Annotated in this window: 45 protein-coding genes (1 of these 45 running past the window's edge); 20 read left to right on the top strand and 25 right to left on the bottom strand. The window is 66.0% G+C overall.

Annotation, left to right across the window (positions count from 1 at the left end; all coding sequences use genetic code 11):
* Positions 1-600, bottom strand: the 5' portion of a protein-coding gene (locus GM676_RS09050; protein WP_155463208.1) for a C-terminal binding protein. Its footprint begins 357 nt before the window's first position; only the first 600 of its 957 coding nucleotides appear in the window; its start codon is at positions 598-600; the stop codon falls past the left edge of the window.
* 269 nt (positions 601-869) lie between these two features.
* Between GM676_RS09050 and GM676_RS09045 the strand changes: the two genes are divergently transcribed.
* Positions 870-1,889 (top strand): porin, encoded by a 1,020-nt coding sequence (locus GM676_RS09045; protein ID WP_170304264.1) that lies wholly within the window; start codon positions 870-872, stop codon positions 1,887-1,889.
* Positions 1,890-1,903: 14 nt separating this feature from the next.
* Here the strand turns inward: GM676_RS09045 and GM676_RS09040 are convergent, their stop codons facing one another.
* The 11 genes from GM676_RS09040 to GM676_RS08990 all read right to left on the bottom strand — a co-directional run bounded on the left by GM676_RS09040 (position 1,904) and on the right by GM676_RS08990 (position 13,961).
* Positions 1,904-4,042, bottom strand: coding sequence for an alpha-L-rhamnosidase-related protein (locus GM676_RS09040; RefSeq protein ID WP_155463206.1), 2,139 nt, complete (start codon positions 4,040-4,042; stop codon positions 1,904-1,906).
* A gap of 122 nt (positions 4,043-4,164) precedes the next feature.
* Complete coding sequence (locus GM676_RS09035) at positions 4,165-5,262, bottom strand: alcohol dehydrogenase catalytic domain-containing protein (protein ID WP_229262603.1); 1,098 nt, start codon at positions 5,260-5,262, stop codon at positions 4,165-4,167.
* A 46-nt stretch (positions 5,263-5,308) separates the two neighbouring features.
* The gene (locus GM676_RS09030) at positions 5,309-6,529 is read right to left on the bottom strand and encodes an amino acid ABC transporter substrate-binding protein (RefSeq protein ID WP_155463205.1); all 1,221 of its coding nucleotides are present in this window, start codon (positions 6,527-6,529) and stop codon (positions 5,309-5,311) included.
* A 25-nt stretch (positions 6,530-6,554) separates the two neighbouring features.
* A complete protein-coding gene (locus GM676_RS09025) occupies positions 6,555-7,085 on the bottom strand; it encodes a carboxymuconolactone decarboxylase family protein (protein ID WP_155463204.1) in 531 nt (176 codons plus the stop codon).
* A 21-nt stretch (positions 7,086-7,106) separates the two neighbouring features.
* Positions 7,107-8,114: a VOC family protein gene (locus GM676_RS09020; protein ID WP_155463203.1), complete on the bottom strand. Its 1,008-nt coding sequence runs from the start codon at positions 8,112-8,114 to the stop codon at positions 7,107-7,109.
* A 35-nt stretch (positions 8,115-8,149) separates the two neighbouring features.
* On the bottom strand, positions 8,150-8,716 hold the full coding sequence (locus GM676_RS09015; RefSeq protein WP_155463202.1) for an NADPH-dependent FMN reductase: 567 nt from the start codon (positions 8,714-8,716) through the stop codon (positions 8,150-8,152).
* On the bottom strand, positions 8,713-10,050 hold the full coding sequence (eno, locus tag GM676_RS09010; RefSeq protein ID WP_155463201.1) for a phosphopyruvate hydratase: 1,338 nt from the start codon (positions 10,048-10,050) through the stop codon (positions 8,713-8,715). Before eno ends, GM676_RS09015 begins: the two co-directional genes overlap by 4 nt.
* 49 nt (positions 10,051-10,099) lie before the next feature.
* Entirely contained in the window at positions 10,100-10,669 is a 570-nt protein-coding gene (locus tag GM676_RS09005; RefSeq protein WP_155463200.1) for a cupin domain-containing protein, read from the bottom strand.
* A complete protein-coding gene (locus GM676_RS09000) occupies positions 10,659-11,366 on the bottom strand; it encodes an ABC transporter ATP-binding protein (protein WP_155463199.1) in 708 nt (235 codons plus the stop codon). Before GM676_RS09000 ends, GM676_RS09005 begins: the two co-directional genes overlap by 11 nt.
* The gene (locus GM676_RS08995) at positions 11,356-13,122 is read right to left on the bottom strand and encodes a branched-chain amino acid ABC transporter ATP-binding protein/permease (protein WP_155463198.1); all 1,767 of its coding nucleotides are present in this window, start codon (positions 13,120-13,122) and stop codon (positions 11,356-11,358) included. The genes GM676_RS09000 and GM676_RS08995 overlap by 11 nt, the downstream gene beginning before the upstream one ends.
* Positions 13,113-13,961: a branched-chain amino acid ABC transporter permease gene (locus GM676_RS08990; RefSeq protein WP_155463197.1), complete on the bottom strand. Its 849-nt coding sequence runs from the start codon at positions 13,959-13,961 to the stop codon at positions 13,113-13,115. The genes GM676_RS08995 and GM676_RS08990 overlap by 10 nt, the downstream gene beginning before the upstream one ends.
* 279 nt (positions 13,962-14,240) lie before the next feature.
* Here GM676_RS08990 and GM676_RS08985 point away from each other — a divergent pair, with 279 nt between their 5' ends.
* A complete protein-coding gene (locus GM676_RS08985) occupies positions 14,241-15,032 on the top strand; it encodes a fumarylacetoacetate hydrolase family protein (RefSeq protein WP_229262602.1) in 792 nt (263 codons plus the stop codon).
* Here the strand turns inward: GM676_RS08985 and GM676_RS08980 are convergent.
* Positions 15,022-16,536, bottom strand: coding sequence for an alpha-L-fucosidase (locus GM676_RS08980; RefSeq protein ID WP_155463196.1), 1,515 nt, complete (start codon positions 16,534-16,536; stop codon positions 15,022-15,024). The two genes, GM676_RS08985 and GM676_RS08980, sit on opposite strands and share 11 nt — an antisense overlap.
* Before the next feature lie 192 nt (positions 16,537-16,728).
* On the opposite strand from GM676_RS08980, the gene GM676_RS08975 reads away from it, so the two are divergent.
* Positions 16,729-18,054 (top strand): glycoside hydrolase family 27 protein, encoded by a 1,326-nt coding sequence (locus GM676_RS08975; protein WP_211923197.1) that lies wholly within the window; start codon positions 16,729-16,731, stop codon positions 18,052-18,054.
* Positions 18,055-18,060: 6 nt separating this feature from the next.
* Here GM676_RS08975 and GM676_RS08970 read toward each other — a convergent pair whose 3' ends face one another.
* Positions 18,061-20,187, bottom strand: a complete 2,127-nt coding sequence (locus tag GM676_RS08970) for a beta-galactosidase (protein ID WP_155463194.1) — start codon at positions 20,185-20,187, stop codon at positions 18,061-18,063.
* 386 nt (positions 20,188-20,573) lie between these two features.
* Between GM676_RS08970 and GM676_RS08965 the strand changes: the two genes are divergently transcribed.
* The 9 genes from GM676_RS08965 (at position 20,574) to GM676_RS08925 (ending at position 35,736) form a co-directional block, all read left to right on the top strand.
* Positions 20,574-21,653: a helix-turn-helix domain-containing protein gene (locus GM676_RS08965; RefSeq protein ID WP_229262601.1), complete on the top strand. Its 1,080-nt coding sequence runs from the start codon at positions 20,574-20,576 to the stop codon at positions 21,651-21,653.
* A 125-nt stretch (positions 21,654-21,778) separates the two neighbouring features.
* Positions 21,779-24,007 carry a glycoside hydrolase family 3 C-terminal domain-containing protein gene (locus GM676_RS08960; protein ID WP_155463192.1) on the top strand — a complete coding sequence of 743 codons (2,229 nt, stop codon included), beginning with the start codon at positions 21,779-21,781 and terminating at the stop codon, positions 24,005-24,007.
* Positions 24,008-24,031: 24 nt separating this feature from the next.
* On the top strand, positions 24,032-25,228 hold the full coding sequence (locus GM676_RS08955; RefSeq protein ID WP_155463191.1) for a XylR family transcriptional regulator: 1,197 nt from the start codon (positions 24,032-24,034) through the stop codon (positions 25,226-25,228).
* A gap of 101 nt (positions 25,229-25,329) precedes the next feature.
* A complete protein-coding gene (locus tag GM676_RS08950) occupies positions 25,330-28,329 on the top strand; it encodes a TonB-dependent receptor (protein WP_155463190.1) in 3,000 nt (999 codons plus the stop codon).
* A 9-nt stretch (positions 28,330-28,338) separates the two neighbouring features.
* On the top strand, positions 28,339-29,856 hold the full coding sequence (locus GM676_RS08945; protein WP_155463189.1) for a tryptophan halogenase family protein: 1,518 nt from the start codon (positions 28,339-28,341) through the stop codon (positions 29,854-29,856).
* A gap of 1 nt (position 29,857) precedes the next feature.
* Positions 29,858-31,201, top strand: a complete 1,344-nt coding sequence (locus GM676_RS08940) for an alpha-L-fucosidase (protein ID WP_155463188.1) — start codon at positions 29,858-29,860, stop codon at positions 31,199-31,201.
* Positions 31,198-32,745, top strand: coding sequence for a tryptophan halogenase family protein (locus GM676_RS08935; RefSeq protein ID WP_155463187.1), 1,548 nt, complete (start codon positions 31,198-31,200; stop codon positions 32,743-32,745). Before GM676_RS08940 ends, GM676_RS08935 begins: the two co-directional genes overlap by 4 nt.
* Positions 32,723-34,669, top strand: coding sequence for a glycoside hydrolase family 97 protein (locus tag GM676_RS08930; RefSeq protein ID WP_211923196.1), 1,947 nt, complete (start codon positions 32,723-32,725; stop codon positions 34,667-34,669). Before GM676_RS08935 ends, GM676_RS08930 begins: the two co-directional genes overlap by 23 nt.
* An 89-nt stretch (positions 34,670-34,758) precedes the next feature.
* Positions 34,759-35,736 (top strand): chemotaxis protein CheB, encoded by a 978-nt coding sequence (locus GM676_RS08925; protein ID WP_170304263.1) that lies wholly within the window; start codon positions 34,759-34,761, stop codon positions 35,734-35,736.
* A 26-nt stretch (positions 35,737-35,762) separates the two neighbouring features.
* Here GM676_RS08925 and GM676_RS08920 read toward each other — a convergent pair whose 3' ends face one another.
* Positions 35,763-35,948, bottom strand: a complete 186-nt coding sequence (locus GM676_RS08920; protein WP_155463185.1) for a hypothetical protein — start codon at positions 35,946-35,948, stop codon at positions 35,763-35,765.
* Positions 35,949-36,142: 194 nt separating this feature from the next.
* Here GM676_RS08920 and GM676_RS08915 point away from each other — a divergent pair, with 194 nt between their 5' ends.
* Together GM676_RS08915 and GM676_RS08910 are read left to right on the top strand one after the other, a co-directional pair.
* The gene (locus GM676_RS08915; protein WP_155463184.1) at positions 36,143-36,850 is read left to right on the top strand and encodes a hypothetical protein; all 708 of its coding nucleotides are present in this window, start codon (positions 36,143-36,145) and stop codon (positions 36,848-36,850) included.
* The gene (locus tag GM676_RS08910) at positions 36,847-37,578 is read left to right on the top strand and encodes a Fic family protein (protein ID WP_155463183.1); all 732 of its coding nucleotides are present in this window, start codon (positions 36,847-36,849) and stop codon (positions 37,576-37,578) included. Before GM676_RS08915 ends, GM676_RS08910 begins: the two co-directional genes overlap by 4 nt.
* Before the next feature lie 4 nt (positions 37,579-37,582).
* Here GM676_RS08910 and GM676_RS08905 read toward each other — a convergent pair whose 3' ends face one another.
* Positions 37,583-38,182: a response regulator transcription factor gene (locus GM676_RS08905; RefSeq protein WP_155463182.1), complete on the bottom strand. Its 600-nt coding sequence runs from the start codon at positions 38,180-38,182 to the stop codon at positions 37,583-37,585.
* The gene (locus tag GM676_RS08900; protein WP_155463181.1) at positions 38,179-40,308 is read right to left on the bottom strand and encodes a sensor histidine kinase; all 2,130 of its coding nucleotides are present in this window, start codon (positions 40,306-40,308) and stop codon (positions 38,179-38,181) included. The genes GM676_RS08905 and GM676_RS08900 overlap by 4 nt, the downstream gene beginning before the upstream one ends.
* A gap of 169 nt (positions 40,309-40,477) precedes the next feature.
* Here GM676_RS08900 and GM676_RS08895 point away from each other — a divergent pair, with 169 nt between their 5' ends.
* On the top strand, positions 40,478-41,782 hold the full coding sequence (locus GM676_RS08895) for an MFS family transporter (protein WP_170304262.1): 1,305 nt from the start codon (positions 40,478-40,480) through the stop codon (positions 41,780-41,782).
* A 9-nt stretch (positions 41,783-41,791) separates the two neighbouring features.
* On the opposite strand, the gene GM676_RS08890 is transcribed toward GM676_RS08895, so the two are convergent.
* The 3 genes from GM676_RS08890 to GM676_RS08880 form a co-directional block, all read right to left on the bottom strand.
* Positions 41,792-42,772 carry a hypothetical protein gene (locus GM676_RS08890; RefSeq protein ID WP_155463180.1) on the bottom strand — a complete coding sequence of 327 codons (981 nt, stop codon included), beginning with the start codon at positions 42,770-42,772 and terminating at the stop codon, positions 41,792-41,794.
* A gap of 6 nt (positions 42,773-42,778) precedes the next feature.
* A complete protein-coding gene (locus GM676_RS08885) occupies positions 42,779-43,072 on the bottom strand; it encodes a hypothetical protein (RefSeq protein ID WP_155463179.1) in 294 nt (97 codons plus the stop codon).
* Between the two features lie 133 nt (positions 43,073-43,205).
* Positions 43,206-44,882: a sodium:solute symporter family transporter gene (locus tag GM676_RS08880; protein ID WP_155463178.1), complete on the bottom strand. Its 1,677-nt coding sequence runs from the start codon at positions 44,880-44,882 to the stop codon at positions 43,206-43,208.
* Positions 44,883-45,079: 197 nt separating this feature from the next.
* On the opposite strand from GM676_RS08880, the gene GM676_RS08875 reads away from it, so the two are divergent.
* Together GM676_RS08875 and GM676_RS08870 are read left to right on the top strand one after the other, a co-directional pair.
* Entirely contained in the window at positions 45,080-47,281 is a 2,202-nt protein-coding gene (locus GM676_RS08875; protein WP_155463177.1) for an OsmC domain/YcaO domain-containing protein, read from the top strand.
* On the top strand, positions 47,274-48,161 hold the full coding sequence (locus tag GM676_RS08870; RefSeq protein WP_155463176.1) for a LysR substrate-binding domain-containing protein: 888 nt from the start codon (positions 47,274-47,276) through the stop codon (positions 48,159-48,161). Before GM676_RS08875 ends, GM676_RS08870 begins: the two co-directional genes overlap by 8 nt.
* Here the strand turns inward: GM676_RS08870 and gudD are convergent.
* Positions 48,158-49,498 (bottom strand): glucarate dehydratase, encoded by a 1,341-nt coding sequence (gudD, locus tag GM676_RS08865; RefSeq protein WP_155463175.1) that lies wholly within the window; start codon positions 49,496-49,498, stop codon positions 48,158-48,160. The genes GM676_RS08870 and gudD overlap by 4 nt on opposite strands.
* Positions 49,499-49,528: 30 nt before the next feature.
* Positions 49,529-50,854: an MFS transporter gene (locus tag GM676_RS08860; RefSeq protein ID WP_155463174.1), complete on the bottom strand. Its 1,326-nt coding sequence runs from the start codon at positions 50,852-50,854 to the stop codon at positions 49,529-49,531.
* A 328-nt stretch (positions 50,855-51,182) separates the two neighbouring features.
* Here GM676_RS08860 and GM676_RS08855 point away from each other — a divergent pair, with 328 nt between their 5' ends.
* Positions 51,183-51,584 (top strand): bacteriohemerythrin, encoded by a 402-nt coding sequence (locus GM676_RS08855; protein WP_155463173.1) that lies wholly within the window; start codon positions 51,183-51,185, stop codon positions 51,582-51,584.
* A 20-nt stretch (positions 51,585-51,604) separates the two neighbouring features.
* On the opposite strand, the gene GM676_RS08850 is transcribed toward GM676_RS08855, so the two are convergent.
* Positions 51,605-52,501, bottom strand: coding sequence for an alpha/beta fold hydrolase (locus GM676_RS08850; protein ID WP_155463172.1), 897 nt, complete (start codon positions 52,499-52,501; stop codon positions 51,605-51,607).
* Positions 52,502-52,652: 151 nt separating this feature from the next.
* Between GM676_RS08850 and GM676_RS08845 the strand changes: the two genes are divergently transcribed.
* A complete protein-coding gene (locus tag GM676_RS08845) occupies positions 52,653-55,577 on the top strand; it encodes a sensor histidine kinase (protein WP_170304261.1) in 2,925 nt (974 codons plus the stop codon).
* 61 nt (positions 55,578-55,638) lie between these two features.
* Positions 55,639-56,277 (top strand): response regulator, encoded by a 639-nt coding sequence (locus GM676_RS08840; RefSeq protein WP_229262600.1) that lies wholly within the window; start codon positions 55,639-55,641, stop codon positions 56,275-56,277.
* A 64-nt stretch (positions 56,278-56,341) separates the two neighbouring features.
* On the opposite strand, the gene GM676_RS08835 is transcribed toward GM676_RS08840, so the two are convergent.
* Together GM676_RS08835 and GM676_RS08830 are read right to left on the bottom strand one after the other, a co-directional pair.
* Positions 56,342-56,914 (bottom strand): hypothetical protein, encoded by a 573-nt coding sequence (locus tag GM676_RS08835; RefSeq protein ID WP_170304260.1) that lies wholly within the window; start codon positions 56,912-56,914, stop codon positions 56,342-56,344.
* 25 nt (positions 56,915-56,939) lie between these two features.
* Positions 56,940-57,392: a substrate-binding domain-containing protein gene (locus GM676_RS08830; protein WP_155463169.1), complete on the bottom strand. Its 453-nt coding sequence runs from the start codon at positions 57,390-57,392 to the stop codon at positions 56,940-56,942.
* Positions 57,393-57,671 lie beyond the last annotated feature (279 nt).

Genomic DNA, 57,671 nt, shown 5'->3' with positions numbered 1-57,671 from the left:
ATCGCTTTCGTCGAGCAGGCGCTCCAGCGTGACGCGGTGGATGCCTTCGGCGTCGGCCGTCATATACGGATCGTGCGCCAGCAGGCGGCAACCGAAGGCGCCCAGCTTGCGCGCGGTGGCGCGGCCGATGCGGCCATAGCCGATCAGGCCGCAGGTCAGGGCGCTCAGGCGGCGCAAGCGCGCGGACGACGGCTCCCACTGGCCGGCGCGCACGGCGCGATCGAACTGCACCAGGCCGCGGGTCCAGGCCAGCGCGAAGCCGACCGCGTGGTCCGACACTTCCTCGACGCAGTAGTCGGGCACGTTGGTGACCACGATGTTGCGGGCGGTCGCGGCTTCCACCGCGATGTTGTCCAGCCCCACCCCCAGGCGCGCCACGATCGACAGGCGCGGCGCGCTGGCGATGGCGGCGGCCGACACCTGCGCCCAGCAGGTCAGGATCGCGGCCGGCTGATGCAGGCGCACCAGTGCCTCGATCGCCTCCGGGGTGGCGGGCGTGGCGGGGCCGCTGATCAGTTGCAGGCCGGCGCGCTCGATGATATTGCGTTCGATCTGGTTGTCGGGCCAGGCGTAGTCAGTCAGTAAAACGGTACGTTGCATGATGTCTCCGGAAGCAGGGTTGTATGCGCTAAGTTTGTCTAACGTTAGCACAGCAATTTTTTAATAGCAAGCTTGAAGCAAGCTGGTGGACTGAGCCATAAGGGTTGAAATAGCAGGAATGGCGCGTAAAAACGCCACTTTTCGCAAAAAAATGAAAGTTTATTGACAGCCGCAAAAACCCATCCTATGCTGAATTCAATGCTAACGATAGCAAATATGTTGCGCGATTGGCAGAAAAGTTGAAGACAATAAAAAATAACGGAGACATCTTGAAAAACTATCTGTGCAAGGCGGCCGTCGCGGCCGCAGTGGCCACGCTCGCATCGGCGGCGCAGGCGCAAACCTCGGTCAACGTGTTCGGCTTGTTGGACGTGAGCCTGAAATCAGTGAATACCGGCGGCGTCTCGGCGGTCCAAATGGCCACCGATGGCATGCTCAACTCACGGCTGGGTTTCCGCGCCGACGAGGACCTGGGCGATGGCATGAAAGCCGGGGTCTGGATGGAAATGGCGCCCATGGCCGACAGCGGCAATATGTACCCCTCCGGCAAGCTGTGGCATCGCCGCTCCACCGTCAGCCTGAGCGGCGGCTTCGGTGAGCTGCGCCTCGGACGCGACCTGAATCCGACCTTCTACAACCTGTGCGGTTTCGATCCCTTCACCGCCGTCGGGGTGGGGGCCGGGTTCAACCTGATCACCAACCTGGGCAGTGGCGCGGCGACGCTGCTGCGCACCGACAACGCGGTCAGCTATTTCCTGCCGCCGGACCTCGGCGGCTGGTATGGACAGGTGCAGGTGGCGCCGGGCGAGGGCGTGGCGGGCAACCGCTATGGCGGCCTGCGCATCGGCTATCAGAAAGGGCCGTGGAACACGGCGTTTGCCTACGCCCGCACCGGCACCGCCAGCGGCGACGACTTCAAGCTGGCCAACGCCGGCGCGTCCTACGATGCCGGCGTGGTCAAGCTGATGGTGCTGCTCAACAGCGCGGAGTACGGCGCGCTGAAGCAAACCAACTGGGAACTGGGCGCCAGTATGCCGGTGGGCGCGCGCGGCCTGGTGCGCGCCAGCTACCAGCGTGCCAATCCGTCCGGCGCCGGCACCGACGCCAACAGCGCGCGCCAGGCGGCGATCGGCTATGTGTACACCCTGTCCAGGCGGACCTCCCTGTACGCCACCTACTCGCATCTGAGCAACAGCGGCGCGGCCGCCTTCAAGGTCGGCACGCCGCCCAACGCGGTGGCCGGCGCCCGTTCAAGCGGCTTTGAACTGGGCGTCATGCATTCGTTCTAAGCTGCTGCGGATCGTCAGTTGCTGCGCTCGACGGTATACGTTTTGCCGCTTTCCAGCGTCAGCTCGTACTGATGGTCCGCGATCTTGCGCAGAGCGCCACGCCCGCTGCGCGGCGGCGTGGCGCTGGTAAAGCGTAGCAGGCCCTGACCATCGGCGGCCGTCACTTTGATCTGCGTCGCACTGGCAAACACCGCGATATCGCCGCGCGGCGTTGGCACTTTCCCTTCGATCCAGCGCAATCCACCGAGCTTCGGTTCGACGATATATGCCGCATAGCCGGGTTGGGTCGGCTTCACGCCCAGATAGTATTTCCCCAGCAGGTAGAGCGGACTGGCGCCCCAGGCGTGGCACAGGCTCATGCCAAAAGGCTTGCCATACATCGCGTAGCGTTCCGGTCCCTTGACCTTGGGATCGTATTGCTCCCAGAAGCAGGTGGCGCCGTCACGCAACATGCCGCCCCAATAATCCTTGATCTGGGCGGTGACGTAGTCGTGCCGGCCGCTTTCCGCCAGCGCCGCCAGCTCATAGAAGCGCATATAAGGCGTGGTGATCTTCTGCACCGTGTCGTTCATCAGGACATTGCGCCTGACCGCCGCCGCCTGCGCGTCGTCAAGGTAGCCGAACATCAGGGCGAACATGGCGGGATGGCGCGTGACCAGCCGATTCAGCCGGCCATCCTTGCGGGCGTGCACGAACACCTGCCGTTGCGTATCCCAGAACGTCGCCATGATCTTGTGCCTCAGAGCCGTCGCCATCTGGCGGTAGGCGGCGGCGTGCGCTTCGTCCCTGGCCAGGGCGGCGCAGTCGGCCATCGCCTCCAGGCTACGGGCCAGCAACAGCTGGATCGTGCTGAGTTCGCCGTCTTTCGGCATGTCGGCCCAGTCGACGAATACCCAGTCGCCCGGCAATCCTTCCAGCATGCCGTTGGCGTTTCCCCGTGCCAGCACGAAATTCATGAGCGACACCATGCGCGGATAGATGCTTTTGACGAAGGCGGCGTCGCCGGTGTACTGATAGTAGTCACGGATGCCGATGAACCAGTACAGCGAATAATCCAGGATGGTGTTGAGGTGCATGTCCACCGGATCGGCGCCTCTCAGCGCCCAGGTCGTCCGCTTGACCGTGTCGCTGTCGAAGAACGCGTAGTAGTTCATGAGGTAGGCTTGTACGGCGTCGCCGGACCAGACCCAGTGGTCGCGCTTGATGCCGTCGATGAAGAACTCGCGCGTGTTCAATTCGAGCGTGCGCATCGCAACATCCCAGATCCTGTTCAGCTGGTCGTCGGAACTCCTGAATGTGCCGCGAGGGGTGACCGGCAGGTATTCATACAGCAGCGACACCTCATCGAAGCCCACGCCGGGATCGAACTCGATGTTGACATAGCGCAGCGCACGCGAGGCGCCGGCGATGAAGTCGCCATCGTTGGCGTTGATCGTGTAATGGTCCAGTGTCTCGCAGGTGCCGGTCGATAGCGCCTCTTCCGGCGATTCGCCGTAATACAGCGACAGCTTGCCGTTCCCCTTGAGCTTGCTTAGCTTGATGAAACCGATGGTTTCCTGACCGAAGTCCACCAGCACGGAATGCGGGCCGCGCTGGATGGCGGCCGGCTTCACTTCAGTGGTCGCCAGCTTGTAACGGGAGGGCGGCTGGCCGGCCGCGCTGAGGTTCCAGCTCGCCGCGGCCACCGCGCCCTCGGCCACGGCTTGGAACGGCCGGGGGGCGACGGTCCAAGTCGCATCGGAATGGACGGTCCTGCCCCGCACGTAGACGGACGGCGGCGACACCGGGTTGTACACCTGGATATTGATTCCATGCTTGCCGGCGGGCAGGGTGATGCGTTGTTGATCGCCATGGACGAATTTGCCATCGATGGCGACGTTATAGGTCCCCTCGACCGCCAGGGTGATTTCCTCCGGCTCCGCCAGCTCAAGCTGGCGGGTGAAATTCATCTGGGGCTGATGGTGGTAAAGGCGCCAGAAGGGCGGCCAGGCCACAGCGCGCTCGACACGCTGGACCTGCATCCGGTTGCTCAACCAGATTTCGAAATCGCCCGGATACCAGATCCAGGTTGCCGCGTCTTGGGCCGAGGCCGGACCGCCGCATGCCAGTGCCAGTGCCAGCAGGATGCCAACAAAAAATGAATGTGGTCGCATCGCCTCATTTTATCGGCAGGCGATGCGGCCGCTACAGGAGTGCGGAAATAATCAATGGCCTGAGCGATCCAGGCCGGATATCCCGCCCAATTACCGATGTGAAAACACGATAGCGCCCGGGGTCAGGGCAGAACCACGTAGTTGCTGAAGCCGCCGTCGCGGTCTTTCAGGCCGGAGATGGCCTGGTTGACGTCCGCCAGCGGAAAGCTGCGGTGCTCCAGATAGGACAGGTCGATGGTACCGGTGCGCACCATGTCGGCCATTTCCTGGCCCTGCGCGGTGGTGAACCAGTTCGAGCCGATCAGCTGGATCTGCTCGTCCATCAGCCACTTGACGTCGATCGGCAGGTCTTCGGCCACGCCGCCGACGTTGACCACCCGGCCGCCACGGCGCACCCCGCGCATGGAGTCGAGCATGGTGGCCGCCGGCGCCTTGGCGCCCAGCGCGCTGATGGCGAAGTCGGCGCCTTCGCCGCCGGTCATGGCCTTGGCCCACTCGCCGGTCGAGCCCTCGCCCAGGCGCATGACTTCAATCCGGTCCGGCGCCAGCGCCTTGACCCGTTGCAGCAGGCGCTCGTCGCGGCCGGTGCCGAGGATGCGCGACAGCCCCATCGCCAGGCCCAGCACGGTGGCCGCCACGCCCAGGGTGCCGGTGATGCCGTCGATCAGCGCCACCTGGCCGGGACCGGCGTTGGCGTTCTTCAGCGCGCCGTAGGAGGTGCCCAGGTAACCGAAGCGGCCGGCCTGCTCGAAGCTCAGGTTGTCCGGCAGGTTGACCAGCGAATACTCCGGCGCGGTCATGTATTCGCTGAAGCCGCCGTACGGATACAGGTCGAAGATGCGCTGGCCGTCGCGGCTGGTGCTGAAGTAGCCGTTCAGGGTGTAGTACTGGCAGTGGCTGCGCTGGCCGGCGCGGCAGGCGCGGCACGAGCCGCACGAGCGCAGCGGGCTGACGTAGACGCGGTCGCCGGGCTTGGCGTTGATCACCGCCTCGCCCACCTCGGCGATCACGCCGGTGGCGTCCAGGCCGAAGATGGCCGGGAACTTGGCCAGCGGCTGGTGCGGGAACCAGGTCGGCCAGTTGTTGATGACGTTGGCCATATTCGGCACGATGCCGCAGGCCTTGACCTTGACCAGCACGTCGTTGGGGCGCGGCTTGGGCACCGGGATGGTATCCAGCGTCATCGGGGTGCCCAGTGCGTGCAGCCGGGCTGCAACCATAGTTTTTTCCATCATTGTCTCTCTTGGTGTGAGGTTGGGTGAGGATTCACGGCGCCAGCAGGGTCACGCCGGGCGGCCGGTAGGCGGCCGGCCAGACGGTGACCCACTTGCCGTTTTGGACTTGCTTGATCTTGGTGGCGGCGACGCCGCTGTTGAACTTGCCGTCAAAGCCGCGCGGGCCCAGCACGGTGTTGAGCTGGTGGCCGCGCAGCCAGGCCGCCATGGCCGGCTCGTCCAGACGGCCGACGCCGTTGACGGCCGCCGCCAGGATCTGCCACGCCGCGAACTCGGCCGCCGCCTGCGATTCCGCCACCGGCCACGGCAGGCCGGCGGCCTTGGCGCGTTCGGTGTACAGCCGGAGGAAATCGGCGGCGCCGGCGTATTGCGAGAACGGCGCGTGGTGCTCGAACCAGGTCAGGCTGGTGACGCCGTTGGCGTGCTGGTTGGCCAGCGTCGGCCCCGGCGCCGGGAACAGATGGAACTGGCGCGGCGGCAGATAGTCCAGGCGCTTCATCGCGTCCAGCAACTGGCTGGCCTCGAGGCCGATGGCGCCCGACCACAGCAAGTCCGGATTGGCGTCCTTGATGCGCGCGGCGATGCCGCCGAAGTCGCGCGTGCCGAACTCGTACTCCAGCGTCAGCACGGTTTTCAGGCCGCGTTTGGCCGCCACTTCCTGGCCGCCCTTGGCCAGGTCCAGCGCCGACGGGAACTTGCTGGTGACGAAGGCGATGGTGCGCGGCGGCGTGGCGCTGCTGGCAAAGGCGTCCAGCAGCACCTCGGTGTCGGCCAGGCGCGGATCGGGGCCTATCGGCAGGGCCGGGAATTGCAGCGGGTAGGGCGCCAGGCTGGGATCGCCCAGGCTGCTCTGGATGAACAGCTTGCCGAAGCGCTGGGCCACGCCCATGGCGGCGACGATGGCGCTGGTGCCATACGGCCCCATCAGCAGATCGACTTTGTCCGCCGTCACCAGCCGTTCGTACAGGGCGCGCGCGTTGGCCGCCTGCGACTGGTCGTCCAGCAGCACCCATTCCAGCTTGCGGCCGAGCAGGCCGCCGCGTTTGTTGATCAGCTCGACGAACACCTCGCCGGCGATCTTGTGGATGCCGCCCACCGGCGCCAGCGGCCCGGTCAGTGGCAAGGTCGAGCCGACCCGGATCGGCGCGCCGGCCGCGCGCGCCAGCGACGGCAGGCCGCAGGACAGCGCCAGCGCGCCGGCGCCGGCCAGGAAGGTGCGCCGCTGTCGCAGCGGCGTTTTATTGTTGTGCATGTCAGTCTCCTGGAGAGGAATGCGTTCAGCGGTAGGCCGCTTCCAGCTCGATGCCCAGCGTGCCCATGATGCGCACGCCGGAGTTGTACCACGCCACGTTCAGCGCCAGTTCCACCAGCTGCTTCTGGTCCATGAAGGCGGCCACCCGGTTCCAGGTGGCGTCGCTGACGTTGACCTGCAGGGTGGATTCCTTCGCCAGCGCCATCACGGCTTTTTCCTCCTCGTTGAACAGCGGCGAGTCCTCGAAGTGGGCGATGGCCTTCAGCTGTTCCGGGCTGATGCCCGCCTTCCGGCCGTGCGACTGGTGGTGCGCGATCTCATATTCGGAATTGGTGCAGTGGCCGACCGTGAGGATGGCCATTTCCCGCAGCTTGGGGCTGATGCCGGCGGCGCGGATGGCGTTGGCGTACGACAAGAACTGGTCGAGTATCTGTGGCGCATGGGCCAGCGCCCGGAAGATGTTGGCGGTGGGGACCTTGCGCTCGCTTTCCAGACGATCGCACAGGGCGGTGTGGTCGGGAAGGTCGGAGCGTTGCAGGTAGGTGACGCGTGCCATGGTGGTATCCTTGTGGGTGGTTTATGGTTGGGCGGCCGAGAGCTTCTGGACGTAGGTCTCCAGCGTTTCCGGCTTCGGCGGCGAGGCGGTGGCGATCTGGACCGCGCCTTCGAACGGCGTGGCTTCGAAATACCAGCGGTGCGGCGCCGGCAGGCCCCAGCGCACATTGGTGCTGAGGGTGGCGGCGTCCCAGCGCACCGGTTCGATCTCGATGTCGATGGTCTGGTAGTGGCTGTTGAACAGTTCGACCCGGTGGCCGTCCGGATCGCGCAGGTAGACGAACAGCATGCCGCCCGGACCATGGCGGCCGGGACCGCGCTCGACCGAGGCCGAATAGCCATAGATGCCGGCCAGGTCGCAGGCGGTGAAGATGTTGTGCGACTCCGACACGGTGTAGGCGAAGTGGTGCAGGCAAGGGCCGTCGTTCTGCACGATGGCCAGGTCGAGGCAGGTGCCCTTGCGGTACATGAAGGCGCCCAGCAGCTGGTCGCCGTGCGCCAGGTATTCGGAGTTGCGGAAACCAAGCCGGCTGTAGAAGGCGCACGAGGCATGGGTGTCGGGCGAGAAGATCTGGTAGTGGTCGAGGCGCTGGCCGTGCGCGCCCTTGAACTTCTCGATCTCCAGGTACATGCGCGGCCGGGTTTCCATGCTGGCGCACAGCTCCAGCTTGGTGCCGTAGGGATCTTCCACGTGCAGGGTGCGGCCCTGGTGGGCCACCTCGGCCCACTCGGCCGGCAGGCCCTCGGCCTTGAAGAAGGCGTAGGCCAGGTCCAGGTCTTCCTCAAAAAACACGCGGAAGCCGATGCGCTTGCAGGTGGCCGCGCCCTGGCTTTGCACCAGCACCAGGCTGTGGTGGCAGGCTTCGGCCAGACCGCGCAGGTAGCAGGTGTCCTCGGTCTGGTCGGACACCACCAGGCCGACGATGTTGACGTAGAACTCCCGGCTCTTGGCCAGGTCGGCCACGTGCAGCACCACGTGGCTGGCGCGGGTGATGTTGAACGGCGGCCGCAGATTGACTTCGGGTAGCATATAAACCTCGCAAAAAAGTGGGTGGAGCGTGGGGGTCAGGCTGCGGCCGGCGCGCGCAGCAATTCGATTTCGGCCACCAGATCCTGCACCGCCGCCAGCGCGAAGTCCAGGTTGGCAGCGTCCACCAGGCGGCCGTGTTCGATCTTGGTGTGGACCGCGCCGATCACCACCGGCGGCCGGGCGATCACCCGCGACAGGGTGCCGCTCAGGGTCTCGCGCAGCTGCGCCTGGGCCCGCACGCCGCCGGTGATCGCCGGCGAGCAGGTGATCAGCAGCACCGGTTTGCCTTTCAGCGGCGAGGCGAAGGCCGGGCGCGAGGCCCAGTCCAGCGCGTTCTTCAACACCCCGGACATGCCGAAGTTGTATTCCGGCGAACAGATGATGATGCCGTCGCAGTTGGCGATTTCCCGCTTGAAGCCGTGCACCGGGGGGGGCGGCTGGTCGCCGTCCAGGTCCTGGTTGTAGAGCGGGATGGCGTCCAGCGGCAACAGCGTCAGGACCACGTTGGCGGGCAATTTTTCCTGTAGGGTGTGCAGCACGGCGGTGTTGCTGGAGGCCTGGCGCAGGCTGCCCGAGATGCCGATCAGATGTATGGTTTTCATGGCGTGAGTTCCTTGACAGCTTGCGATGCGGAGCCGGCGCTGCGCGCCTGGGGCTGGAAGGGCAGGGCGGACCAGCCGCTGAAGCGCGCCGACTTGCCGAGCGATTCCTCGATGCGCAACACCTCGTTCCATTTTGCCATGCGTTCGGAGCGGGCGAACGAACCGACCTTGAGCTGGCCGGCGTCCCAGCCGACCGCGAGGTGGGCAATGGTGACATCTTCGCTCTCGCCGGAACGGGCCGAGACGATGGTGCCGAAGCCGGCGCGCTTGCCGGCCAGCAGGGCGGCGTGGGCCTCGCTGACGGTGCCGGCCTGGTTGGGCTTGACCAGCACCGCGTTGGCGCTGGCGCTGGCGGCGGCGGCCGCCACCCGGTCGGCGTTGGTGACCAGCAGGTCATCGCCGATGATCTGGCAGCGCCGGCCGTAGGTGGCGGTGAACTGGGCGAAGCCGTGCGCGTCGTCCTCGGCCAGCGGATCCTCGATCGACAGGATGGGGTAGTGGTCCAGCCAGCCGCCCAGCATGGCGATCATCTGTTCGGTGTCGAGCGTGCGGCGGTCGAGCGCCAGTGTGTAGCGGCCCTCGCGGCCGAACTCGGAGGCGGCGATGTCGAGCGAGATGCCGGCGTCGGTGCCGGGGCGCAGGCCGGTGTCGGCGATCGCCAGCACCAGCGTGTCGAGCGCCTGCTCGTTGCTGTCGAAGGCCGGCCAGTAGCCGCCTTCGTCGGCCACGCCTTGCAGCTTGCCGGCCTGCTTCATGCGGGCGCCGGCCGCGCGGTAGACCTCGGCGGTCCATTCGAGCGCCTCGCTGAAGCTGGCGGCGGCCGGGCACATGATCATGAAGTCCTGCACGTCGACCCGGCGCGCGGCGTGGGCGCCGCCGCCAAAGATCTGCACCTCGGGCAGCGGCATCCTGACCGGGCCGCTGCCGGCCAGGTGGCGCCACAGCGGCTGGCCGGCGGCGGCGGCGGCGGCGTGCAGCACCGCCATCGAGGTGGCGACGATGGCGTTGCCGCCCAGGCGGCGGCGCTGCGGCGTGCCGTCCAGCGCCACCAGGCGGGCGTCGATCGCGCCCTGGTCGCCGGCGTTCATGCCGATCAGCGCGGCGGCGATGTCGTGGTTGATCGCGGCCAGCGCCTGGTGCACGTCCAGGCCGCCAAAGCTGCTGCCGCCGTCGCGCAGGTCGAGCGCCTCGCCGCTGCCGGTCGAGGCGCCGGCCGGCGCGATGGCGCGGCCGCTGGCGCCGCCGGCCAGTGTGACTTCGGCCTCCACGGTGGGGCGGCCGCGTGAATCCCAGACGCGCCGCCCGTGCAGGCGAATGATGGTTGTGTCAGTCATGAATTTTCCTCTCGGTTGCTAGGTTAAGGTTGGGGCCGGCCATGGGGGCTCACTGGCCGGCGCCGATCAGGATGAAGGCCAGCGTGGCCGGCTGGCCGCTCTTGTTGCGCCAGGCGTGGCGGGCGCCGTGCTGGACCACGACGTCGTGCTGGCGCAGCAGTTCCGCGCGGCCGTCGTCGAGTTCCAGCCAGATTTCGCCGTCCAGCACGATGCCGTAGTCCAGCGTGGGCGTGGCGTGCATGCCGTCGGGCTCGAAGCGTTCGGCCAGGCCGGGGCTGATGCGCAGGTTTTCCGCCACCGCCGCCGCCGGATCGAAGCCGGGCGCGGCAAACACGCTGTCGGGCGGGAAGGTGACCACCAGGAAGCGGCTGCCGCCCGCCGGCGGCACCACGCTGGTCACCGCCGGGGTCGGATCGTTGCCGGCGAACGGCAGCGCCGGCGTGCCCTCGGTGGCCCACACCAGGCGCGAGATCATGCCGGGGATGTGCTGGAACGCGTCCGAGCGCGGCGGCGCGCTGGCCAGCGCCACCAGCGAGGCGCCGTCATGGTCGTGGCCGGTGACCACGCGGCGGATCAGCAGCGGCACGCCGCCGCTGTGGTTGGGGGTGTCAGATGCCAAGGTAAGCCTCCCGGATGCGTGGGTTGTTGAGCAGGACCCCGGGCTGGCCCGAGGTGACGATGCGGCCTTGTTCGATCACGTAGGCATGTTGCGCCACTTCCAGCGCCTGGTGGATGTTTTGCTCCACCAGCAGCACGGCCACGCCGCGCTGCTGGATGGCGCGGATGATCTGGAACATGTCGTCCACCACCGCCGGCGACAGGCCCAGCGAGGGCTCGTCCATCAGCAGCAGCCTGGGGCGCGCCATCAGCGCGCGGCCGATGGCCACCATCTGCTGCTGGCCGCCGGACATGCTGCCGGCGATCTGCGCGCGGCGATCCTTGAGGATGGGGAACAGCTGGAACACCTGGTCCAGCGTGTCCGCGCGCAGACCGCGCGCCCCGGCGCGGTAGCCGCCCAGCTCCAGGTTGTCGAGCACGCTCATATGGCCGAACAGGCGGCGTCCCTCCGGCACCACGGCGATGCCGTGGTCGCACACGCGGTGGCCGGGCAGGCGGCCCACCTCCTTGCCGTCGAGGCGGATCTGGCCCTTGGTCGGACGCAGCACGCCGGCGATGGCGTTGATCAGGGTGCTCTTGCCGGCGCCGTTGGGGCCGACCACCGAGACGATCTGGCCGGCCGCGATCGACAGCGTGGCATCCCACAGGGCGGGGGCATCGCCGTAGGCGACGTCGAGGTGGCTGACTTCAAGCAGCATGGCTGGCTCCCAGGTAGACACGGATGACGGTGGGGTCTTGCATGGTTTCGCGCGGCGGGCCGACGGCCAGCAGGGTGCCCTGGTCGAGCACGGCGACGCGGTCGGCCAGCGCCACCACGGCGCGCATCAGGTGTTCGACAAACACAATGGTGGTGCCGCCGGCGCGGATTTTCTGGATCAGCGCCACCGCCTGGTCGACCTCGGTCGGGGTGAGGCCGCACAGCACCTCGTCCAGCAGCAGCAGGCGCGGCCGGGCGGCCAGCGCGCGGGCGAACTCGACGAACTTGCGTTCGTGCAGATTCAGCGCCGGCGGCAGCAGGTCGGCCTTGGCGGCCAGGCCGGTGAAGGCCAGCCACTGGCGCGCCAGCGCGTCGGGACTGGCGCCGCTGGCGGCCTCGCGGCAGCCGAAGGTGGCGCACAGGCGCACATTCTCCAGCACGCTCAAGTGGTCGAACAGGCGCGGGATCTGGTAGGTGCGGGCGATGCCGCGCTGGGCGATCGCGTGTGGCGCCAGGCCGGCAATGGCGACGTTGTCGAGCGTGATGGTGCCACCGCTCAGGGCGAAGTGGCCGCTGATCATATTGATCAGGGTCGACTTGCCGGAGCCGTTGGGGCCGACCAGCGCCAGGATTTCGCCCTGGCGCACTTGCAGGCTGACGCCGCGCAGCGCCTGGATGCCGCCGAACGACTTGCGCACGTCGCGGCATTCCAGCAGCACCCGCGCGCCGGGGGCTGCGGCGCCCGGGGCGTTGGCGGGCGGCACCAGGTTGACCAGCTTGCCCGAGGCGTGGGCGGCGTCGACCGCGGGCGCGGCGCGGCGCAGGCGTTTCAGCAACGCCGGCACGATGCCTTGCGGCAGCTTGAGGATCACCACGATCAGCGCCAGTGCCACGCCGGCGCGGCCCAGCTCGGCGTGACCGCTGCCGACCACCGCGCTCAGCGCCACCGTGATCAGGGCCGCGCCCACGGCCGGGCCGGCCCAATGGCGGGCGCCGCCGAGAATACTCATCAGGACCACATACAGCGGCACCGTGATGGAGAAGGTCTCGCCCACCGTCACGTAGCCGACGTAGGCCGCCTGGATGGCGCCGGCGGCGCCGGCGATGGCCGACGAGATGGCGAAAGCCAGCAGCTTATAGCGCAGGGTCGGCACGCCCTTGACCTCGGCCACGTCCTCATCGTCATGGATGGCCAGCAGGCCGGCGCCCAGGCGCGAGCCCAGCACCCGGCGCGAGATCGCCAGCGCGGCCACCGCCAGCGCCAGTCCCAGCAGGTAGATCGCGCCCGGCACCGAGGCGCCGAACTGCGGCAGCGCGACATTGCTCAGGTAGACCCCGGCGCCGCCGTCGATGGCGGTGTTGGAGATCAGCGCGGCCAGCACATAGGACACCGACAGGGTCAGCAGGGCGAAGAACTCGCCGCGCAAGCTGTTGATGCGGAACACCACCAGGCCGATGGCCGTGGCCAGCGCGGCGGCGACGGCGGCGGCGGCCGGCACCGTCAGCAGGAACGGCAGTTCCAGCTTGCCGGCCAGGGTGGCGGCGGTGTACATGCCGGCGCCGAAGAAGGCCGCGTGGCCAAAGCTCCAGTAACCGGCGTAGCCGCTCAGGATGCCCCAGCTGGTCGCCAGCGCGACCCAGAAGAACACCAGATACAGGTAGGACAGATAAAAGTCCGCCACGCCCGTGTAAGGCAGTGCCAGCAGCACCGCGAGGCCGGCCGCGATGGTCGCCAAGGATTGTCGAGTCAGAGCCATTTCGGTTTCCACAGCAGAAGGATGATCAGGATGGAGAAGGCCACCAGCGGCGCCCAGGCGGGATTGACGGCGGCCATGGTGATGGCCTCGGACACGCCGATCAGCATGCCGGCCGCCAGCGCGCCCAGGGGATGGGCCAGGCCGCCGATGATGACCACCGCGAACACCACGCCGATCCATGATTCGATCTGCGATGGCGCCAGCGTCGAGGTGAGTGCGATGAACACCCCGGCGATGCCGGCCGAGGCGGCGCACAGGCCGGCCAGCACATAGGACAGGCGGCGCGCATTGATGCCGAAGGCGGCCGCGATGGCGCCGTCGTGTGCCGCCGCGCGCAGCGCCATGCCGAGCGCGGTCTTGTGCAAGCCCAACCAGGCGCCCAGTGCCAGCAGGGCGGCGCACAGGAAGGCCAGCAGCTCCAGCAGCGGCACGTACAGCGGCCCGAGCCGCAGCGATTGCTGGGCGTAGCTGGTTTCGTAGGAGCGGAAGTCGGCGCTCCAGATCCACTGGATCAGCGATTCGATCAGGATGGTCACGCCGAAGGTCACCAGCATCGAGGCAAATTCGCTGACGTTGTAGCGCACCAGCGTGGCGTGCAGGCCCAGGCCGACGATGAAAAACGCCGGCGTGATCAGGAGCGCCGACAGCCACACCGGCCAGCCGAACTGGGTGCCGAAATGGTAGGTCAGGTAAGCGCCCAGGAAGGCCAAGGCGAAATGGCTGAGGTTCACCAGCCGCAGCAGGCCCCAGCTCAGGCTCAGGCCCAACGCCAGCAGGGCGTAGATGCCGCCGTGCAGCAGGCCGCCGAGGGCGGATTGCGCGAGCAATGTCAGGCTCATCGGATCACCTCGCGGATGGGGCGTGGCGCGCGGCGCCGGTGGCTGTGCGGCGGCTTGCGCACGGGGTGGTACTGGAACGGCATGATGGTCTCCTTTTTGTGCTAACGTTTGCGCACATTCTGACCATTGTGGCGCGTCCTTGTCAACAGGAAAATGAAAAAAAACAGTGCCGGATTTTAGCCGGCCGCGATAGCGGCGTTGGCAAAATGGTTGACCTTGCCCGGATAAATTGCTAACGTTAGCAAAAATCAGCTTGGCAAAACTTCGGAAAGGGTCGTCATGTCATCCATGCACATCGTCAGATATGCGCTGCACAATCAGATTTATTACGGGATCGTCGAGGACGATCGGTACATCGCCAGGCTGGAAGGAGGGGTGTTGGACGGCTTGCGTCGCTCCGGCGTGCGCGACCCGCGCGAGGCGGCGCGCATCCTGACGCCGCTGCCCATGCCGCGGGTGTTCGGGCTGGGCTACAACTACCGGGCGCATTCGCAGGAAGTGGGCAAGAAGGTGCCGGAACTGCCCATCCTGTTCATGAAACCGAGCACGGCGGTCATCGGGCCGGAGGAGGCCATCGTCTATCCGCCCTGGGGCGAGAACATCCATTTCGAGGGCGAGCTGACGGTCATCATCGGCAAGCAGGCGCGCAACGTCGCGGAGTCCGAGGCGCTGGACTACGTGCTCGGCTACACCTGCGGCAATGACCTCAGCGACCGCGTGCTACAGCGCCGCGAAAGCGAGTTCGGTTGCCTGCTGGTCGGCAAGGGTTACGACACCTTCGCTCCGCTGGGGCCGGTCATCGCCACCGGGCTGGACCCGTCGGGACTGCGTATCCAGACCCGCGTCAACGGCGTGGTGCGGCAGGACGGCGACACCGCCGACCTGTTGTTTTCCGTGCCCTACCTGATCGCCTACCTGAGCCGTCACATGACGCTGCTGCCCGGCGACATGATCATGACCGGCACTCCGGCCGGTGTCGGGCCGGTCCAGGTGGGCGACAGCATTGAAGTCGAGATCGACGGCATCGGTATCCTGCGCAACCACGTGGTGGCCGCCGGCTTTAGAAACTGATCCGGAAGCTGGACGAGATCGCGCTGGGCAGGGTGGCGGGCAGCTGGATGGTCAAGGACTCGTCGCTCTGTTCCCAGCGCAGCGGGGTGCGGTCGCCCAGCAGGGCGACCGCTTTCACCGGGCGCGCTTCCAGGCCCGCCTTGCGGCCCAGCGACTGGATGCGCACGGTCTTCACCGGCGAGCCCAGGGTGATGGCGTACAGCGCGCCGTCCTTGGTGGTGAAGCGGATGTCCTGCGGCGTGTAGGCGGTGTTTTCCTTGAAGTGGCCGGAGGCGGCCTTGGTCGGGCCTTCGCCAAACACTTTCCACGGACGGGTGCCGTAGATGGCGTCGCTGTTCACGGCCATCCAGGCCGCCATCTCCTTGAGGAACTGCATCGGCTCGGGCGGCAGGCTGCCGTCCGGGTACTGCACCACGTTCAGCAACAGGTTGCCGTTCTTGCTGACGATGTCGGCCAGCATGTGCACCACCTCGGTGGTGGTCTTGTACTTGTAACCTTCGCTGTAGAACCAGTCGCCGATCGAGGTGTCGGTCTGCCATGGCAGCGGATTGATGCCCTCCATCACGCCGCGCTCGACGTCCTGCACGCCGGCCTCGCGGATAAACTCGCCAGAGCCGATGTCCTTGTGGTCGTACACCGCTTCCAGCTTGCCGCCATGGTTGGCGATGCTGGCATTGTAGAAGTTGGCCACCAGCGTGCGGCCGACATTGCCGAACGGGATGCCGCCATCCGTGTACAGCAGGTCCGGCTGGTAGCGCGTCAGCAGATCGGTGACGCGGTTGAACCACTCCTGATGGTAACGCTTGTCGGTGGTGTACCAGGTGTTGGCGTCGTGGTAGGGCTGGTTGTGGGCGCGGTGGTACAGCGATGCATATTTGGGATCGGCGCCGTCATAGGGTACGCCGGTTTTCTGGTCCTTGCCGTGGCTGGGCGTGAACCAGGCGTAGCTGGCGCCCAGGTGTTCCGACACGCCAAAGCGCAGCCCGGCCTTGAGCGCGGCTTTCCGCCAGTCGCCGACGATGTCGCGATGCGGCCCCATCTTCGTCGCGTTCCACTCGTGGTAGCGCGAATCCCACAGGTCGAAATTATCGTGATGCACGCCCATGCTGACGAAGTAGCGCGCGCCGGCTTGCTTGTACAGCGACATCAGCGTTTCAGGATCGAATTTCTCCGCCTTCCACAAGGGGATGATGTCCTTGTAGCCGAACTGCGACGGATGGCCGTAGTGCGCCAGGTGATACTTGTTCTGCTCGCTGCCATCCATGTACATATTGCGCGCGTACCAATCGCCGGCGCGCGGCACCGACTGCGGGCCCCAGTGCGACCAGATGCCGAACTTGGCGTCGCGGAACCAGTCGGGCGCCTGGTACTTCTTGAGTGATTCCGCTTCCGGGCGGAACGGACCGGGCACGGTGGTCAGCTGGACCGGCGTGTCTTCGGTGTCGGCCGCGTGTAGCGGCAAGTGCAGGGCAAGGGCGAGCAGGGCGGTGTGTCGAATTATCATGTGATGTGTCTCCAAAAATAGTGATTGTGCGCCGTGCCGGGCCCGCTGGAGCGCCGGTGCGAAATTTCGTTGCCTGCTTTGGCGGCTTTCATAAACGCCCGCCAGACGCCAGTCGCGCTATGATGCTATGCAAACCACCATGCTCTCATACACATGATTAATCTGCCACGCCGTCTTCTGCTTGCCTCTTCCATGACCACCGCCGCCGCCCTGGCCCTGCCGCATGCGGCGCTGGCAGCGGTGTCGAAAACCGCAACCCGCAAGCCCTTGGCGCCGACGCCGCCGATGGGCTGGAACAGCTGGAATTCGTTCGCCACCACGATCACCGAAGCGCAGGCGCTGGAAAACGCCCGCATCATGGTGGACAAGCTGCTGCCGTCGGGCTACAACATTTTCACCGTCGATATTCAATGGTACGAACCCAACGCCAACGGCTACGAGTACCGCAAGGACGCCGAGCTGACGATGGACGAATACGGCCGCCTGCTGCCGGCACCCAACCGCTTCCCCTCGGCCGCGCAGGGCAGGGGCTTCAAGGCGCTGGCCGACCGCATCCACGGCATGGGGATGAAGTTTGGCATCCACCTCATGCGCGGCATTCCACGTCAGGCGGTGCGCCTGAACACGCCTATCCTGGGCAGCAAGCTGCGTGCGCGGGATATTGCCGACACCAGTTCCACCTGCCCCTGGAATGGCGACATGTACGGCGTCGACATGAGCAAACCGGGCGCGCAGGAATACTACAATTCGATCTTCAAGCTGTACGCCTCGTGGGGCGTGGACTTCGTCAAGATGGACGACATGTCGCGCCCGTATGACCATAACTGGCACGAGATCGAGGCCGCGCACAAGGCCATCCAGGCCAGCGGGCGCGACATCACGCTCAGCCTGTCGCCGGGCGAGACCGATCTCAAATGGGCCAACCACGTGCCGCACTACGCGCAGATGTGGCGCATCTCGGACGATTTCTGGGACGAGTGGAAATTGTTGAAGGAACAGTTCCAGCGGCTGGAGAACTGGAACCCGGTCATGGGGCCCAACGCCTGGCCGGACGCCGACATGCTGCCGCTCGGCCGCCTGGCGATGGGCTCGCGCGACACCAAGTTCACGCCGGATGAACAGCAGACGCTGATGAGCTTGTGGTCGATCGCCCGTTCGCCGCTGATCATGGGCGGCGACCTGCGGCATCTGGACCCGGCCACGCTGGCCTTGCTGACCAATCCGGAAGTGCTGGCGGTGAACCAGAAGAGCTGGCAGAACCGTCCGCATCGCGCGGATACGGGCACGCGCATCTGGAGTGCGCGGGCGCCGGGTGCCGGCGAAGTGCATTACCTGGCGCTGTTCAACACCGAGGATGCCGCGACCACCATCGAGTTCGACCTGTCGCGCCTCAACCTCGGCGGAAAAACCGTGGCGCTGCGCGACCTGTGGCGCCGCCAGGACGGCGCGCCGGCGCGCGGCGTGATCCGCCAGACGCTGGCGCCGCATGCTTCGGCGCTGCTGCGCCTGACGGCCTGAGCGTGATCAGCGCGCCGCGTCCTCCTCGATAATCGCCACGTCCCACGGCGCCAGGCTCAGCTCCTGCCCGGCGCGCACCGCACGCGCGGAGAGCAGGTCGGTGCCGGGCTGGTGGCCGTAGCCGAAGTTGACCGCCGTGCCCGAGTAGTTGAAGTAGTAGCGCACGGTGCGGCCCTGCGCATTCACGCCGCTGCGCGCATGCACCTGCGGCGGCAGTTGCTGGTCCGGCCCGATCAGCCCGCGTTCCCGCAACACCGATCGCAGCACCGACTTTTGCAGCTGGTCCGACAGATACGTGCCTTCGTACACCACCTTGCCGCTGCCATAGTCATTCGAGGTGACCGCCGGCCAGCGGCCGAAGAACGGATGGTCGTAATACGCCAGCGCCTTGGCCGTGTCCAGTTGCAGGAACTCGGCCCAGTGCCGTACCTGATTGTCGGCGCCGGCCTGGTAAGGATCGTCCTTGAGCTTGAGCGGCTGCGCCAGGTTGGAGAATTCCTGATAGTGGAAGCCCAGCGCCTCGCGCAGCGGGCCGGGCGCCATGCTCCAGCGCACGGCGGCGTTCTCGTTGGCGAAGCCGCTCTTGAAGGTCATCACCACGCGGCCGCCGTTGCGGATGTAGTCGCGGATGCGTTCCAGCAGGGCGTCGTCGGCGATGTACAGCGCCGGCACGATCAGCACCTTGTAGGCCGAGAAATCACCGCTTTCCGGGAACACGAAGTCGGCGCCGACATTCAAGTCGTACAGCGCGCGGTGCATCTGGCGCACCAGCGAGCCGTAGTCGGCCTTGGTGCCGCCACCACCCCATTGCGACTCCTTGGCAAACGGCATGTCGTTCAGCGCGTTGAGCGAGTCGCGGCTCCACAGGATGGCGACGTCGTTCCTGAGCTTGAGGTTGACCAGGCGCGGGCCGATTTTCTTCAGCTCGTTGCCGGTGCGGCTCATCTCGGCGTAAGCGCGGTTCGGTTCGAGGTCGTGCGACAGCACGCCTTTCCAGTAGGTTTCCTGGTTGGCGTGGATCGAGGCCCAGTGCCAGTACTCCACCATGTTGGCGCCGTTCGACAGGTGGGTGTAGACGTCCTGGCGGAACTGGCCGTCATACAGCGGATACTGGAACGACGAACTCCAGTCGGTGGTCTGGGCGTTGGTCTCGGTCACCAGGAAGTTGTTGCGCTTGAGCGAGCGCGTGAAGTCGGCGTCCAGCGCCTGCGCGCCGCCGTTGTATTGGTCCTGCGCGCTCCAGTGGTAGATGTTCACGGCCGGCATGTCGAGCCCGCGCGCCACCGCTTCCTCGTTGACGTCGCCATGCAGGGAGCCGGCAAAGTCGTGGGTGACGAACTGGCGCGGCGAGGCGCATTCGCGGATCAGCCGCGCCTGCCAATGAAGGAAATCGGTTACCCGCATCTGGCTCCAGCGCGACCACTCCAGCTTGTAGCCGGTGGCTTGCGCGCCGTCCGGGCGCGGCAGGTCGACCCAGCTGTGCAAGTCCTGGCCCCAGTAATTCAGGAACCACGCCTGGCTGAGTTTTTCCGGCGTGCCGAATTTCTTTTCCAGATAATGCTGAAAGCGCACGAACACATCGTCATTGGCGGCGCCGTAGCTGCCGGTCTCGTTGTCGACCTGCCAGCCGATCACGTTCGGGTTGTCCTTGTAGCGGGCGGCGATCTTGCGGATCAGGCGCTCGGCGTAGAAGCGGTAGGCCGGCGCGTCGGTGTTCATGTTTTGCCGCATGCCGTAGGTGTTCTGCACGCCGTTGAACTTGCGCGCCAAAATTTCCGGATGCTGCCTGGCCATCCAGGCCGGGATGGAATAGGTGGGCGTGCCCATGATGACCTTGATGCCGGCCTTGCCCATGGCGTCCACCACGCGGTCCATCCAGGCGTACTCGAAGCGGCCGTCTTCCGGCTCCCACAGGCTCCAGGTCGATTCGCCGAGGCGCACCACGTTGAAGCCGGCCGCCTTCATCATTTGCACGTCTTTTTCCAGACGCTCGTAAGGCATGTATTCGTGGTAGTAGGCGGTCCCGTACAGCACGGTCGGGAAGGGCGGCGGGGCGGTTTCGGCGGCGGTGGCCAGCCATGCGGCGCTAAGCAGGCATGACAGGGCCAGTTGCCGTAGTCTCCTTGTGGGCATGGGGATATTCCTCTCTGGTGTCGGAGCGGACGATTGTGCGGCACGCCGCGCCGCGATGGCAATTATGAAATACGCCGGGACGGCGTATGATTTGTGCCAGCTTCCGGCCTGTGTATTTTTATTCCGGAGTTTGATGAATTTGACAATTGCGGCCCACCCGCGCGCATTCCACAATGGGCTCTCTCCATTGTACGCAATGCTGCCGTCCTGGCAGTTCGGGGCGGCTGCGGCCGCCCCTTTTTTCATTGTCTTGCCTGCATCGGGCGCGTAAAATCGCCCGCATGTATGAATTTTATAAAAAAGCGCTGATCGCGTGCCTGTGCCTGTTAGTCGCCAGCCTGCTCCTCAGTTATTTTTGCCTGGCCCAGAGTTATCTGCACTTACCGATGCTGCCGATGCAAGACAGCCCGCTGCCGTGGCGACCCGTGCCCGGCTGGAATGTGCGGCCGGGCGGGCCGGTCGCCTTGCACATCCAGGACGATCCGCAGCGCTTAAGGTATGAGTTCGACATTGCCAAGAGCGCGGATCCACCGTTTGTCGCGGTCGATCTGGCCTTCCGCGACCGCAAGGGCAAGCCGGTGCAGGTTGACCTGTCGCGTTACAGCGCGCTCTCGCTGCGGGTCAAGTGCGCCCCCGCCAACACCCTGTCGTTCAGCGTCTTCACTTTCCAGCGCGTCGTCAAGGGCCGGGAGTATCTCAACGACCGGCCATCGTCGGCTTATTTCTCTTGCAATAAAAGCGAGTCCAGGGTGGAAATCGACCTGACCCGGCTGGAAACCCCGCACTGGTGGTTTCTTATGGTTAATCTGGATTTGTCGCGCCAGGCGTACAAGCTTGACAAGGTGTCCAAGATTGCCATCGGCAGCACATTCCAGAGTCCGCTCGGCACGCCGTCGGCGGTGGAAGTCAGCGAGCTGGAGCTGGAGGGGCGCGACTACCGCTATCTGACGGCGCTGGCGGTGATGCTGTGCCTGGCCTGGGGTGGCTTCGGCCTGTGGTTCTTCCTGCGTCATACCCGGGTGTTGACCGAAGATGTGCGCGGCCGGCTGCAAAAGGACTTGCCGTTCGTCGCCTATCAGCAGTTGTCGCTGGAGCCGCACCGCGACCGCGAAAAAACCGCCATCTTGCAGTTTATTGGCAGCAAATATGCCGATCCCGGCCTGGAGCTCGACACCGTGGTCGAGCAAACCGGGGTCAACAGGACCAAGGTGGGCGAGTTGCTGAAGGCGGAACTGGGCTACACCTTCAGCGGCTATGTCAACAAATTGCGCCTGACCGAGGCGGCCCGCCTGCTGGCGGAGAAGGAGTCGGCCGCCGTGGCCGAGATCGCCTATTCGGTCGGCTACGGCAATGTCTCCTACTTCAACAAGCTGTTCAAGGAAGAGTACGGCTGCACCCCCAAAGCCTTCCGCGATGCCTGCAAGCGCGGCGGCGCCACGGTGGAAGAAGGCATGGAACAGGGTTAACACTAATGTCGAAAAAAATAAAACAAACGCGTTTTTAGTAGCATTTTCCCCCTCAGCGTTACCTCGGCGGCAAGCCGGGTCACTATTCTCCGGATAGTTGATCTTGTTGCCACCCGAGGAGACGCATGCGTTTTAAAAATACAATAATCGGGATGTGGCCGGCCATCGTGGCCCTGTGCTGCACCACCCTGTCGGCCGCCGAGACGGCCCATCCCTGGAGCGATAGCCGGCTCGACGCCGACCAGCGCGCCGGTCTGGCGCTGGCCGCCATGACCCAGGACGAGAAGCTCAAACTGGTGTTCGGCTATCTCGGTTCCGACATGGAGTCGAAAAAATACACCCGGCCGCCGGAGTCGCACAATCAGTCGGCCGGCTTCGTCTACGGCGTGCCGCGCCTGGGCATCCCCCATCTGTGGCAAACCGACGCCGGCCTCGGCGTCGCCAGCCAGGCCGGTCCGAACGCGCGGTCCGGCACGGCGCTGCCGTCCGGCCTGGCCACCGCCGCCACCTGGGACCTGGACGGCGCCTATGCCGGCGGCGCCATGATCGGCGCCGAGGCGCGCGCGCGCGGCTTCAATGTCATGCTGGCCGGCGGCGTCAACCTGATGCGCGAGCCGCGCAACGGCCGCAACTTCGAATACGCCGGCGAAGATCCGCTGTTGGCCGGCCAGATGGTCGGGGCGCAGATCCGCGGCATCCAGTCCAACCATGTGGTGTCCACCCTCAAGCACTTCGCCCTGAACGACCAGGAAAGCGGCCGCACCACCCTGAATGTGAAGATCGACGAGGCGGCCTCGCGCATGTCCGACCTGCTGGCGCTACAGATCGCCAACGAGCAGGGCCGGCCGGGCGCCGTGATGTGTTCGTACAACCGCCTGAACGGCGTGCACGCTTGCGAAAACGCTTACCTTCTGACCGAGGTGCTCAAGCAGGATTGGGGCTTCAAGGGGTGGGTGATGTCGGACTGGGGCGCGACCCACAGCACCATCCCGGCCGCCAACGCCGGGCTCGACCAGCAATCAGGCATGCCGTTCGACCTGGCCGACTATTTTGGCGCGCCGCTCAAGGAAGCCGTGCTCAACGGCTGGGTGCCGCAGGGCCGGCTGGACGATATGGCGCGCCGCGTGCTGTACGCCATGTTCGAACACGGTCTGGTCGACCACCAGACCGCGGCGCCGGCCGACTTCAAGGCCAACGCCGCTGTGTCGCTGCGCGACGCCCAGGATGGCATGGTGCTGCTGAAAAATGACGGCAACCTGCTGCCCTTGTCGCGCGCGGTCAAGCGGGTGGCGGTGATCGGCGGCCATGCCGACCGTGGCGTGCTGGCCGGCGGCGGTTCCTCGCTGGTGTATCCGGAGGGCGGCAACGCGGTGCCGGGGCTGGAGCCGAAGACCTGGCCGGGGCCGGTGATGGTTTACCCGTCCGCGCCGCTCAAGGCCATCCAGCAGCGCCTGCCGCAGGCGCAGGTGCGCTTTGCCGACGGCGCCGACACGGCCGCCGCCGCCAAGCTGGCGCGCAACAGCGACGTGGTGCTGGTGTTTGCCACCCAGTGGACCGGCGAAGCCTTCGACATGCCCGACCTGGCGCTGCCGCGGCAGCAGGACGCCCTGATCGCGGCGGTGGCGGCCGCCAATCCGCGCACGGTGGTGGTGCTGGAAACCGGCGGCCCGGTGACCATGCCGTGGCTGGCGCAGGTGCCGGCCGTGCTGGAAGCCTGGTATCCGGGCAGCAGCGGCGGCGAGGCCATCGCCAGCGTGCTGTTTGGCGAAGTCAATCCGTCCGGCCACCTGCCGGCCACCTTCCCGGCCTCGGTGGCGCAGCTGCCGCGGCCGGTGCTGGATGGCTATCCCCAGGTGGAAGAGCGGCGCTTCGAGGTCGATTACCACGAGGGCGCGGCGGTCGGCTACAAATGGTTCGACCTGAAAGGTCTCAAGCCGCTGTTCCCGTTCGGCCACGGCCTGTCCTACACCCGTTTCGATTTGTCCGGCCTGCGTGCCAGCGTCGACGGCGGCGCGTTGAGCGCCTCGTTCACGGTGCGCAACAGCGGCAAGCTGCGCGGCAAGGAAGTGGCGCAGATATATGTGGCGCCGCTGGGCGCCGCGTGGGAGGCGCCCAAGCGCCTGGCCGGCTTCAAAAAGGTGGACCTGGCGCCGGGCGCAAGCGCGACGGCCACGGTCACCATCGATCCGCGCCTGCTGGCCATGTATGACCCGGCCAGCAAGCACTGGAAAGTGTCGGGCGGCGATTACCGCCTGACACTGGCGGCCGATGCCGGCGCCGAGCCGGCCGCCAGCGTGGTAGTGCGGTTGCAGGAGGCCAGCTATGACGTGAACGGCAAGCCCCTGCCGAGATAAAACAAAAAGGAGGAGACATGCATCATGAAGACCAGCAAAGCCCATCGGATCGCGTTGCTGTTTAACGCGAACAAGACCTTCGACCGTGAAGTGATGTCCGGCATCGCCGCCTATCTGGCCAGCCGGCGCGCCACCTGGGAACTGTTTCTGGAGGAGGATTTTCGCCTGCGCCTGGGCGGCATCGAGCACTGGCAGGGCGATGGCATCATCGCCGACATGGACGACCCGGCGGTGGCGGCCGCGCTGGCGCGTTGCAAGGTGCCGGTGGTGGCGGTGGGCGGTTCCTACGCCAGCCCGCACGACTATCCGGCCGGCGTGCCGTATGTGGCCACCGATAATTTCGAACTGATCAAGGCCGCCTACACCCATCTGGTGGACGCCGGCCTGCACCGCTTCGCCATGTTCAGCCTGCCGGAATCGGCGCAGAACCGCTGGGCCCAGGAACGCGAGAAAGCCTTCCGCAGCCTGATGGCGCAGGACGGCATGACGGCCGAGATTTTCCGCGGCTGCGAGACCAGCGTGCAGGAGTGGGACGAGGCGGTGCGCGGCCAGGTGGACTGGCTGCGCAGCCTGCCCAAGCCGGTCGGCATCATCGCCGTCAACGATGCGCGCGCGCGCCAGCTGTTGCAGGCCTGCCTGCTGGCCGGCATCGAGGTGCCGGAGCAGGTGGCGCTGATCGGCATCGACAACGATCCGCTGGTGCGCATGCTGACCCGCATTCCGCTCAGCTCGGTGATCCAGGGCGCGCAGGAAATGGGCCGCACCGCGGCCAGCCTGGTGGAACGCATGCTGCATGGCGCCAAGCTGGAGGGACTGCGGGTGCTGGTGCCGCCGGCCGGCATCCAGGCCGCCATCTCCAGCCAGCATCAGGTGATCCGCCATCCGCAGGTGATGCGGGCGCGCCACTTCATCCGCCAGTACGCCTGCCAGGGCATCAAGACCCACCAGGTGGCCGAGCATGTGGGCGTGTCGCGCTCGTCGCTGGAAACCTACTTCCGGCGCGAGCTTGGTTGCAGCGTGCACGACGTCATCCTGCGCTGCAAGTTGGACGCCGCCAAGGCCGGGCTGGCGAGCGAGCGCAGCATCGCCGAGGTGGCGCTGGGCAGCGGCTTCACTTCCATTCAATACCTGCATCTGGTGTTCAAGCGCGAGCTTGGTTGCACGCCGCGCGCCTACCGTGAGCGGGCGCAGGAGGAGCGTGGCTTGCTGGCCTGCGGTTAGCGGATTTTGTTTGTTGTTTTAACGTTTTTCATAATTGTGAGAGACCGGAGGGGTTCCTACAATCGGAGTACCCACTACATAACAATACCGGAGACGAACAATTGAAGCAGCTTAAGAAAACCGCGATCGCGCTGGGCGCGGCGCAACTGGCCTTGATCGCCAGCGGCATGGCGTTTGCCCAATCGGAGCCTGCCACCGTGACGGTGGTGGGCCAGCGCGCCGCGCTGGAGTCGGCGCAAAAAATCAAGCAGAACGCCGACGAAATCGTCGACTCGGTGGTGGCCGACGACATCGGCAAGCTGCCCGACAAATCGGTGACCGAGGTGCTGCAACGCATCGTCGGCGTCACCATCGACCGCACCATGAACCGGGTCGATCCGCAGCAGGGCGTGGGCGACGGCATCCAGCACTTCGCCGCCGAAGGCACGGGGGTGTCGATCCGCGGCCTGAGCTATGTGCGCTCGGAACTCAACGGCCGCGATTCGTTCTCGGCCAACGGCGGCCGCTCGCTCAGCTTCGAGGACGTGCCGCCCGAGCTGATGGCCGGCGTCGACGTCTACAAGAACCCGTCGGCCGAGCAGGTCGAGGGCGGCATCGGCGGCCTGGTCAATCTGCGCACCGCGCTGCCGTTCGACTTCAAGGGCCGCAAGGGCGCGCTGTCGGTGGAGGCGGCGCGCTCCGACCTGCGCGGCAAGACCTCGCCCTCGTTCTCCGGCATGCTGTCGGACCGCTGGGACACCAGCCTGGGCCAGTTTGGCGCGCTGATCGACCTGGCCCATTCGCGCATCGACACCCGCAGCGACGGCATGTCGGTCGGCCCCTACATCCCGCGCAACAACATCGTGGTGGGCGACACCAGCGGCAAGACGCGCTGGGCGCCGGGCGGCATCGGCTTCACCACCAATAACTTCGCGCGCGACCGCGACGGCCTGTACGGCGCGCTGCAATGGAAGAAGGATACGTTGTCGTCGGCGTTGACCTACTTCCGTTCCAAATACAAGATCCACACCACCGAGAATTCCTTCTTCCAGGCCGGCCAGGCCAGCGTGACCCAGCTGGACCCGGGCGCCACCTTCGACGACCAGGGCGCGCTGTTGACCGGCGTGCTGCGCGATCCGAGCGAGGGCGGGGTCAACGTCGGCACCGCCGCGCGCGCCACCGGCCGCACCGCCGACACGCGCGACATCTCGTGGAACCTGAGCTGGCGCGCCTCCAGCCAGTGGACCCTGCGCACCGATTTGCAGCATGTCAAGGCCACCACCGAAGGCTACGACAACACCGTCGGCCTGGGCGGTTTCATTCCGAAGGAAACCCTGAACCTGGGCGCCTCGCCGATCGGCGTCTCGTTCGACGCCAGCGACCGCGCGGCCCTGCTGAATCCGGCCAACTACTACTGGGGCTTCACCCAGGAACACCGCGACAAGGCCGACGGCACCCTCAAGGCCGGCCGCATCGACGCCAAGTACACCTTTGATGATCCGGTGCTGAACGATGTGCGCTTCGGCCTGCGCGCCACCGAGCGCGAGGCGCTGACCCGCTCGACCCACGACACCGAATGGACCCAGATCAGCCAGCCGTGGGCGGTGGGCGACTCGTGGCAGCCGCTGAGCCAGTTCGCTTACCTGAGCGACCCGCGCTTCACCGGTCACTCCGGCACCCAGGGCTTCTCGAACTTCTTTGGCGGCCAGTTCGGCGTGCCCACCGTGATCGTGCCAAACATGGCGCTGACCGGCAATGTCCCGACCAACTTCGCCATGCTGCACAACTACACCCAGCTGGTGTGCAAGACCCCGTGCTCGCAGGCGGTGTGGACGCCGGCCCCGTACGGCGACGCAACCGGCCTGAACGAGCAGCATGAGCGCACCAAGGCGGCCTACGCCCAGCTGCGCTTCGGCTTCGACAAATGGCAATATCCGGTGGACGGCAATGTCGGCGTGCGCGTGGTGCACACCGACATGACGGCCGGCGGCTACCAGTTGTTCGCGCCTCCGACCTCGACCGTGATTGGCGTGCCGGCCATCCCGGCGCAATCGCAACGGCAGGACTTCAGCAACAGCTACAACAACGTGCTGCCGAGCCTGAACCTGCGCATGAAAACCAGCGAGGCGCTGCAATTCCGCGCCGCCCTGTCCAAGGGCATGACGCGGCCGGACTTCTGGCAGATGCAGACCTACACCACCCTGAGCCAGAACGTCCACACCCACCAGGACGCCAGCGGCCAGGCGGTGCTGGACTCGATCGACTACACCGGCTCGGCCAAGGGCAACCCGATGCTCAAGCCCACGCTGTCGAACAACTTCGACCTGACCGGCGAGTACTACTTCGGCCGCAGCAGCTCGTTCACTGTGGCGCTGTTCAACAAGCAGATCAAGGACATCATCATCGGCCAGACCACCTCGGTCGCCCTGAAGGACACGACCGGCGCCTCGCATGACTTCCTGATCACGGCCCCGGTCAACGGCGCCAAGGGACGCGCCACCGGTCTTGAGCTGGGCTACCAGCAGTACTTCGACAAGCTGCCGGATTGGATGAGCGGCTTCGGGCTGTCGGGCAACTACACCTACATCGACAGCCGCATGAGCATGTACGCGCCGCTCAACCGTACCTGGTGCACGCCGAAGGCCGACCTGGCCTCGTCGCTGGCGGCCAGCATCGGCGGTTGCGACACCGATGGCCGCGTGCTCAACAACGGCAACCTGCCGATGACCGGCATGTCGAAGAACGCCTTCAACCTGGCCTTGCTGTACGACCGCGGCCCGCTGTCGGCGCGCGTGGCTTACAGCTGGCGCTCGAAGTACATGCAGGCGGCCAATGCCTACGGCGCCAACGGCAGCGACGGCGTCGACGCCAATCCGAACAGCGCTACCAAAGGCCAGGCTTCGTCGGTCAACTATGCGTTGCCGGTGTGGGGCGGCGCCTACGGCCAGGTCGACATGGGCATCCACTACAAGATCGCGGAAAACCTGAGCCTGGCCTTCGAGGCGCGCAACCTGACCAATGCGCTGTTCAAGCAGTACATGCAGCAGAACATCGGCTTCAAGGAGAAGGGCGCCTTCTACACCGGGCGCAGCTACACGCTCCAGGCGCAATACAACTTCTGATGGCCTGACATGTCCGACAAGGCACTGCAAAAGATTGTCATTGTGGGCGGCGGCACGGCGGGCTGGATGACCGCCGCGCCGCTGGCGCTGCGGCTCGGCAAGTCGTGCCAGGTCACGCTGATCGAGTCGGCCGACATCGGCACGGTCGGCGTGGGCGAGGCCACGCTGCCGTCGATCCGCTACTACAACCTGGCGCTGGGCCTGGACGGTGCCGATTTCGTGCGCCGCACCCAGGCCACCTTCAAGCTCGGCATCGAGTTCAAGGACTGGGGCTGGCGCGGCAACCGCTTCTTCCACGGTTTTGGCGATTTCGGCCCGGCCATCGACAACCGGCCGGCGTATATGTACTGGCTGCACCTGGCGCGCCAGTCCAGCGACATGCCGTCCTACGAGGACTGGTCGATGACCACGGCCATGGCGCGCGCCAACCGCTTCATTCCGCCGTATGGCGAGCCGGGCACGGTCACCAGCAGCTATTCCTACGCCTTCCATTTCGACGCCAGCCTGTACGCCGCCTACCTGCGGGAATACGCCGTGGAGCGCGGCGTGCGGCGCATCGAGGCCACCATCGACGGCGTCGACCTGCATCCGGAAACCGGCTTCATCACGGCGGTGCGGCTGGCCGACGGCCGCCGCGTCGAGGGCGACCTGTTCATCGATTGCTCCGGCTTCCGCGGCCTGCTGATCGAGGGCGTGTATCAAGCCGGCTACGACGACTGGAGCGCCATGCTGCCGTGTAACAGCGCCCAGGCGGTGCCATGCGCGCGGGTCGAGCCACTGACGCCTTACACCACCTCGACCGCCAGCGGCGCCGGCTGGACCTGGCGCATCCCGCTCCAGCACCGCACCGGCAATGGCCATGTGTACTGCAACAGCTTTATCAGCGACACCGAGGCGGCGCGCGTGCTGCTGTCGGGGCTGGACGAACGCGCGCTCGACCAGCCGCGCCAGCTGCGCTTCACCACCGGCCGCCGGCGCAAATCGTGGATCAAGAATTGCGTCGCCATCGGGCTGTCGGGCGGCTTCCTGGAGCCGCTGGAATCGACCAGCATCAACATGATTGAAAACGCGGTCGGTTGGCTGCTGCAATACTTCCCCGACCGCGACTTCCGTCCGGCGCTGGCGGAGGAGTTCAACCGGCTGGTGGCGCAGCGCTATGAATTCGTGCGCGACTTCGTCATTCTGCACTACAAGGTGACCCGGCGCGACGACAGCGAGTTCTGGCGCTACTGCGCCAACATGCCGGTGCCCGACACGCTGCGCCACCAGATCGAGCTGTTCCGAGAAACCGGGCGCGTGGTGATCTACGATCCGCAGGGCTTCTCGGTGTCCTCCCACGTCTCCATCCTGATGGGGCTGGGCGTGATGCCGGAGGCGGGCGATCCGCTGATCGGCCAGATGGACCAGCAAGCCTTGCAGCTGCACTACGCGCGCATGCGCGACACCATCCAGCGCGCGGCCGCCGCCATGCCCGGCCACGCCACCTTCATCGCGAAACAAATCGGCACCGCCGCTTCCGGGAGATGAGTTGAACATAGCCTGCAAACCTTATGCGCGCCGCCTGCTGGCGGCGCTGGCCATTCTGTGGCTCGGCATCGCCGGGGCGGCCGACCGGGAACGCATCGACTGGTGGCGCGAGGCGCGCTTCGGCATGTTCGTGCACTGGGGCCTGTACGCCATCCCCGGACGCGGCGAATGGGTGCAGTGGAATGAGCAGATCCCGGTCGAGCAGTACGCCAGACTGGCGCAGCAGTTCAACCCGACCGCGTTTGACGCCAACGCCTGGGCCGGGCTGGCCAAGTCGGCCGGCATGAAGTACATGGTGTTCACCTCACGCCATCACGACGGCTTCGCCATGTTCGATGACGGCGGCAATCCCTTCACCAGCGTCAACACCGCCGCGCACCGCGATTTCGTCGGCGAGTACGTCAAGGCGGCGCGCCAGGCCGGGCTGGGCGTGGGGCTGTATTACTCGCCGCTGGACTGGCGCTATCCCGGGTTCTTCTTCCCGGACTTGCAGCGCGCCAGCGCGGAAGCCATGCGCGAGCAATACCAGCGCCAGATGAAGGCGCTGTTGTCCAACTACGGCAAGATCGATGTGCTGTGGTTCGATGGCGGCGAGGCGGACTGGCTCAGCTTTGGCGGCGACTGGGGCGGCGCCGAAGCCGGCGCCAACTGGGTCAAGCGGCCCTGGGGCAAGCACTACAAGGGCGGCTTCGACTGGGGCCATCAGCAGGTGTACGAGATGTTGCGTCGCCAGCAGCCGGACATCCTGATCAATGGCCGCGCCGACATGCGGGAGGATTTCCATTCGCGCGAGGGCGAGGGCGCGCTGGGCGCGTTCGACAACCGCCAGCCGTGGGAACTGTGCAGCACCATCGCCGGCGCCTGGGGCTACCAGCCGGGCATGGTGCCGCGTCCGCTCGATCACTACATCCGCCTGCTGGTCAACGTGGTCGGCCGCGACGGCAACCTCCTGCTCAACGTCGGCCCCGGTCCGGACGGCCGCATCGACGAGGTGCAGGCGCAGCGCCTGCGCGAGATCGGCGGCTGGCTGGGCAAGTACGGCGACAGCATCTACGCCACCCGCGGCGGGCCGTTCCTGCCGGGCGACTACGGCGTCTCCACCCACCACGGCAACACCATCTACGTGCACGTGCTGAAATGGGCGCAGGACAAGCTGGTGCTGCCGGCGATTCCGGCCCGGGTGCTACGCGCCAGCGCGCTGACCGGCGGCGCCGTGCAACTGGCGCAAAACGGCCAGGGCGTCGAGCTGACGCTGCCGGCCGCCCAGCGCGACGCCATCGACACCATCATCGCGCTGGAGCTGGACGGCCCGGCCGCCGCCATCGGCACGCGGGCCGTGCCATGAGCGACCTGCCGGCGGTGCGGCGCATCGTGGTGGTGGGCGGCGGCACGGCCGGCTGGATGGCGGCGCTGGCGCTGACCACCAGTTTGCCCGGCACGGTGGTGGAACTGGTCGAATCGGAGGAGATCGGCATCGTCGGCGTCGGCGAGGCCACCTTTCCCTCGATCCGCCACTACAACCGCCTGATGGGCATCGACGAAGCCGAGTTCCTGCGCGCCACCCACGGCACCTACAAGCTGGGCATTGAATTCCGCGACTGGCGCCAGCTCGGTCAGCACTACTTCCACACCTTCGGCGACTTCGGCCAACTGAGCGGACCGTACGCGCTGTGGGGCCAGCATGGCCGCCTGGGCGCCGAGGCCCCGGGCGACTTCGGCGAGCAATGCCTGCCGACCGTGATGGCCATGAAGGGACGTTTCAGCCTGCCGGACGCCGGGCGTGGCGGCTTCAACTACGCCTACCATTTCGACGCTACCCTGTACGCGGCCTATCTGCGCAAGCTGGCGCTGGCGCGCGGCGCGCGCCGCAGTGAAGGCCGCGTGGTCGAGGTGACGCGCCGTCCGGATGGCGGCGTGCACGGCGTGCGCCTGGCCGACGGCCGCGAGCTGGCCGGCGACCTGTTCATCGATTGCTCGGGCTTCGGCTCGCTGCTGCTGGGGCAGGCGCTGGGCGAACCCTATGTCGACTTCAGCCGCTGGCTGCCGATGGACCGCGCCTGGGCCTGTCCCTGCGAGCGCGGCGAGGGCGGCCGCGCGCCGCCGGCCCCCTACACCCGCGCCACCGCGCTGGAGGGTGGCTGGGCCTGGCGCATCCCGCTGCAACAGCGCACCGGGCATGGCCACGTGTTTGCCAGCCGCTACATCGACGAGGAGCGCGCGCGCCGGCAATTGCTGGCGCAGCTGGACGGCAAGCCGCTGGCCGAGCCGCGCCTGCTGCGCTTCACCACCGGGCACCGGGCCCGTTTCTGGGTCGGCAACGTGGTGGCGCTGGGGCTGGCCTCGGGCTTCCTGGAGCCGCTGGAATCGACCAGCATCTTCCTGATCCAGAGCGGACTGGCGCGGCTGATGGAATTGCTGAAAAGCGGCGCGCCGCTGGACCAGGACGCGGTGGCCGGCTACAACACCGGCGCGGTGCGGCAGTTCGCCCGCATCCGCGACTTCATCGTGCTGCATTACTGCCTGACCGGCCGCCGCGACAGCGCCTTGTGGCGCGACATGGCCAGCATGGCCTTGCCCGACACGCTGGCCTACCGTCTGCACGCCTGGCGCGAGGCCGGCGCGCTGCTGGTGTACGACGAGGAAGGCTTCGACGCCACCAGTTGGCTGGCGATCCACGCCGGCATGGGCCACTGGCCGCGCCAGGCCGACCCGGTGTTGCAGGAGTGGCCGCGCGGCGAAGCGCTGGCCGTGCTGCGGCGCCGGCGCGACGCCATCGCCGCCATGGTGGCGCGCATGCCGGCGCACGCCGATTTCCTGGCCGGCACGCTTGCCGGAACCAGACACTTCAACCCACAGGAGAACCCCATTGCGCATACCCGGGCAGCTTGATTTTTTCCATTCCACCGCGGCCGGACTGTGCCTGCTGGCGCTGTCGGGCGCCAGCCTGCCGGCCCGCGCGGCCGCCGACGCCGTGCTGATTTCGCCCGAAGGGCGCACCACCATCCGCATTGCCGCCGACGCCAGCCGTTTTTCGGTGGCGCACCGGGGTGACGCGGTGATCGCCAATTCGCCGCTGGGGCTGGAGCTGGAGGACGCGCCGCAACTGGCCGGCCTGGCGCTGGAGCGCCGCGCCGACCATCGGGTCGACCAGGTGATTCCGCTGATCGCCACCAAGGCCGCCAGCGCGCGCGATCACTATCGCGCCACCACCCTGACTTTCCGCGAGCGCGGCGGCCAGCGCCGCCGCCTGCTGCTCGATGTGCGCGCCTACGACGACGGCGTGGCTTTCCGCTACCGACTGGACAGCGCCGCGCCGGTGCGCTTGCGCGGCGAGCGTACCGCCTTCGTGGCGGCCGGCGATCCGTCCTGCCTGACCGCGGTGGCCAACGGCGCCCACGAGACCGAATTCATACGCCAGAACTGGTCGCAGCTGCGCGAAGGCGTCGGCTATGATGTGCCGCTGGTCTGCACCACGGCGTCCGGCCGCACCACCTATGCCATCACCCAGGCTGACCTGAGCGGCTATACCGGGGCCTCGCTGTGGCGCGAGGGGGGCGCGCTACGGGTACGCCTGTCGGCCGTGCCCAAGCGCGACGGCCCGGCCTATGTCTCGCCAGCCGGTTTGAGCACCGCCTGGCGGGTGGTGATGCTGGGCGACCGCAACGGCGACCTGATCGCCTCGCAGCTGATCGGCAACCTGAACCGCCCGCCGCAGGGCGACTTCAGCTGGGTCAAGCCGGGCAAGGCGGCCTGGGACTGGTGGTCCGGTCCGCTGGAGGGCATGAAGCCGAGCATGGACAACTACCGCCGCTTCATCGACTTTGCCGCCGCCTCCGGCTTCCCTTACTACCTGATCGATGCCGGCTGGGCCTGGGGCAGCGGCGGTTGTTGTGACGCCTTGCCGGGCACCGATGTCACCCGGCCGGCCGAAGGCATCGACATGCCGGCGCTGGTGCGCTACGCCGCCGACAAGGGCGTGGCCCTGCTGCTGTGGGTGCACTGGGCACATCTGGCGCCGCGCATGGAGCAGGTGCTGGACACCTACGCCGCGTGGGGCATCAAGGGCGTCAAGATCGACTTCATGGACCGCGACGACCAGGAGATGGTGGCCTTCTACCGCCGCGTGGCCGAGGCCACCGCCAAGCGCCATCTGCTGCTCGACCTGCACGCCGCCTATGTGCCGGACGGCATGCAGCGCAGCTACCCGAACTTCATCACCCAGGAGGGCGTGCTGGGCGCCGAATGGGACAAGATGGACAAGCGCGTCACCCCCCGCCACAACCTGATGCTGCCGTACACGCGCATGCTGGCCGGGCCGATCGATTACACGCCGGGCGGCTTCCGCAACGGCACGCCGGCCAGCTACAGCGTGCGCGCGGTGCTACCGTTCACGCAGACCACGCGCGGCCAGGCGCTGGCCATGTACGTGGTGTATGACAGCCCGCTGCAAATGGTGTCCGACGATCCCGACGCCTACCGCGACGCCGATGGTTTCGACTTTATCCGGCGGGTGCCGACCGCCTGGGACGAGACCCGCTTCCTGTCCGGCGAGCCGGGCCGCGACATCCTGCTGGCGCGGCGCCAGGGCAAGGCATGGTATCTGGGCGCCATGACGGCGGCCGAAGGCCCGACCGGCATCGAGGTGCCGCTGCGCTTCCTGCCCGCCGGCCGTTACCGGGTCACCTTGTGGGAAGATGGCGAGCACCCGAACGCCCTGCGGCGCAGCCAGCGCGAGGTGACGCCGGACGAGGTGCTGTCGCTGCGCCTGGCGCCGGCCGGCGGCGCCGCCGTGCTGCTGGAGCCGCTGCCCTGATGCGCTGATGGACTGGGCTGCCGTCCGCCACGCTTTGCGCCGGCGTGGTACAAGGGATGACACAGCCAGCCATCGCAAGGGAGTCCGTGGTGAACAGAGTGATTGTGGTCGGTACCTCGGCCGGCGGATTGCACGCCCTGGGCGCGCTGCTGGGTTACCTGCCGGCGGACCTGCCGGCGGCGATTCTGCTGGTGATGCACATCGGCAGCCGCTTCAGCGTGTTGCCGGAGGTGTTGCAACGCCACTCGGCCTTGCCGGTGGCGTTCGCCCAGGATCGGCAGGAACTGGTCGCCGGGACCGTGGTGGTGGCGCCGCCGGACCGGCATCTGCTGGTGATGCGCGAGGGCGCGGCCCTGCGTGCCGTGCTGAGTTGCGCTGCCAAGGAAAACCATACGCGTCCGGCCATCGACCCCTTGTTCCGCACCGTGGCCGAAGCGGCGGACGGCCGCGCGGTGGGCGTGATTCTGAGCGGCTACCTGGACGATGGCGTGGCCGGCTTGCAGGCGATCAAGGCCTGCGGTGGCGTGGCGGTGGCGCAGGACCCGGCCGAGGCGGCGGCGCCGGACATGCCACGCAACGCCGTCAGCAATGTCGCGCTCGACCTGTGCGCGCCGCTGCAAGAGATTGCCGCGGCCCTGACGCGCTACGCCCGGACGCCGCCGCCTGCGGCCGGGGCGCATGAGATACCGTCCTGGCTGCGCACTGAAAACCGCATAGTTGCCGACGGCGGCGATCTGAAGGCATTGCAGCAGATCGCCAGTCCGTCCAACTATGCGTGCCCGGCCTGCGGCGGCGTGCTGTTTGAGATGACGCAGCGGCGGCCCACGCGTTACCGCTGCCATACCGGTCATGCTTTCAGCGCGCTTTCCTTGCTGCTGGAACAGCAAACCGTGATCGAGGAATCGCTGCGCAGCGCCGTGCGCGCGCTGCACGAAAAGGAAAGCCTGGCCGAGCAGCTGGCCGCTGAATCGACCCTGCATGGGCGGGCGCCGGAGGCGGATTACGCCGGCATCGCACGCCGTTGCAGGGAAGAGGCCGCCCAGCTGCTGGCGCTATTAGCTGGGTAAAACCAGGCCGGGCGCGGCATACGGCGTCAGTCTTGCAGCTTGCGGAACTGCGATGCGCGGTGCGAGTCCAGCGCGCGCTTGTGGCCGGGGTAGATGCGCTCGCGCAGCGTCACCGGCGAGGCGTCCTGCGCGCGGGCCGGGGCGAGGATGCCTTGGGCGCGCAGCTCCGGCAGCGCCAGGGCGATAAAGTCCGCCCAGCTGCCCGGACGCACCGCCCAGCTCAGGTCGATGCCGTCGATGCCGCTCTCGTCGCGCCAGCGCGCCAGTCAACTCCACCAAGCCGCAGCCCACATCGCGCGCCTGCTGTCGGCGTACGTTTAAAACACCTCTGCATTTTTCTAAGTGGCTGAAAATAAAGGAAAATGTGCTAGAATGAGTATGTGAGTCCTGTTGCTTTGGAGATTCCATGACAATACTCGATAGACTACGGAACTATATCAATCAGCAGCCAGACCAAGTCCTTCTTCGCTCCGAATTGAAAGGACTCGGAGGGCACTCGCAGTTGTCTGTTGCGCTTGGCACTCTCATTGATGATGGGGTTCTGATGCGGATGGGGCAGGGTGTGTTTGCAAAGGCGCGCAAGAACGCACGTGGAAAAACTGAACTGATGTGTGACGACGCCGAGGTCGTACTGCACCAGTTTTTCAGGAAGCGGCGTATAGACGCTGATGTGGTCAAAACCGAGTCCAGCAAAAAGGCGCAAAAATACGTGGTGGAGACTTTCGGTTCTTTGAGAGAGCGCGAGATCCGCTTGGGTTCCAAAGTGATTGTGCGTTTTCAGCCGACGCGCCTCGCTAAGAATATCCCGACAGATATTGAGCTATTGCCCAAAAAGCGGGTGGGCGAGTTTGTCAAATCGTTCGCCAAGGCGCATGGGATAGTGCGTCGGCCGTCGAAGATTGATGTGTGGGCGGAAGCAGTTAGTCGTGCGGCTGGAGACCATGTTCAGCTGGACGATGTCGGTCAAATCCTTGTCAGCCTGTTTAAGGCCAAGCTTATCAGCGGTCCGCAGAGAGTGCGACTGATGACCAATTATCTTGTTGAGCAGAGAGAAAAAGAAAAGGCGTTGAGGAAGAAATCCGCTCACGATAACGAGTCGCTGGCAACGCCATGACCTTCGATCCGTTTGGGGACTATGACACGAATGGATACTTGCGCAATTACGGAAATTTGAAGGATCGCGAGTTCGTTAAAATTCAAGAGCATTCAGCCTTTGTTTCTAATCTTGATGAGGCGCTTGATTTTCTTTCTCCGGCAAATTCTCCCGAAATCACCTATCAGTCCTTCCTGGACGTTCATCGCATTCTGTTCAGCGATTTCTATCCATGGGCTGGTCAAGACAGGCTGTCACTAGGCGTGGGACGGAATGTTGGCAAGGGCGACGCTGTTGAATTTGAGCAGTCCGACAGGTCGCGTCAAGCGGTGGAGTGGGGGCTGCATCTGGCAGCAAAAGGGTTACGCCAAAAGCCGGGCGCCGTCATGGGGGCATTCGCATGGGCGCATCCGTTCTTGGATGGCAACGGCCGAACGATGTTGTTGGTGCATACAGAGTTATGTGGCCGTGCCGGCTTTGCGATCGATTGGACCAAGTCAGGTAAGAACGCTTATCTGGATGCCCTCACAAAAGAGCTCTGGCGACCAGACAAGGGGCTGCTCGATGGTTATTTCGTTCCGCTGATATACGAAGTTAGTCCGCGCGAAGATTGGCGGCAGAGGATTCTGCACATTCAAGGAATCGATGGCGCTCACTCTCCTGAATTGAATATTGCTTATCACAGTGATGATCCCAACGGCCCGGCCAGATACGATGAAATACGGCGGGCACGTGGAGAAGATTTGTAAGTCTTCACGCCAGCCACGGATGCGCCGCCAGCCAGCGTCCCAGCTCATTGTCGTTGGCGCATTGCAGTTTGTTGAAGATGTTGGCGCGATGGGTTTCCACCGAGCGCGGGCCGCACGGCGGCACCAGCACGCGCGCGATTTCCTTGTTCGGCTGGCCCAGCCCCACCAGGCGCGCGACCTCGCGCTCGCGCGCCGTCAGCTCTTGCCATAATCGCAGGGCCTGGCCGCGTGCGCGCGCTTCGGCGATGGCGGCGGGCAGCTTGTCGAGCAGCTGCTGGGTATCGGGCTTGGTCACCCAGTCGTAGGCGCCGCGCCGCACCGCTTCCAGCGCCGTCGGGATGTCGCCGTGGCCGGACAGGAACAAGGTCACCAGCGGGCTGTGCTGGCTGCGCAGGTGATCGAACACCGCCAGCCCGCTCATGGCGCCCATGCGCAAATCCAGTATCACGCAGCCCGGCTGGCGCAGGTCGACCGCGTCGAGGAAGGCCTCGCCGGACTCGAACGCCTGCACCGCCAGTCCCTGTGAAAACAGCAGGAGCAGCAGCGAGCGGCGCAGGGCTTCGTCGTCGTCGACAACGTACAGGGTGAGAGGGGCGTCTTTCATGGCACGATAGGAAGAGTGAAGGAGAACGTGGCGCCGCCGCCGGCGCGGTTTTCGACCGTCATGATACCGCTGTGGGCCTCGATGATGGTGCGGCAGATGTTCAGCCCCAGTCCCAGCCCGTCGGGCTTGGTGGTGAAGAAGGGCGCGAACACCTGTTCCAGCTGGTCGTCCGGAATGCCCGGCCCCTGGTCGCTGACCGCGATCCGCAGGCTGGCGCCGTCGCGCTGGCTGGTCAGGCTGATGCAGCGGCGCTTGCCCGGCTGTTCCTGCATGGCGTGCAGGGCGTTGTGGATCAGGTTGACCAGCACCTGTTCCAGCAGCACCTTGTCGCCGCGCACCCGCACCGCCGGGTCATCCATCGACAGCTGGAGCGTGACGCCGTGGCGCTGCAACTCCGGTTTCAGCAGCGCCTCGGCGTGCAGGATGATGTCCCCGGCGGCGAAGCTTTCAAAGTGGCCGCGCTGCGGATTGATCAGGGCCCGCACCCGCCGCACGATCTCGCTGGCGCGCTGGGCTTGTTCGATGATGTCGTCCAGCGCGCCGGCCAGCATCTCCGGCGAGCCCCGCCCGGCCAGCGCGCGCGCCGCCACCGCGAAATTGGACAGCGCCATCAGCGGCTGGTTCAGTTCATGGGCCAGGGTCGACGCCATCTCGCCCACGCTGGCCAGGCGGGCGCTGCGTTGCAGGCGGACTTCCTGGTCGCGCTGGCGGGCCTCGGCCTGCTTTTGCGCGGTGATGTCCACCACGGAGCTGAGCCAGCCCCGGTTCACGCCCTCGGTGTCGATCAGCGGCGCGGTGTAGACCATGGTGATGACGTCGTGACCATCCTTGTGGCGGATGCGCGATTCGAAACCGCCGGGCGCGGCGCGGCCCTGCAAGGCCTCGTCGCTTTCGCGCGCCTGTTTTTCCAGATCTTCCGGGTGCCAGTAGGGGTAGGGCGGACGGCAGCCCAGCAGCTCCCCGGCGCTGTAGCCGACGATGGAACACAGGGCGGGATTGACGTAGATGATCTTGCCTTCCGGGTCGCGCGCGCGGATGCCGACCAGCAGCGAGTCTTCCATCGCCTTGCGCAAGGCGTGCGCTGCCTGCAGGTCGCGGGTGCGCTCCTCGACCCGATGTTCCAGTTCCAGCCGGGCCGCCTGTTGCTCGGCGTAGCGGCGCTCGCGCAAACGCCAGTACAGCACCGCCAGCAGCAGCAGGGCGACGGCGAGCGTGGTCAGCGTCAAGGCCGCCTGCCTGGCTTGCTGCACGTCGCGCATGTCCTCGGTGACGGTGAGCGTCCAGCCCAGTTCCGGCAGCGGCGTATCGAGCGCCAGCAGCCTGGCCTCGCGTCCTTGCAGCGCGGTCTTCAGGGTATAGCCGGGGGTGTCCCCGGCCGCCGTGATTTTCCAGGGCAGCAGGTCGAAGCGGGTGCGCAGCCCGTACTGGGCGTGCGCGGCGATCCACTGGCTGTCGGCGCTGGAAACCGGGGCGACGCTGTGGAACAGCCATTCCGGCACCGCGCTCAGGAACACGATGCCGTGGCGGTCGCGCAGCACGACGGGGTAGCCGCTATGCCGCCACACGCGTTCCAGCGGCTCCAGGCTGATCTTGACCACCGCCACCCCCAGCACCTCGGCGCCGACGCGCACCGGCTCGGCGATGAACATGCCGGCTTGGCCGGTGGTCAGGCCGAGGCCGTAGAACAGGCCGCGGCCGCCCTTGAGCGCGTCCTCGAAATACGGACGCTGGTGGTAGGACTCGCCAACAAAGCTGGACGGCGTGTTCCAGTTGCTGGAGGCCAGCGTCGTACCGTTGCGGTCCACCAGGTACAGCGCGGTGGCGCCGGTGGTGGTTTGCAGGTCCGCGAAATATTCGTTCACGCGCGTGCGCAGCGCCGTATCGCCGGGGGCGCGCAGCAGTTGCCGCACCTCCGGCTGGCGCGCCGCGGCGTATGGGAGGAAATCGTGTTTCTCCACCAGCCCGCGCAGTCCCAGCACGTGGGCCGCGCTGGCCTGGCGCAAGGCTTCCATCTTGGCTTGCCGTTCGCGCTGTTCGGCCCAGTTCCCCGACGCCACGATCAGCACCAGCGCCCCGGCGACAGCCAGGGCTCTGCGCCAGTGGTGCGGCTTGAACAGGGGCGACATGGGATACTCCGGGAACCAAATAAAGAAACAATAACAGCTGTGCTGGCGGATGTGGGCGTTCTCCGTAGTTTTACGGAGAACGCCGCGCCAGAGTTGCGGATGCCGCCGCGCCGCCGATATGCGATGCTGATCCCATACCCATTCAAGAATAATATTTCAGGAGAACAGCATGAACATGCAAGAGCCGCCACAACCGCAATACACCGCCGAGGAACGCCGCAAGCGCGTTTTCGCCATCATCAGCGCCTCGTCCGGCAATCTGGTGGAGTGGTTTGACTTCTACGTTTATTCCTTCGCTTCCATTTATTTCGCCAGCCAGTTCTTCCCGAGCGGGAACGCGACGGCGGAGTTCCTGAAATCGGCCGCCGTGTTCGCGGTCGGCTTTCTGATGCGGCCGATCGGCGGCTGGATGTTCGGCCGCCTGGCCGACCGCGTCGGCCGCAAGAAATCGATGCTGGTCTCGGTGCTGATGATGTGCGGCGGCTCGCTGGCCATCGCGGTGTTGCCGACCTACGCCAGCATCGGCGTGGCCGCGCCCGTCCTGCTGCTGATCATCCGCATGTTCCAGGGCCTGTCGGTGGGCGGCGAGTATGGCACCACCGCCACCTACATGAGCGAAGTGGCGCTGCGCGGCCAGCGCGGCTTCTTTTCCTCGTTCCAGTACGTGACCCTGATCGGCGGCCAGTTGCTGGCGGTGCTGACGATCGTGATCCTGGAGCAGTTCCTGAGCACGGCCGAACTCAAGGCCTGGGGCTGGCGCGTGCCGTTCGCGGTGGGCGCGGTGGCCGCGCTGGTGTCGCTGATGCTGCGCCGCACGCTGCATGAAACCATCAAGGCCGAGGACCGCAACAGCGAGGGCGCCGGCACGCTGGCCAACCTGTTCAAGCACCATCGCCCCGCCTTCCTCACCGTGCTGGGCTATACCGCCGGCGGCTCGCTGATCTTCTACACCTTCACCACCTACATGCAGAAATACCTGGTCAACACGGCCGGCATGCCGGCCAAGACCGCCAGCGTGGTGATGACCGGTTGCCTGTTCCTGTACATGTGCATGCAGCCGCTGTTCGGCATGCTGGCCGACCGCATCGGCCGCCGCCATTCGATGATGCTGTTCGGCGCCCTGGGCGCGCTGGCGACCTATCCCATCCTGGCCATCCTGCATGGCAACACCAGCCCGCTGCTGGCCTTCGTCCTGATTACCGTGGCGCTGGCCATCGTCAGCCTGTACACCTCCATCAGCGGCCTGGTGAAAGCGGAGATGTTCCCGCCTGAGGTGCGGGCCTTGGGCGTGGGCCTGTCGTACGCGATTTCCAACGCCATTTTCGGCGGTTCGGCGGAGTTCGTCGGACTGTCGTTCAAGAACCTGGGGCACGAGAGCTGGTTCTATGTCTACGTGACGGTGATGATGGCGATCGCCTTCCTGGTCAGCCTGCGCCTGCCGAAGACGCCGTCCTACCTGCATACCGATCACTGAGCGGCGGCATCAGTTGATCTTGAGCCCGAAGGACACCACGGTTTGCACGCTGCGTGCGGTGCCGGTCAGGAAGTTGTCACCGATCGTGCGGTGCAGGCCCAGCGTCGGCGCCACGGCGCCGGCCTTCTGGTCCGGCCGGGTGAACAGCCATTCGGCGCCGAAGTCGTAGTAGGTCGACGAGCGCTTGCCGATTTCGCTTGCGGCGTAGAGGTCCCGGGCTCGCACCGCATCCAGGAACAGGCGCAGCCTGGCCAGTTCGCCGCCCGGGTAGTAGTTCAGGCTGGTCTTGAGGTTCAGGCCGCCAGCGCCGCCGCTGACTTCCTGATTGGCCCTGGTTTGCCGTACCTGGTCGATCTGTGCGCCAAACTTGAGGTAGACGCTGTAGGCGCCTGCTTCGGAATATGGCGTGCCTTTTTCAGTCACGTTCAAGATGACGGGCGTGAACTCGGGACGGAGGCCGAAGGTCTTGGACTTGGCGACGTTATCTTGTGAAAACTCCAGCGCGACCATGGTTTGTACCGGAATGTCGGTGCCGGCGAGGCCGAGGGCGGCAAGGCGCGCCAGCCTTCCATCGACCGGTTTCTTGCGGTTGGCGTCCTTCGTCCACTGAACGCCTATCCAGGTGGACCAGCCTTTGCGCTGCCAGTCCCGGCTGAACACCTCATTGCCGAGGTTATACATGACAGCGGCATTGGTCTTCAGAATACGGTCGTCGTTCGAGGTGGTGAGCGACAGGCTGACCGCCTTGCCGTCCTCGTAAGGCCCGCTCATTTTGTCGCGCACGATGAATCCCGGGGCCGACGGCGGTTCCTTGAGCGGGCCGGTGTTATCGCCAAACGGGAATTCCTTGGGATCGCGGAAGGCCGGCTTCCCGGGTTCCGAGGCCTGGGCATCCCAGCACTTGAGACGCGCCGCATCGTCCTTGATCGACTTGCAGTCCTCGGCCTGGGCGATGCCGCAGGCCAGCAACAATAGCAGTGGCGTTTTCATGGTGGCTCACAGTCGGGAAAAGATCAGGTTCATCAGGTCGCCGATGGTCTTGCACGCTTGCAGTTCAAGCACACTGACATAGCTTTTATCGGCCTGGCCGCTGAAATCGTCGATCACCTTGTTGAGCTTTTCTGCTTGCGCGCCCAGTTCTGTCGGACTGATCCCGAGAACATACTGCAAGCTGTCGGCCGCTTTCACCGTGCCGTCCGCGATGCGCTGATGCAGCGGGGGCGGGTCCGTGGCCCAGGGGGAGAGGATGTCGCATACGGCCTGGGCCCATTGCGGTATCGGTGTTGGCATGGATGTCTTTCTTGCTGAACAGGATCCCCAACCATACGTGGAGATCCTTGCAAAAAGACTCACCAATTGTCACTTTGGCATTTTTCAGACGAAAAAAAACTCGCCCGGAGGCGAGTTTTTCAGGAGAGTGCGGTTACCACCACAGTGCGTAGACTGCCACCAGCACCACGCCGATCACCGCAGTGCCGAAGGCGAAGCCTGGGCTGACGCGGAACAGGGCGGTGTCGATTTCCAGGCCTTTGTCTTCCTTGTGGCCGCGTTGCTCGGCCAGTTTGCTGATCAGCACCATGCCGGCCACCACCACGAAGAACACGATGAACATGCGGTCCAGGAATGGAATTTCCGCCACGCCGGCGGCGTTGGCCTTGGCAAAGCCGATCGGCACCAGGAACGACAGGTCGGTCATGGTCGGCAGGAATTTCAGGATGATGGAACCGACCAGGCCGCCGATGGTGGCGAACATGGCCGCGCCCGAGGTGGTTTTCTTCCAGAAGAAGCCCATCAGGAACATGGCCAGGATGCCCGGCGAAACAAAGCCGGTGTATTCCTGGATGTACTGGAAGCCGCCTTGCTTGTCGATGCCCAGCAGCGGGGCGATCAGCACCGCCAGCAGCATGGACGCCACCACGGTCAGGCGCCCGATCCACACCATGCGCTGCTCGCTGGCGCCCTGGTTGAAGCGTTTCTTGTACAGGTCCAGCGTGAAGATGGTGGCGATACTATTCGCCTTGCCGGCCAGCGAGGCCACCACGGCGGCGGTCAGGGCCGCGAACGCCACGCCTTTCAGGCCCGATGGCAGCAGACCCAGCAGGATAGGGTAGGCGCGGTCCGGATTCAGCTCGCCGCCCTGACGCATGGCGTCGCCCAGCGCGCCGGAACGGTCCAGCGCGAACGCGGCGATACCTGGCAGCACCACGATCACCGGCATCAGCAGTTTCAGGAAGGCGGCGAACAGCAGGCCCTTGCGCGCGGTCGGCAGGTCGGCGCCCAGCGCGCGCTGGGTGATGTACTGGTTGCAGCCCCAGTAGTTCAGGTTGACGATCCACATGCCACCCAGCAGGATGGACAGGCCGGGCAGGTCCATGTAGTTCTGGTTGTCGCGCGCCAGCACCATGTCGAAGTGGCCGCGGGTGCTGGAGTACAGCTCGGTCAGGCCTTGCAGCGCGCCGTGGCCCTTGGCCAGCGCGGCCACCAGGTCCAGCGCCAGCCAGGTGGTGACCAGGCCGCCGACCACCAGGCAGGTCACCTGCACCACGTCGGTATAGCCGATCACCTTCATGCCGCCCAGGGTGATGATGGCGGCGAAGATCGCCAGGAACAGCATGCAAGGCAGCAGGGCGATGCCCGACAGGCTGCTGATGGCCAGCGCGCCCAGGTACAGGATGGAGGTCAGGTTGACCACCACGTACAGGCCCAGCCAGAACAGCGCCATGGTGGTGGCCACGGCCTTGCCGTAGCGCTGCTCCAGGAACTGCGGCATGGTGTAGATGTGGTGTTTCAGGTACACCGGCATGAAGAACACGGCCACAATCACCAGCGTGGCGGCGGCCATCAGCTCGTACACGGCGATCGCCATGCCGATGCGGTAGCCGGAACCGCTCATGCCGATGAACTGCTCGGCCGAGATGTTGGAAGCGATCAGGGAGGCGCCAATGGCCCACCAGGTCAGTGAGCCTTCGGCCAGGAAGTAGTCGTGCGAAGCCAGGCCGGACGTGCCCTGGCGCCGTTTGTAAACCCAGATGCCGTAACCGGCAACCAGCACGAAGTACACCAGGAAAACAATCGTATCAAGTGTAGAAAAAGCCGTCATGTAATGTCTCGTCTATCTCAGATATAAGGGATGCGGCTGGCATTATTGCGCAAGTCGCGCCCCGGCAGTACATGTTCGCGAGAATCATCAAGCAGTTTGTTGAATTTCATAACTCGCCGGCGTTGCGCGGGAGGCGCCGAGAGGGGAACTGTGTTAAACTCCTAACCCATTGATTTTTAAAGAATTAGCAGCTCCCCATGGAAATTAAGGTCAACTTCCTCGATAAACTCCGTCTTGAAGCCAAGTTCGACGACTTCACGGTGATTGCCGACCAGCCCATCCGCTACAAGGGCGACGGCTCGGCGCCGGGCCCCTTCGATTACTTCCTGGCCTCGTCGGCCCTGTGCGCAGCCTACTTCGTGAAGTTGTACTGCAACACCCGCAATATCCCGACCGAGAACATCCGCCTGTCGCAAAACAACATCGTCGACCCGGAAAACCGCTACAAGCAGATCTTCAAGATCCAGGTCGAGCTGCCGGAAGATATCTCCGACAAGGACCGCCAGGGCATCCTGCGTTCGATCGACCGCTGCACCGTGAAGAAGGTGGTGCAGGAAGGCCCGGACTTCATCATCGAGGAAGTGGCCAACCTGGACGCCGACGCCCAGGCCCTGCTGACCGTCCAGCCGGAGGCCGACACCAGCACCTACATCCTCGGCAAGGACCTGCCGCTGGAGCAGACCATCGCCAATATGTCCGGCCTGCTGGCCGAGATCGGCATCAAGATTGAAATCGCCTCGTGGCGCAATATCGTGCCGAACGTGTGGTCGCTGCACATCCGCGACGCCCACTCGCCGATGTGCTTCACCAACGGCAAGGGCGCGACCAAGGAAAGCGCGCTGGCCTCGGCGCTGGGCGAGTACATCGAGCGCATCAGCAACAACCACTTCTACGCCGGCGCCTACTGGGGCGAGGACATCGCCAACGCCGCCTTCGTGCACTATCCGGACGAGCGCTGGTTCAAGCCGGGCCGCAAGGACAAGCTGCCGCCGGAGATCCTCGACGAATACACGCTGGCAGTCTACGATCCCGATGGCGAGCTGCGCGGCTCGCACCTGATCGACACCAACTCCGGCAACGTGGCGCGCGGCATCTGCTCGCTGCCGTTCACGCGCCAGTCGGATGGCCAGACGGTGTACTTCCCATCCAACCTGATCGAGAACCTGTACGCCAGCAACGGCATGAGCGCCGGTAACACGCTGGCCGAGGCGCAGGTGCAGTGCCTGTCGGAGATTTTCGAACGCGCCGTCAAGCGCGAAATCCTCGAAGGCGAAATCGCGCTGCCGGACGTGCCGCAGGCAGTGCTGGCCAAGTATCCCGGCATCGTGGCCGGCATCAAGGGGCTGGAAGAGCAGGGCTTCCCGGTGCTGGTGAAGGACGCCTCGCTGGGCGGCCAGTATCCGGTGATGTGCGTGACCCTGATGAACCCGCGCACCGGCGGCGTGTTCGCCTCGTTCGGCGCGCACCCGAGCCTGGAAGTGGCGCTGGAGCGCAGCCTGACCGAACTGATGCAGGGCCGCAGCTTCGAGGGCCTGAACGATCTGCCGCGTCCGACCTTCGCCAGCGAAGCCGTGACCGAGCCGTACAACTTCGTCGAGCACTTCATCGATTCCAGCGGCGTGGTGTCGTGGCGCTTCTTCAGCGCCAGGGCCGATTACGATTTCGTCGAGTGGGATTTCTCCGGCCACGGCGAGAACTCCAACGCGGACGAAGCCGCCACCCTGCTGGCCATCCTTGAAGCAATGGGCAAGGAAGTCTACACGGCGGTCTACGACCAGCTGGGCGCGACCGCCTGCCGCATCCTGGTGCCGGGCTACTCGGAAGTCTATCCAGTGGAAGACCTGATCTGGGATAACACCAACAAGTCGCTGCTGTTCCGCGCAGACGTGCTGAACCTGCACCGTCTCAACGACGAGCAGCTGGAAGCGCTGCTGGAGCGTCTGGAAAACAACGAGCTGGACGAGTACGGCGACATCGCCACCCTGATCGGCATCGAGTTCGACGAGAACACCGAATGGGGCCAGTTGACCGTGCTGGAACTGCGCCTGCTGATCAACCTGGCCTTGCGGCAGTTCGAGGAAGCGCACGAGCTGGTGGGCGCCTTCCTGCAATACAACGACAACACCGTCGAGCGCGGCCTGTTCTACCAGGCCCTGAACGTGGTGCTGGAAGTGGTGCTGGACGACGAGATGGAACTGGACGACTACGTGGTCAACTTCCGCCGCATGTTCGGCGACGCCCGCATGGACGCGGTGCTGGGCTCGGTGGACGGCAGCGTGCGCTTCCACGGCCTGACCCCGACCAGCATGCGGCTGGAAGGCCTGGACCGCCACCAGCGCCTGCTGGACAGCTACAAGAAGCTGCACGCCGCGCGCGCCAAAGCTGCGGGCCATGTTTGAGCTGAGCCAGCTGCGCTGTTTTGTCGCGGTCGCCGAGGAGCTGCATTTCAGCCGCGCGGCCGAACGGCTGAACATGACGCAGCCGCCGCTCAGCCGGCAGATTCAACTGCTGGAACACAGCGTCGGCGCGCAGCTGCTGGACCGCAGCAGCCGCATCGTGCGGCTGACGGCGGCCGGCAAGGCCTTCCTGCCGGAAGCGGCGCGCATCCTGCGCATGTCGGAAGAGGCGGCGCTGATGGCGCGCCGGGTGGCGCGCGGCGAACAGGGCAGCCTGGCCATCGGTTTCACCTCGGCCTCCGGCTACACCCTGCTGCCGGAAGTGGTGCGCCGCCTGCGCGAGCGCACGCCGGGACTGGCGCTGACCTTGAAGGAACTGGTGAGTGTGGCGCAGGTGGAAGCGCTGGACGCCGGCCAGCTCGACATCGGCCTGATGCGGCCGGCCTCGCTGCATGGCGAGCTGGTCAGCCTGCCGATCCGCACCGAGGGCATGCTGCTGGCGATTCCGGCCGACGAGGCCGACAGCTGGCCGCAGCAGCCCACCATGGCCTGCCTGCACCGCCGTCCCTTCATCATGTATTCGCCGTACGAGGCGCGGCCGTTCTACCAAATGCTGACGGCCCGCTTCGAGCAGGCCGGGGTGGCGCCGGATGTGGTCGAGCACATCGGCCAGGTGCATACCATGCTGGCGCTGGTCAGCGCCGGCATCGGCGCGGCGCTGGTGTCGGAAGCCTGCGCGCGCCTGCAATTCGACGGCGTGGTGCTGCGCCGCATGGAGACCGAGCCGGTCAGCACCGTGTGCGCCTACCGGCGGGATAACGAGAACCCGATCCTGCAACTCTTCATCCGCGACATCCTGCCGACTTTCCAGGACCAGGCTTAACGCACCAGGCAAGGGCGCTTGTTGTCGAACTTCCAGCCCGGCACCAGGAACTGCATGGCGGCGGCATCGTCGCGCGCGCCCAGGCCCATGTTCTTGTAGGCCTGGTGGGCTTTTTCCAGTTCCGCCTCATCGATCTCGATGCCCAGGCCCGGCTTGGCCGGAATGTGCACCAGGCCGCCTTCGATCTTCAGCGGCTCCCTGGTCAGGCGCTGGCCGTCCTGCCAGATCCAGTGGGTGTCGATGGCGGTGACCTTGCCCGGCGCGGCGGCGCCGACGTGGGTGAACATGGCCAGCGAAATATCGAAGTGGTTGTTGGAGTGCGAACCCCAGGTCAGGCCGAACATCTGGCACAGCTGGGCCACGCGCACCGAACCCTGCATGGTCCAGAAGTGCGGGTCGGCCAGCGGAATGTCGACCGATTGCAGCGAGATCGAATGCGCCATCTGGCGCCAGTCGGTGGCGATCATGTTGGTGGCGGTCGGCAGGCCGGTGGCGCGGCGGAATTCGGCCAGCACTTCGCGGCCGGAGAAACCGTTCTCGGCGCCGCACGGATCTTCGGCGTAGGCCAGGATGCCGTGCTTGTCCTTGCAGACGCGGATGGCTTCTTCCAGCGACCAGGCGCCGTTCGGGTCCAGCGTGATGCGCGCTTCCGGGAAGCGCTCGTGCATGGCGATGATGGCTTCCATTTCCTCGTCGGCCGACAGCACGCCGCCTTTCAGCTTGAAGTCGTTGAAGCCATAGCGCTCGCGCGCCGCTTCGCACAGGCGTACCACGGCTTCCGGCGTCAGCGCTTCCTCGTTGCGCAGGCGGAACCAGGCGTTGTCGGCGTCCGCTTCGCCGCGGTATGGCAGGTCGGTCTTGTTGCGGTCGCCGACGTAGAACAGGTAGCCCAGCATCTCCACCGCCTTGCGCTGCATGCCTTCGCCCAGCAGGGCGGCCACCGGCACGTTCATGAACTGGCCCAGCAAGTCCAGCAGCGCCGATTCGACGGCGGTGACGGCGTGGATGGTGGTGCGCAGGTCGAAGGTTTGCAGGCCGCGGCCGCCGGCGTCGCGGTCGGCGAAGGCGTGGCGCATCTGGTTCAGGATGCCGTTGTAGTCGCCCAGCGTCTTGCCGATGATGAAGCCGCGCGCGTCCTCGATGGTCTGGCGGATTTTTTCGCCGCCCGGCACTTCGCCCAGGCCGGTGTTGCCGGCGCTGTCTTTCAGGATGACGATGTTGCGGGTGAACCAGGGACCGTGCGCGCCGCTCAGGTTCAGCAGCATGCTGTCCTGGCCGGCCACGGGCACGACGCGCAGGTCGGTGACGATAGGAGCGTTGGTAACAGTGGTATTCATGGTGGCCTCGGTGGGTGTGAAGGGTTGATTTTACGATGTCAGCGACTTGACCAGCTTGACGCGCTGGATATCGCCGACAACAAACAGGTAGCAGGCGATCGCCAGCGCCGCGTTGGCGCCGACGTACACCAGCGCGCCGGCAAAGGAGCCGGTGGCGTCGACGATGTAGCCGATCACGATCGGCGTGGTGATGCCGGCGGTGTTGCCGAAGGTGTTGAACAGGGCGCCGCTCAGGCCGCCGGCCTCCTTGGGCGAGGTGTCCGACACCACGGCCCAGCCCAGCGCGCCGATGCCCTTGCCGAAGAAGGCCAGCGACATCACGGCCACCACCAGCGCGTCGGTTTCGATGTAGTTACAGGCGATCATGCTCATCGACATCAGCATGCCCAGCACGATGGGCAGCTTGCGCGACACCGACAGCGAATAGCCGCGCCTGGCCAGGCGGTCCGACATCCAGCCGCCGGTGATGCCGCCCAGGAAGCCGGCAATGGCGGGCAGCGAGGCGACGAAGCCGGCCTTCAGGATGGTCATGTGGCGCTCCTGCACCAGATAGACCGGAAACCAGGTCAGGAAGAAATAGGTCAGGGTGGTGATGCAGTACTGGCCGACGTACACGCCCAGCAGCATGCGGTTGCCCAGCAACTCCTTGATGCAGGCCAGGGTGTCGACCTGCTTGGGCTGCGCGGTGCGCTGCGTGCCTTCCAGGTCGACCAGCGCGCCGCCTTCCTGAATGTAGCGCAGCTCGCCGGCGCTGATGCCGGGATGGTCTTTGGGGCCGTAGATGGTTTTCAGCCACACGAAGGCGACCACGATGCCCAGCCCGCCCATCACGTAGAACACGCTGTGCCAGCCGAGCGTGTGCACCAGCCAGCCCATGATGGGCGCGAACAGCACGGTGGCGAAGTACTGCGCCGAGTTGAAGATGGCGGCCGCCAGCCCGCGCTCCTGGGTCGGGAACCATGAGGAGGCGATGCGGCTGTTGCCGGGGAAGGAAGGCGCCTCGGCCGCGCCCACCAGCAGCCGCAGCGTGAACAGCACGCCCACCGCGGCGGCGCCGGTGAAGAAGCCGGCCGCGCCGGTGAACAGCGTGAAGGTCGACCACAGGAAGATGCTGAAGAAGTAGGTGATCTTGGAGCCGAAGCGGTCCAGCAGCCAGCCGCCCGGCAGCTGGGCCACCACGTAGGACCAGGCGAAGGCCGAGAAAATGAAGCCCATCTGCACCGCCGACAGGCCGAGTTCTTTTTTGATTTCCGGACCGGCGATGGAAATGGTGGCGCGGTCGGCGTAGTTGATGGTGGTGACCGCAAACAGCATCGCCAGGATCAGCCAGCGCTTGCGGGTTATTACGTGTTCCATGGTATCTCCGTGGCCTATAGTTATGAGAACCGATCATAGGTCCGGATCGATGCCGGATCAAACCAAATACTGTATGCATTGATTCATTATTTGAATGAATCGGCCAGTCCGCCAAGTTTGATCTATATCAAGGGCAAGGCCCCGCAATCGCCGCCAGCGGCGTGGCCACCGGCGGGGGGGGCGACGGCCGCGTGCCCGAGTTGCTGGAGCGGCAGGCCTTGACCTGGGCGCGGCATCTGGCGGGGATTTGATCCTGATCAAGGACGCGGCTGAGCCGGCGCAATCATAATCCATATTGACACCGCATCAGGCGGGGCGAGGAGGAGCGATGGAAGACATGGTTTGGCGCGCCGGGATGGCGCTGGGTATTCCCCTGTTTGACGAGGCGCACCAAGCGCTGGCGGAACAGATTGCCATCTTGCAGGCGACGCCGGATGAGCGCTTCGAGGCCGGCATGGCCGAGCTGATCGGTGCGCTGGAGGAGGACTTCCGGGTCGAGGAAGCATTAATGGAGGCGATCGACTATCCGGCGCTGCGCTCGCACCGCGAGCAGCATGCGCGGGTGCTGGCCACGCTGCACGGCCTGACGCCGGGCGAGGTGGCGCGCGGCCGCCAGGTCGCCGGCCTGATCCTGCCGTGGTTCGAATTGCACCTGGCCACCGCCGACACCGCGCTGGCGCTGGCGCTGCAATTGGCGGGGCAGTCGAAAGGTGAACAGCTGGCTTGCTGACGTGAGCCATCGCGCCGGCCTCACCTGAGGAACTGCACCAGCTTGGGCACCACCTGGGCCGTGGCTTCTTCCATCAGCCAGTGGCCGCTGCCCTTGATGATGACGCCGTCGACCTTGCTGTCGACCAGGCGCGCCTGCTCGATCAGCACGTTGCCGGAGGCTTTTTCGCCGGTCAGCACCAGCATCGGGATGTCGAGCGGCTTTTTGGCGTAGGCGGCGAATTCCTCGGCATCCTTGGCGAAGGCGCGGAACACTTCGAAGCCGGCCTTCATATGGCCGGGCTGGGCATATTCGGCGGCGTAGAACTTGCGGTCGGCCTCGCTCAGCGATTTGGTCTTGTCGGCCGCGAAGTCGTTCCAGAAGTGCTCGAAGTAGATGCGCTCGCGGCCCTTGACCAGCGCCAGCGGCGTCTCGCCGTAGAAGTGGAAATGCCACAGATCGCGCAGCAGCCACACATCCTTCCAGTTGCCGACGCCGGGCAGGAAGGCATCCATCAGGGCGATCTTGCTGACTTCCTGCGGATACTGGGCGGCGTAGGCATAGGCCACCATCAGGCCGATGTCATGGCCGACCACCTTGGCCGACTTGATGCCCAGGCTGGTGACCAGCGCGTGCACGTCCTGCGCCATCACCGACTTGGTGTAGGGACCCGGCGGCAGGCCGGATTGGCCGAAGCCGCGCAGGTCCGGCGCGATCACCAGATGGTCTTTCGACAGTTGCTCGATCAGCGGCAGCCACATGTGGCTGGACTGGGTGTAGCCGTGCAGCAGGATCACCGGATCGCCCTTGCCGGCACTCAGGTAATGCAGCTTGACGCCATTGGCTTCGGCGAATTGGCTCTTCGGTGCTTCCGCGTGGGCCGCGGCGGAACAGAACAGCAAGACGGTGCAAAACAGCTTGGTGATGGTGCGTCGCATGAGGGCCTCCTATGGTTGAGCGCACAGCATAGCCAAGCGACTAGTCCGTATATACCCACTATCGGGTGAATAATTTCTATACAATATTTGCCGAGGCAGAAAAATTCCGAATTACAACTAATTATCGGTCCCGTTTTGCATGAAACGTTGGTTGCTTGCGCTACTCTGGTGCTGTCTGTCGCCCGCCATCGGCCAGGCGCGCGCGCCGCTGCCCGCCATCAATCTGCACCATACCAGCTGGACCGCCCGCGACGGCGCGCCCGGCTTGATCCTGTCCATCACCCAGAGCCGCGACGGCTGGTTGTGGTTGGGCGGGCCCACCGGCCTGTACCGCTTTGACGGCATGCAGTTTGAACAGTTCGCGCCGTCCAACGGGCCGCTGCTCAGCAGGAACGTCAGCCTGGTCAACGCCTTTGCCGATGGCTCCTTGTGGATAGGCTACCGCGGCGGCGGCGCCGGCGTGCTGCGGCAGGGGCGCATCACCAACTACGGCGAGGGCGCCGGCTTGCCCAATCGTCCCGTGTGGGGACTGGAGCAGGATGGCGACGGCCGCATCTGGGCGGCCACCTCGGGCGGCATGTTTTATCTGGAGAACCAGCGCTGGCGGGCGCCGGCAGCCTCGTGGCATTTGCCCGAGGTCGGGTTCAAAACGCTGATGCGCGACCGGCAAGGCGTGCTGTGGGCGCAGGGCGATGCCGGTGTGTATTGCCTGCGGCCGGGCGCCATGCGGTTCGCCAGGGCGGTCGACAGCGGCACCGGCGTGCTGTTCAACCTGCCCGATGGCAGTGTGCTGAGCTGGGATGCCCGGCGCGCCCATTTCAACCAGCTGAGCGGCGGCAAGCCATCGGCGGCGCCGGTGTGGCGGCAACACCTGGGTTCTCCCTCCAGCTTGCTGTTCGACCGCCATGGCGACTTGTGGGTGGGCCAGAAGGAAGGGCTGGAATACCGCGGCGCGCATGGCATCGCCGCTGCCACGCCGCCGCTGGGCTTGAGCGGACGCTCGGTGTTTGCCCTGTTCGAGGATCAGGAAGGCAGTGTCTGGGCGGCGACCTCGGCCGGGATAGACCGTTTCCGCCAGGGCCGGCTGGCGCAGGTCGCGCTGCCGGAAGAGGCGGTCGGCGCCGCCGTGCTGGCCGATGCGCATGGCGGCGCCTGGATCGGCGGCTACCACGTCGCCGCCGCCGGCGCCGGCCCGTTCAGGCTGACCCCGCTCTGGCCGCCCAACCGCGAGGGCTATGCCGACTGGGTCACCGGCCTGACCCGCACCAGCGACGGCACGCTGTGGTACTCGTCCTACGGTTTCCTGCGCCGGGTGCGGGGCGGCGACAGCCGCAACATCGCGCTACCCGCCGGGCTGGGTGGCATGATGGCGGGGACGCTGCTGGCCGAGCGCGACGACAGTCTGCTGGTGGCGGTCCGCAATCATGGTCTGTACCGCCGCAAGGTCGACGGCAGCTGGGAAAAACACGGCAATCCCGGCGACGTGGCGGTCATGGCCCGCTCCGACGCCGCCGGGCTGTGGCTGGGCACCCATGCCGGCCGGGTGGTGCACGCCGAAGGCGCGGCGTGGCGCAGCTACGGGCCGGCCGAGGGCATGACGCTGGGCCTGCTGATGGCCTTGCATCTGCACGACGGACATGTCTGGGCTGGCGGCGACAGTGGCGTGGCCTGGCTGGACGCGGCGCGCTTCCAGCGGCTGCAAGGCGTGCGCGGCGAGATGTTCGATGGCGTGTCCGGCATCGTCGAGCTGGACAACGGCGACCTGTGGCTGAACGCCACGGCCGGCGTGTTCCGCATTCCGGCCGCCGAACTGGCCCGGTTCCGGCAGGCGCCGGACTACCGTGTGCGCCATGAACTGCTGGATCAGCAGGAAGGACTGGAGGGGGCGGCGCCGCGCCTCACGCCGTCGCCGTCGATGGTGCTGTCGTCCGACGGGCACTTGTGGATCGTGCGCTCGGGCGGCACCTTCCGCCTGAACCTGGCGCAGCAGCTGCCGGCCGCGCCGCGCCAGCCGGTCCTCATCAAGGCCATCGGCCGGCCAGGCGAAGGCCGGCCGCCGCAGGACGCGCTGCGGCTGGCGGCCGGCAGTTCCGCCTTGCAGATCGATTACACCGTGCCGGCGCTGCTGGCGATGCCGGAAAAAGTCCGCTTCCGCTACCGGCTGGAGGAGGTCGACGGGCAGTGGCAGGAGGTTGGCGCGCGCCGCAGCGCCTATTACAGCAACCTGGGCGCCGGCGATTACCATTTCCGCGTCGCCGCCTCCGACTACAACGGCCAGTGGACCGGGCCGGAAAGCGTGGTGCACTTCTCGATCGCGCCCCTGCTGACCGAGCGCGGCTGGTTCCGCCTGCTGTGCGGCGCCTTGCTGCTGGCGCTGGCGTATCTGGCCTACCGCTGGCACATCGCGCGCGTGCGGCGGCACATGGCAGGGCGCTTGCAGGAGCGGGTGGGCGAGCGCGAGCGCATCGCTCGCGAACTGCACGACACCTTGCTGCAATCGGTGCAGGGGCTGATCCTGCACGTGCATGCCGCCGTGATGAAGCTGCCGCCGCAGGACAGCGCCCGCGCGCAACTGGAAAACGCGCTACGCCAGGCCGACGAGGTGGTGGACGAAGGGCGGGGCCGCATCCGCGAGCTGCGCGGCGAGGACGAGGCGGACACGCCCGACTTTGCCGCGGCTGTGCGGGCCACCGCCGCGCGCCTGCGGCCGGCCCACGCCGACGCCATCGCGCTGCAAGTCGGCGGCAGGGTGCGTCCGCTGGCGCCGGCCATCCACCAGGAAGCCCTGGCCATCGTCAGCGAGGCGGTCGCCAATGCCTACCGCCACGCCAACGCCGAACGCGTCGCGGTGGAGATCCAGTATGGCGCGCTGGAATTCCGCTGCGTGGTGCGCGATGACGGCCGCGGCATTCCGGCCCACATCGTCAGTGAGGGCGGGCGCCAGAATCACTGGGGCTTGCGCGGCATGGCCGAGCGCGCGCAGCGTATCCGCGCCAAACTGGTGTTGCGCAACGAGGAGGGCTGCGGCGCCGAGTGGCAACTGGTGTTGCCGGCCGCGCTGGCCTATACACGATAGGGTGATGCACCCGGCCGCCGCCAGTGATACGCTCGCGCGAGATAACCCAAGGAGCGCCTTCATGTTAAGCCGAGGCAACGACAGAATCACGGTGATGATTGCCGACGATCATCCCTTGCTGCGCAGTGGCATTGCGGCCGTGCTGGCGGGCACGCCCCGGTTTGCGCTGGTGGCGGAAGCCTGCGACGGCCTCGAAGCCGTCGAACTGTACCGCCAGCACCGTCCCGACATCACGCTGATGGATTTGCAGATGCCGGGCCGGAACGGCATCGAGGCGACCAGCGCCATCCTCGAACTCAATCCCAAGGCGCACGTCATCATCCTGACCACCTACAGCGGCGATGTGCAGGTGACGCGCGGCCTCAAGGCCGGGGCCAGCGGCTACATCCTGAAAAATCTGGCGCGCACCGACCTGAGCGACTACATCATGGCGGTGCATGCCGGCCAGCGCACGCTGCCGCCGCAAATCGCCTGCGCCCTGGCCAGCAGCTTCCAGGACGACGCGTTGAGCAAGCGCGAAATCCAGGTGCTGCGCGCGGTGGCGGACGGCAACTCCAACCAGAAGGTCGGCGCCAGCCTGGGCCTGAGCGAGGACACCATCAAGGCCCACATGAAAACCATCCTGCAAAAGCTCGATGCCCGCGACCGCACGCACGCCGTGATGATCGCCCTGCGGCGCGGGTACTGGGAGGCGAATTGAGTCTCAATGCGCGGCGGCGCCGGACCCCATGACCGTTTGCCGGTGGCGCGGCAGCACGAATTGGTCAATGGCGCGCGTTTTGCACCGGAGGCAGCTTCGGCAACGGCATGCGCAGGTTGAGCGGGGCCAGCGCGTCGTCCACGCTGTAGCTGGCGATCTCGTTTTGGGTGATCAGGCGCAGCGGGATATGGACGGTTTTCGGCATCCGCTGGCGCTCCAGCGCGCGCACCGCCAGATCGACCGCGACGCGGGCTTCGGCGACGGGCGAGTTGGCGACCATGGCGGTAATCCTGCCTTTCTTCATTTCCGTCACCACGCCTTCGGTGGCGTACAGCGACACGATCTTGAGCTGTTGGCCGGCGGTGGGGAAGAAGCGGGCGGAAAACTCTGCGGCCGGCCCGTTGGCCAGGATCACATCCACCGGCCCGGCTTTGGCCACCAGCCGCACCAGGCCGCTTTGCACGGTGATGTAGGGGGCGCCCCAGCCGCCTTCCACCAGGGTGAGGGACTTGAGCTCGCCCTTGCCGGCATCCAGGGTCTTGCGCACGGCGGCGTCGAAGTTCATCGCCCAGCGCGCGTCGGCCGGGCCGGGAAACCAGGCCATGCGCAGCGCCTGGCCCTTGAACGTTTTCAGCACGTAGCTGGTGGCCAGCGCGCCCGATTCAAAAAAAATTCTGGTGGGAGTGCGCCGTCACGGCATCGCCCGACAAGCCGTTGACCAGATCGATCACCTTGATGCCGTGTCTGGCCAGCAGGGCCAGCTCGTCGTCGAGGGCGGTCGGGTTGATGGCGGCGATCAGCACCGCGTCGGCCTGATCGGCCACGCATTGGCGGATCTGGCGCTTTTGCTCGGACAGCCGGTCGTAGCCGCCGGCCTCGGCGATGCCGATGTCCACGCCCAGCGCCGTCGCCTGTCTGTCCAGGCCATAGGCGACGGCCCAGAAGAAGCGGTCGAAAGCATGCGGCAGCACCGCGCATAAACGCCAGCGGTGGCTGGCCTGCTCCAGAAACCGATACTTGCCGGCCTGGCCGTCCATCGTGGCCGGCACCGAGTCGGCAAAAGCAAGCGGGGCCGCCATCAACAGCGCAATTTGCGTAAGTCGTTTGAAAAGCATGCTTCCTCCTGCCTACCTGTTAGACAAGCCTAACTTAACATACGGCGATGATTTCGCCGAAAAACCAGTTTGTTTTCCCTCATGATTACCCACCGTATTTCGCGGCATAGTGCCTGAACGGAGGACTATAATGCGAACCATCGACGACACTCTGAATCGCCCCGGAAATTTAGGAGGCCGTTTGGTGTGAGTCAGGCGACTTAGCCTGCTCGGAAAGTTGTCGGTAATAGTTTGCCTCAGCTTCGGCCGGCGGTATATAGCCAAGCGGTTCGAGCAGTC

Source organism: Duganella radicis (assembly GCF_009720825.1).
Lineage (GTDB): Bacteria > Pseudomonadota > Gammaproteobacteria > Burkholderiales > Burkholderiaceae_D > Rugamonas > Rugamonas radicis.
Note: the sequence above shows the minus strand (reverse complement) of the source record. Positions and strands in the feature narration are given on the sequence as shown.

Bases quoted from the DNA above. Each gene is read 5' to 3' on its own strand.
- GM676_RS08960 (WP_155463192.1), top strand. From the start codon at position 21,779: ATGCGTTTTAAAAATACAATAATCGGGATGTGGCCGGCCATCGTGGCC.
- GM676_RS08990 (WP_155463197.1), bottom strand. From the start codon at position 13,961: ATGAGCCTGACATTGCTCGCGCAATCCGCCCTCGGCGGCCTGCTGCAC.
- eno (WP_155463201.1), bottom strand. From the start codon at position 10,050: ATGACTGACACAACCATCATTCGCCTGCACGGGCGGCGCGTCTGGGAT.
- GM676_RS08895 (WP_170304262.1), top strand. From the start codon at position 40,478: ATGAACATGCAAGAGCCGCCACAACCGCAATACACCGCCGAGGAACGC.
- GM676_RS09000 (WP_155463199.1), bottom strand. From the start codon at position 11,366: ATGCTGCTTGAAGTCAGCCACCTCGACGTCGCCTACGGCGATGCCCCC.
- GM676_RS09030 (WP_155463205.1), bottom strand. From the start codon at position 6,529: ATGCACAACAATAAAACGCCGCTGCGACAGCGGCGCACCTTCCTGGCC.
- GM676_RS08900 (WP_155463181.1), bottom strand. From the start codon at position 40,308: ATGTCGCCCCTGTTCAAGCCGCACCACTGGCGCAGAGCCCTGGCTGTC.
- GM676_RS08850 (WP_155463172.1), bottom strand. From the start codon at position 52,501: ATGCGACGCACCATCACCAAGCTGTTTTGCACCGTCTTGCTGTTCTGT.
- GM676_RS08905 (WP_155463182.1), bottom strand. From the start codon at position 38,182: ATGAAAGACGCCCCTCTCACCCTGTACGTTGTCGACGACGACGAAGCC.
- GM676_RS08875 (WP_155463177.1), top strand. From the start codon at position 45,080: ATGGAAATTAAGGTCAACTTCCTCGATAAACTCCGTCTTGAAGCCAAG.
- GM676_RS08970 (WP_155463194.1), bottom strand. From the start codon at position 20,187: ATGCCCACAAGGAGACTACGGCAACTGGCCCTGTCATGCCTGCTTAGC.
- GM676_RS08870 (WP_155463176.1), top strand. From the start codon at position 47,274: ATGTTTGAGCTGAGCCAGCTGCGCTGTTTTGTCGCGGTCGCCGAGGAG.
- GM676_RS08910 (WP_155463183.1), top strand. From the start codon at position 36,847: ATGACCTTCGATCCGTTTGGGGACTATGACACGAATGGATACTTGCGC.
- GM676_RS09015 (WP_155463202.1), bottom strand. From the start codon at position 8,716: ATGAAAACCATACATCTGATCGGCATCTCGGGCAGCCTGCGCCAGGCC.
- GM676_RS08935 (WP_155463187.1), top strand. From the start codon at position 31,198: ATGAGCGACCTGCCGGCGGTGCGGCGCATCGTGGTGGTGGGCGGCGGC.
- GM676_RS08955 (WP_155463191.1), top strand. From the start codon at position 24,032: ATGAAGACCAGCAAAGCCCATCGGATCGCGTTGCTGTTTAACGCGAAC.
- GM676_RS08855 (WP_155463173.1), top strand. From the start codon at position 51,183: ATGGAAGACATGGTTTGGCGCGCCGGGATGGCGCTGGGTATTCCCCTG.
- GM676_RS08860 (WP_155463174.1), bottom strand. From the start codon at position 50,854: ATGGAACACGTAATAACCCGCAAGCGCTGGCTGATCCTGGCGATGCTG.
- GM676_RS08985 (WP_229262602.1), top strand. From the start codon at position 14,241: ATGTCATCCATGCACATCGTCAGATATGCGCTGCACAATCAGATTTAT.
- GM676_RS08880 (WP_155463178.1), bottom strand. From the start codon at position 44,882: ATGACGGCTTTTTCTACACTTGATACGATTGTTTTCCTGGTGTACTTC.
- GM676_RS09035 (WP_229262603.1), bottom strand. From the start codon at position 5,262: ATGGTTGCAGCCCGGCTGCACGCACTGGGCACCCCGATGACGCTGGAT.
- GM676_RS08830 (WP_155463169.1), bottom strand. From the start codon at position 57,392: ATGCTTTTCAAACGACTTACGCAAATTGCGCTGTTGATGGCGGCCCCG.
- GM676_RS09025 (WP_155463204.1), bottom strand. From the start codon at position 7,085: ATGGCACGCGTCACCTACCTGCAACGCTCCGACCTTCCCGACCACACC.
- GM676_RS09020 (WP_155463203.1), bottom strand. From the start codon at position 8,114: ATGCTACCCGAAGTCAATCTGCGGCCGCCGTTCAACATCACCCGCGCC.
- GM676_RS08980 (WP_155463196.1), bottom strand. From the start codon at position 16,536: ATGATAATTCGACACACCGCCCTGCTCGCCCTTGCCCTGCACTTGCCG.
- GM676_RS08885 (WP_155463179.1), bottom strand. From the start codon at position 43,072: ATGCCAACACCGATACCGCAATGGGCCCAGGCCGTATGCGACATCCTC.
- GM676_RS09040 (WP_155463206.1), bottom strand. From the start codon at position 4,042: ATGCGACCACATTCATTTTTTGTTGGCATCCTGCTGGCACTGGCACTG.
- GM676_RS08915 (WP_155463184.1), top strand. From the start codon at position 36,143: ATGACAATACTCGATAGACTACGGAACTATATCAATCAGCAGCCAGAC.
- GM676_RS08995 (WP_155463198.1), bottom strand. From the start codon at position 13,122: ATGGCTCTGACTCGACAATCCTTGGCGACCATCGCGGCCGGCCTCGCG.
- GM676_RS08945 (WP_155463189.1), top strand. From the start codon at position 28,339: ATGTCCGACAAGGCACTGCAAAAGATTGTCATTGTGGGCGGCGGCACG.
- gudD (WP_155463175.1), bottom strand. From the start codon at position 49,498: ATGAATACCACTGTTACCAACGCTCCTATCGTCACCGACCTGCGCGTC.
- GM676_RS08890 (WP_155463180.1), bottom strand. From the start codon at position 42,772: ATGAAAACGCCACTGCTATTGTTGCTGGCCTGCGGCATCGCCCAGGCC.
- GM676_RS08840 (WP_229262600.1), top strand. From the start codon at position 55,639: ATGTTAAGCCGAGGCAACGACAGAATCACGGTGATGATTGCCGACGAT.
- GM676_RS08965 (WP_229262601.1), top strand. From the start codon at position 20,574: ATGCTGCCGATGCAAGACAGCCCGCTGCCGTGGCGACCCGTGCCCGGC.
- GM676_RS08975 (WP_211923197.1), top strand. From the start codon at position 16,729: ATGACCACCGCCGCCGCCCTGGCCCTGCCGCATGCGGCGCTGGCAGCG.